The organism is Streptomyces sp. NPDC016469 (assembly GCF_040632905.1).
Taxonomy (GTDB): Bacteria; Actinomycetota; Actinomycetes; order Streptomycetales; family Streptomycetaceae; genus Streptomyces.
Genome location: NZ_JBEYCQ010000022.1, coordinates 57,392 through 111,313 on the forward strand (window position 1 = coordinate 57,392; position 53,922 = coordinate 111,313).

The following is a 53,922-nucleotide window of genomic DNA, read 5'->3' on the forward strand; positions in this document are numbered from 1 at the left end:
GACTCCATCGTGTGGAGCAGACGGATGATGTCGGCCTTACCGGCGATCTCTTCGTGGATCTCTCGGTGGAGAGCGGCCTCGCGAGACTCATCGGTGGGTTCGACGCCGCCACCGGGCAGGACCCAGTACTCGGGGATGCCGGGCCTGGTGCGGCGGATGACCAGCATCGTGTGGTCGGGGGTGACGAGGACGGCACGGACTCGTTCGATCATTTCGTTGAGTCTCCTTGCTTGTCGGTGGGTCTCAGTGGAGCAGCCAGCCGCCGTGGACGTGGACGGACTGCCCCGTAATGAACGAGGCGGAGGGGCCTACGAGAAACGCCACCAGGGGCGGCGACGTCCTCGGGGCGGCCACGGCGCGGGACGCACTGGCGCTTGATCTGGTCGTCCGGCCGCGCACGGTGCTGGGCGGGGAGGGTCTTCTCGGCCTCGACCTGGATGGCGCCGGGCATGACGGTGTTGACGCAGATCCCGAACGGACCCAGTTCGCGGGCGAGGGAGCGGGTCAGTCCCAGCAGCCCGGCCTTCGCGGTGCTGTACGCGACGAGGTTCGTGGTAGAGGGTGAGGCGTTCCGAAGCTGCCGCGGTTTCCCTCCCTGCACTCCAACTGCCGGAAGGGCGATCACGTTCCGGGAGGATCGGCGATCTTGCCCTCCAGCAGCTCCAGCGCCTCCACCCAGCAGAAGCGGTCCGCCCCACCGCCGGTCTTCGGCCGGTGGGGCGCGTAGGACCCGATCAATACGCCCATCTCCCGGAGCTGGTCCAGGCTCCGGCCGTACGCCGGGTGGGCGGCCATGGCCGTGTTCACGTACGGGAGGACGGCGGTCGGGATGCCCATCCCGTATGCCTCGCACAGGATGCCGAGGGCCAGGGTGTCGGCGATGCCGGCCGTCCACTTGTTGATCGTGTTGGAGGTGGCGGGTGCGACGGCGATGGCGTCGGCGGGCGGGAGTGGACGCGGGTCGCCGGGACTGCTCCAGGCCGAGCGGATCGGGTAACCGGTCTGGGCCTCGATCGCTTCCGCGTCGAGGAAGCCGAGCCCTTGGGGTGTGGCTACGGCCCCGACGCCCCAGCCCTTGTCCTGTGCGGCGGTGATCAGCTTGTGGGCGTCGCCCGCGATCCCGGCTGCGCAGACCACGACGTACAGGAAGGGCTGTGTCGTCACGCTGGGGCTCCCAGTCGTCGGCTCAGGCGGTGGAGTTCGGGCAGCGTACGTCGGCGGTCGCGGGCAGCCATGTCGACCAGGTCGCGGACCGCTCGGCAGCGTACGTCCTGGGCGGCGCAGGATTCGGCGATACGGAGAGTCTGGTAGCCCTCTGCGAGCGGCCTCCGTGAAAGGATGCCCGGCACCATGAGAACCATCAGCTTCCCGGTGCCGGGCGAGGGCCCCCGGTGAGAGGCCGGGCGAAGCCGCCGCCGTCGCCGCTGCCCCAGCGCGACGGCGTCGATCCGGTCCGGGTCCGGCTCCCCGCCGACCCGGACGGGCGGTGGGCGACGGTTCGGGACCATCTGGTGGACCGGTTCGCGGGGGCGATCGGCGCGGACCGGGTGGAAGCGCTGCTCACCGGGGGCCGGTTCGTGTCGACGGCGGGCCCGGTCACCGGCGACGAGCCGTACCTGGCGGGGCTCTATCTCTGGTTCCACCGGGACTTCGCGCCGGAGGAGCCGGTGCCGTTCCCGGTGGGGGTGGTGTACCGGGACGCGCACCTGGTCGTCGCGGACAAGCCGCACTTCCTGGCGACGATGCCGCGTGGCCGGCACATCACGCAGACGGCGGTGGCCCGGCTCCGCCGCGACCTGGATCTGCCGGAGCTCCAGCCGGCGCACCGGCTGGACCGGCTGACCGCGGGGCTGGTGCTGTTCGTGGTGCGGCCCGGGGAGCGCGGGGCGTACCAGACGCTGTTCCGGGACCGGCTGGTGCGCAAGGAGTACGAGGCGGTGGCTCCGTACGATCCCGGGCTCGTGCTGCCGCGTACGGTGCGCAGCCGCATCGTGAAGGAGCGCGGGGTGCTCGCGGCGCGCGAGGAGCCCGGCGAGCCGAACAGTGAGAGCCGGATCGAGCTGATCGGGCGCCGGCGGGGGCTCGGCCGCTACCGGCTGCTGCCCGCCACGGGGCGCACGCACCAGCTGCGGGTGCACATGAACAGCCTGGGCCTGCCGCTGGTCAACGATCCGGTCTACCCGGTGACCGAGCCGGACGCCGCGCCCGGTGACTTCTCGCGCCCGCTGCAACTGCTGGCCCGGGTGCTGGAGTTCACCGATCCGGTCACGGGCGAGCCGCGCCGCTTCGAGAGCGGGCTGCGGCTCTCCTCGTGGCCGGACCGGTGAGTCCCGTCAGTGGCCCCGGGCGATCCACTCGTCCAGGTGCGGGGCCTCCGCGCCGATGGTGGTGGAGTCGCCGTGGCCGGTGCGCACCTCGGTCGCCGGGTCCAGGGTGAGCAGCCGGTCCCTGATGGAGTCCACGATCACCGGGAACGACGAGAAGGACCGGCCGGTGGCGCCGGGCCCGCCCTGGAAGAGGGTGTCCCCGGTGAAGACCGTGGCCAGCCCGGGGGCGTGCAGGCAGACCGCGCCGGGGGCGTGGCCCGGGGTGTGCAGCACGGTCAGCGTGGTGCCGGCCACCGTGATCTCCTGGCCGTCGGCCAGCTCGCCGTCGGGTGCCCGGTCGGGGTGGGTCTGCTTCCACAGCGGCAGGTCGTCCGCGTGCAGCAGGATCGGCGCGCCGGTGGCGTCGGCGAGCGCGGGGGCGGCGTCGATGTGGTCGTTGTGCGCGTGGGTGCAGATGATGGCGCGCAGCGTACGGCCGCCGAGGGCTTCCTCGATCGCGGCGGCGTCGTGGGCGGCGTCGATCACGACGGCCTCGGAGTCGTCACCGACGATCCAGACGTTGTTGTCGACGTCCCACTCGCCGCCGTCGAGCGCGAAGGTGCCGGAGGTGACGAGGTGGTCGATGCGGGCGGCCATCAGAACACCACCACCGAGCGCAGCACGTCGCCGTCGTGCATCCGCCCGAACGCCTGCTCGATGTCGCCGAGGCCGATGGTCTCGGTGACGAACGCGGCGAGGTCGAGGCGGCCCTGCTGGTGGAGGTCGACCAGCATCGGGAAGTCGCGGGACGGCAGGCAGTCCCCGTACCAGGAGGACTTGAGCGAGCCGCCGCGGCCGAAGACGTCGAGCAGCGGGAGTTCCAGCCGCATCTCGGGGGTGGGGACGCCTACGAGGACGACGGTGCCGGCGAGGTCGCGGGCGTAGAACGCCTGCTGGTACGTCTCCGGGCGGCCGACGGCCTCGATGACGACGTCGGCGCCGTTGCCGCCGGTCAGCTCGCGGATGGCCTCGACGGGGTCGGTGGAGCGGGAGTTGACGGTGTGCGTCGCACCCATCGACTTCGCCGTCTCCAGCTTGCGGTCGTCGATGTCCACGGCGATGATCCGGGCCGCGCCGGCCAGCCGGGCGCCCGCGATCGCGGCGTCGCCGACGCCGCCGCAGCCGATGACGGCGACCGAGTCGCCGCGGCCGACCTGGCCGGTGTTGATGGCGGCGCCGATGCCGGCCATGACACCGCAGCCGAGGAGTCCGGCGACGGCCGGGGAGACCTCGGGGTCGACCTTGGTGCACTGGCCGGCGGCGACGAGGGTCTTCTCGGCGAAGGCGCCGATGCCCAGGGCGGGCGAGAGCTCGGTGCCGTCGAGGAGGGTCATCTTCTGCTCGGCGTTGTGCGTGTCGAAGCAGTACCAGGGGCGTCCGCGCAGGCAGGCGCGGCACTGGCCGCACACCGCGCGCCAGTTGAGGATCACGAAGTCGCCCGGCGCCACGTCGGTGACGCCCTCGCCGACGGACTCCACGACGCCCGCGGCCTCGTGGCCGAGGAGGAAGGGGAACTCGTCGTTGATCCCGCCCTGCTTGTAGTGCAGGTCGGTGTGGCAGACGCCGCACGCCTGGACCTTGACCACGGCCTCACCGGGGCCGGGGTCCGGGATGACGATCGTCTCGACGCGGACCGGTTCGTTCTTCCCCGGCGCGATGACCCCTTGTACGTGCTGCGGCATTCCCGTGGACTCCCTTTTCCCGACTCTTCGCTGAGACCGGTGCTCCCGGTTTCGGCCGGGATCGATCACGGGCAACGGTACGCCGTGCCGGGCGGCGGGCGGCCTCAGGGCGCGAGAACGTCCAGCTCGTGCAGGGCGCCGACGGCGATCTCCTTCGTCAGCCGCTCGGCCTCGGCCGCGTCCCCGGCGCGTACGGCCTCGGCGAGCCGGACATGGAGGGTGACGGCCGCCGGGTCCGGGTCCTCGAACATCACCTGGTGGTGGGTGCGGCCCGCCAGGACCTCGGCGACCACGTCGCCCAGGCGCGCGAACATCTCGTTGCCGGAGGCGTTGAGGACGATGCGGTGAAAGGCGATGTCGTGTGCGAGGTAGCCCTCCAGCTGCTGGCCGCGCGAGGTGGCGACCATGCCGAGGGCGCGCTCGGTCAGCTCGGCGCACTGCTCCGGGGTGGCGTTGCGGGCGGCGAGCGAGGCGGCGACCGGTTCGATCGCGGAGCGCAGAACGGTGAGGGAGCGCAGCTGGCGGGGGCGGTCGGCGCCGGCCAGCCGCCACCGGATGACCTGGGGGTCGTACACGTTCCACGCCTCGGCCGGCCTCACGGTCACGCCGACGCGGCGGCGGGACTCGACCAGGTGCATGGACTCCAGCACCCGGATCACCTCGCGGACCACCGTGCGCGAGACGTCGAAGCGCTGGGCCAGCTCGTCGGTGCGGAGCACCTGCCCGGGCGGGTGCTCCCCGGCGGCGATCTCCAGGCCCAGGGTGTCCAGGACATGCGTGTGGAGCCCCTGGGCAGGTGTGGTCATGGACCCAGGGTACGGGGCCGCCTCCGAGGACATTAAGTACGACGTTTACGTCACACCCTCTTGAATAAGTCGTACGTATGAGTTTCAGTGGCGCGACGGACCGATGTCGAGGAAGACATCGAAGAGACAGCGAGGCACCGCTATGAGCACCCCCCACGTCGTCGTGGTGATGGGCGTGGCAGGGACCGGCAAGACCACGATCGGTCCCCTGCTCGCCGACGCACTGGGCGTCCCGTACGCCGAGGGCGACGACTTCCATCCCCCCGCCAACATCGCCAAGATGTCGGCCGGCACCCCGCTGGACGACGCGGACCGGTGGCCCTGGCTCGACGCGATCGGGCGCTGGGCGCACGGCCGGGCGGGTCTCGGCGGGGTCGTCAGCAGCTCCGCGCTCAAGCGCTCCTACCGGGACCGGCTGCGCGCCGAGGCCCCGGGCGCCGTCTTCCTGCACCTGACCGGCGACCGGTCCCTCATAGAGGAGCGCATGGCGGCCCGCAAGGACCACTTCATGCCGACCGCGCTCCTCGACTCGCAGTTCGCCACCCTCCAGCCCCTGGAGGACGACGAGGCCGGCGTCGCCGTGGACGTCTCCGGCACCCCCGAAGAAATCACCCAGCGAGCCGTCGCCGCGTTGCGCCGGCTCGACAGCTAAGGACCACCACCGTGACCAGTCTCAGCGTCGAGACGCTGGCAGCGGACGCCGTCGAACCGATCACCTCGGCCGGCAACGCGCAGTTGGGCATCGCCGTCCTGGCGGGCATCGCCGTCATCGTCCTGCTCATCACCAAGTTCAAGATGCACGCGTTCCTCGCGCTCACCATCGGCTCGCTGGCGCTCGGCTCGTTCGCCGGTGCCGCGCCGGCGAAGACGATAGCGAGCTTCACCGCGGGCCTCGGCTCGACCGTCGCGGGCGTCGGCGTCCTGATCGCGCTCGGCGCGATCCTGGGCAAGCTGCTCGCGGACTCCGGCGGCGCCGACCAGATCGTGGACACGATCCTGGCGCGGACGAGCAAGCGGGCCATGCCGTGGGCGATGGTCCTCATCGCCTCGATCATCGGCCTGCCGCTGTTCTTCGAGGTCGGGATCGTCCTGCTGATCCCCGTCGTGCTGCTCGTCGCCAAGCGCGGCAACTACTCCCTGATGCGCATCGGCATCCCGGCCCTGGCCGGCCTGTCCGTGATGCACGGCCTCATCCCGCCGCACCCCGGCCCGCTCGTCGCCATCGACGCGCTCGACGCCAACCTCGGCGTCACGCTGGCCCTCGGCGTGGTCGTCGCCATCCCGACGGTGATCCTGGCCGGGCCGGTCTTCTCCCGCTTCGCCGCCCGCTGGGTGGACATCAAGGCGCCGGAGAAGATGATCCCGCAGCGCCCCTCCGAGGACCTGGAGCGCCGTCCCGGCTTCGGCGCCACCCTCGCCACGATCCTGCTGCCCGTCGTGCTGATGCTGATCAAGGCGCTCGTGGACATCGTCGTGGACGACCCGGAGCAGGGGCTGCAGAAGGTCACCGACGTGATCGGCTCGCCGCTGATCGCGCTCCTCGCGGCCGTCATCGTCGGCATGTTCACGCTGGGCCGGGCGGCCGGCTTCACCAAGGCGCGGCTCTCCACCACCGTCGAGAAGTCCCTCGCCCCGATCGCCGGCGTGCTGCTCATCGTGGGCGCGGGCGGCGGCTTCAAGCAGACGCTGATCGACGCGGGCGTGGGCCAGATGATCCTGGACTTCTCCGAGGACTGGTCGATCCCCGCCCTGCTCCTCGGCTGGCTGATCGCCGTCGCGATCCGGCTCGCGACCGGCTCGGCGACCGTGGCCACGATCTCGGCGGCCGGCCTGGTCGCCCCGCTCGCGGCCGACATGTCGACCTCGCACGCGGCCCTGCTGGTCCTCGCCGTCGGCGCGGGCTCGCTCTTCTTCAGCCATGTCAACGACGCCGGCTTCTGGCTGGTGAAGGAGTACTTCGGCATGGACGTGGGCCAGACGGTGAAGACCTGGTCGGTGATGGAGACCATCATCTCCGTGGTCTCGCTGGTCTTCATCCTGCTGCTCTCACTGATCCTCTAGCCGGTCCCCCGCCCGCTCGCCGGGTGCCCACAACGGGTGCTCGCGGCGGGCCCACTCCCGGCCCACCGACCCGGAGCGCATGCCGCGGCGTGCCTCCGGGTCGGCGTACGCCAGGGCGATGTGGCCGGCCAGCACCAGGCCGGCCGCGAGGGCCAGCCAGTCGTGGACGAAGGTCGCGGCGGTGCGCCACGCCAGCGGGGCGAACCCGGTGAACCACATCAGCAGTCCGGTGCCCGCCATGACCAGCACCGCCCCGGCGATCCACGCCGCGTACAGCTTCTGCCCCGCGTTGAACTTGCCGGCCGGCCGCGCACCGGGCCGCCGGTCCCGCCGCAGCGCCGCCCGCAGCCACTGCCGGTCGTGCGGCCCGAACCGGTTGAGCCGCCGCAGGTCCGCCCGCAGCGACCGCGCCGCCAGACCCGCGAGCAGCGGTACGGGGACGAGCAGCCCGGACCACTCGTGCACGGTGACCACGAGGCGGCGGCGCCCCACGAGTTCGGCGAGCTGCGGCACGTACAGGCAGGCGGCCGACGCCACGCACAGCAGCATCAGGGCGGCGGTGGCCCGGTGCACCAGGCGCACCGGGCGGGCGAACCGGTGGACCCGGCCGGCCGGTTCAGACGGTGGGGGCGTCGTCGCGGCCGTTGGACCGGCCGACCCAGGCGTCGACGTCATAACCGAGCTTCTCCCAGTAACCGGGGCGTACGGAGTCCGTGACGGTGATCCCGGAGAGCCATTTCGCCGACTTGTAGAAGTACATCGGGGCCACGTAGAGCCGTACCGGCCCGCCGTGCGCGTGCGACACCGGCTTGTCGTCCATCCGCAGCGCCACGAGCACATCGGCGCGGCGGGCCTGGGCGAGCGTCAGGCTCTCGCTGTAGGTCCCGTCGAAGCAGGTGAAGCGGACGGCCCTCGCCCCGGGCCGCACCCCGGCCGCGTCGAGCAGGGCGGAGAGCCGCACCCCTTCGAAGGGGGTCGAGGGCACCCGCCAGCCGGTGACGCACTGGACGTCCCGGACGGTCCGGGTCTGCTCCATGCCGTGCAGGGCGTCCAGCGTGTACGTGGCCGGGCGGTCGACCAGCCCGTCGACCTTGAGCCGGTAGTCGGCGGCGCCCTTGGCCGGTACGGAGGAGGCCACGGAGTAGTAGCGGAAACCGCCGCCGTTGGGCAGCAGCCCGGTGAGCCCGGTGGGGTCCTTGCCGGCGACCGCGCCCAGGCCGGATTCCAGGGTGCGTTGCAGCACGGGCGCGGCGACGAGTCCGGCGGCGCCGAGCCCCAGCATGCCCAGGAGCACGCGGCGGCCGACGGGGGCGCCGACGCCGTCCGGGCCGTCGGCCTCCGGGCCATCGTCGGGTGGGGAAGTGTTCACCCGACGATTCGAGCACCCGGGGCGCCCGTGCGCCAGGGGCGGCGGCGGGCCGTCACCGTCCCGTCAGATTTCCCGTGCGCCGGTCCGGGACCCGGTGCCAGACTGACGGCATGCCGAACCGCGAAGCGCTCAAGCCCTGCCTGTTCGCCTTCCCCGGCCCGCTCCGCGACCAGCTGGTCGCCGCGGTTCTGGACGGGCGGAAGGTGTCGACCTCCGGACTGCTCGTGGAGTACGAGATCGAGAACGAGGAGCTGCCGCCGGTCGGTGAGCGGTCCGCCCTGATCGACTCGGACGGCCGGGAGATCGCCGTACTCGAAGTGACGGAGGTACGGGTGCTGCGGCTGGCGGACGTCGATCTCCAGCACGCGCTGGACGAGGGCGAGGGCTATGCGTCGGTCGCCGAGTGGCGGGCGGGCCACGAGCGGTTCTGGCACAGCGAGGAGATGCGCGACGCGCTCGGCGACCCGGAGTTCACGGTGGACGACGAGACGATGATCGTCGCCGAGCGGTTCCGGGTGGTCGAGCGCATCGAGGCGGGCGCGGAGGGCTGACCGGGTCTCACCGCACCTCGGCCTCCGTCCGCTTGCCCCGGCCCGCGCCCTTCACCAGGCCCAGACGGCGGCGGAACGCGAGCAGCCGGGGGTGGCGTTCGTGCAGCACGGCCGAGCGGCGGTCGAGCTCCTGGCCCAGGCGCTCGGCGCGCTTCTCGATGTCGAGCTCGTCCAGGATGCGGTCCACCTCGGCGAGGAGCGCCCCGTGCAGCTGCCACTTCCGGGGGTGCTCCTGGACGGCGGCCAGCAGCATGTCGGCCACCAGGTCGCGGGTCCTCCGGCTGGCGTCGAGTGCCTCGGTGAGCCGGTCCTCGGCCTCCTCGGCGCTGGCGGCGACCGGGGTCGTGATGAGCAGCGAGAAGCTCTCGATGGCCCCCGCCATCTGCTCGAACAGTTCCGTGATGTGGGCGGCGACCTCGGCCGGGAAGAGGGGTGCGTCGCCCCGGTCCTTGGCGAGGTCGGTCAGGGTCCTGGACAGCACCCGGACGACGACGGCGCAGATCTCCAGCGTGTCGAGGCCCGTCCGCAGCACGACGCGGTGCAGCAGCCCCTGCCGCACCCTGGGGTTGTACATGAGGCTTTCCTCGGCCTGCCGCAGCGAGGCGTCCACCTCCACGATGTCGTGGTCGAGACGGCGGGCCCGGTGCAGCCGCTCGGCCGCCTCCGGAACGGTGACCGGCCGTGCGAGGTCGCTCCCCAGATCGCGGAACATCTGCCCCATCTCGCGCGCCAGTCCGTCGATGGAGGCGCCCGCGGTCTGCACCCAGACGGGCGGGGCGAACAGCAGGTTGAACAGCAGGCCCACGCCGGCGCCGATCAGCGTCTCGTACACGCGCTCCCACGCCATGCTGGAGCGCGCGGATTGCGAGGTGACGCCGAGGACCAGCATGGCGCTGATCGCCACCTCGGGGACGAACTCGTCCACCCGCACCAGTCTGCCGATGATCAGCGCCGTGAAGATGGTCAGCCCCAGGCTCCACCAGGAAATCCCGACCAGGGCACTGAAGCCGCTCGCGATGAGGACGCCGACGATGACGGCCACCACACGCTTGACCGACATGTTGACGGTGGCGTAGAGGGTGACCTGGACGACGAGCAGCGCGGTCAGCGGTGCGGTCAGGGGTGCGGGCTCGGTCAGGGTCGCGGTCGCCACGGCATAGGCGATGACCGCGGCGCCCGTGGAGCGCAGGGTCTGCGCCGCCACGGGCTCCGTGGTGCGCCGGACGAGGTTGATGACGGGTTCGGCTACTCCTGGCATCTTCTTCCCATGCCCGGATAAACGCGTCTCCCCACGGATCCGCCCCCGGAACCCCACCGGACGGACGCGCCCGGGGCGGAAAGGTTCAGCCGACCGCCTTCGCCGCCGCCCGGCCCGCCGCGCGGCCGGAGAAGATGCAGCCGCCCAGGAAGGTGCCCTCCAGCGAGCGGTAGCCGTGCACCCCGCCACCGCCGAAGCCGGCCGCCTCCCCCGCGGCGTACACCCCGGGCAGCGGGGTGCCGTCGCCGGTCAGGACGCGCGAGGAGAGATCGGTCTCCAGGCCGCCGAGCGACTTGCGGGTCAGGATGTTCAGCCGTACGGCGATGAGCGGCCCGGCCTTCGGGTCGAGGATGCGGTGGGGCGTCGCCGTGCGGATCAGCTTGTCGCCCAGGTAGCTGCGGGCGCCCCGGACCGCGGTGATCTGGAGGTCCTTGGTGAAGGGGTTGGCGATCTCCCGGTCGCGGGCGGTGATCTCGCGGCGCAGCGCGTCCTCGTCGATGAGGCCGTCCCCGGTGAGCGCGTTCATGCCGCGGACGAGGGAGCCGAGGTCCTTCTCCACGACGAAGTCCACCCCGTTGTCCATGAACGCCTTCACGGGGCCCGGGACGTCGGCGCGGGCGCGGCCGATCACGCCGCGGACCGACTTGCCGGTCAGGTCCGGGTTCTGTTCGGAGCCGGAGAGCGCGAACTCCTTGCCGATGATCTTCTGGTCCAGCACGAACCAGGTGTAGTCGTGGCCGGTGCGCATGATGTGTTCGAGGGTGCCCAGCGTGTCGAAGCCGGGGAAGAGCGGGACGGGCAGCCGCTTGCCGGTGGCGTCCAGCCAGAGCGAGGACGGGCCGGGCAGGATGCGGATGGCGTGCTTGTCCCAGATGGGGTTCCAGTTCTCGATGCCCTCGGTGTAGTGCCACATCCGGTCGCGGTTGATGTGGTGGGCGCCCGCCTTCTCGGCGACGCCGAGCATCAGTCCGTCGACGTGCGCGGGCACGCCGGAGAGCAGCTTGGCCGGCGGGGTGCCGAGCCGCTCGGGCCACTGGGCGCGTACGAGGTCGTGGTTGCCGCCGATGCCGCCGGAGGTGACGATCACCGCCTGGGCCCTCAGCTCGAAGGTGCCGGTGCTCTCCCGGCCGCTGGCGGTCCCGCGCGGCGCGGCGCTCGGCTCCAGTATCTCGCCGGTCACCGTGTCGACGGCGCCCCCGGTGCGGGCGAGGCCGGTGACCCGGTGGCGGAAGCGGAAGGTGACCAGGCCCTTGGCTACGCCCTCGCGGACCCGGCGCTCGAAGGGGGCGACGACGCCGGGTCCTGTGCCCCAGGTGATGTGGAAGCGGGGGACGGAGTTGCCGTGGCCGTTCGCGTCGTAGCCGCCGCGCTCCGCCCAGCCGACGACGGGGAAGAACCGCATGCCCTGGGCGTGCAGCCAGGAGCGCTTCTCACCGGCCGCGAAGTCGACGTACGCCTCGGCCCACTTGCGCGGCCAGTGGTCCTCCTGGCGGTCGAAACCGGCCGTGCCCAGCCAGTCCTGGAGGGCCAGTTCATGGCTGTCCTTGACGCGCATCCGGCGCTGTTCGGGCGAGTCCACGAGGAAGAGGCCGCCGAAGGACCAGTGCGCCTGGCCGCCGAGCGACTGCTCGGGCTCCTGGTCGAGCACGAGGACCGAGCGCCCCGCGTCCACCAGCTCCGCGGTGGCCACGAGCCCGGCGAGCCCCGCCCCGATCACGATCACATCAGCGTCGTACGCCATGGTTTCCATCCTTGTCGGGGCTCGCGAAGTTACTCGTGCGTCAGATCTTGGGCACCGCACCTCCCGGCGTCAACCGCCCGGTCATCCGCCCCGGTCGGCCGCGCCGTCGCCGCACCGGCCGGGGCGGGCGGTTATCGTCGGAACACATCACCCTCCTCCGGCCTGACGTGGGGTGGACAAGCGTGTCGGTGCTGGTCCTCGTGCTCGGCGTGACGGCCGCCTGCTGCCTGGGCTTCGGCTTCGTGTTCCAGCAGGCCGCCGCCGCCCACGCGCCCAAGCGCGACTACCTGACGTTCCGGCTGCTGCTCGACCTGATGAAGGTGCGCAGCTGGCTGGCCGGCATCGGGCTCATGGTGTGCGGCATGGTGCTGGGGGCGCTGGCGCTCGGCAAGGGCGAGGTCTCCGTCGTGGAACCGCTGCTGGCGACGAACCTGCTCTTCGCGATGGCCCTGTCCCGGCACCGCACCGGCCAGCGGCTCGGCCGGCAGGGCTGGGCGGGGCTCTGGCTGCTGGCCCTCGGGGTCGCGGCGTTCCTGGTGGCGGGTGAGCCGAAGGGCGGCGAGGCGGTGTCGAGCCCGCTGCGGCACTGGCTGGTCGTCGGGGTGGTGGCCGGGCTCGCCCTGCTGCTGACCGCGTTCGCCAAGCGCCGCAGGTCGCGGGCGTCGCCGGCGCTGCTCGCGGTGGCGGCCGGGCTGCTCTACGGCTTGCAGGACGCGCTGACCCGGGTGACCGGTGAGCGCTTCTCGGAGGGCGGCTGGTCGGGCCTGCTGACGTCCTGGCAGCCGTACGCGGTGCTCGTGCTCGGGGTGACGGGCCTGCTGCTGGTGCAGAGCGCCTTCGAGACGGGTCCGCTGCGGATGTCGCTGCCCGCGCTGACGGCGGCCCAGCCGCTGGCCGGGATCGCCTGCGGGATCGGGTTCCTGGGCGATCAGGTGCGGACGGACCCGGGCGCGCTGGCCTGGCAGGCCGCGGGGCTCGCGGCGATCGTGACGGGCATCGTGCTGCTGGGGCTGCATCCGGCGATGCCGGCGGGCCCGGTGCGGCGCGGTACGCACAGCCTTCAGCGGCACTGAGCGCGGGGCGGTGCCGGGCCGCCGGGGGCCTGCGCTTGGATGGCGGTCATGAACCCTTCTGACGAGATCCTGGACATCGTCGACGAGAACGACGTGGTCGTGGGGCAGGCCCCACGCGGCGAGGCGACCGCCCGGGGGCTGCGCCACCGGTGCGTCTTCATCGAGGCGCGGGACGCCGAGGGCCGGGTCTTCGTGCACCGCAGGACCGCGAGCAAGCTGGTGTTCCCCTCGCACTACGACATGTTCGTCGGCGGGGTGGTCGGCGCGGGTGAGAGCTACGACGAGGCGGCGCTGCGGGAGGCCGAGGAGGAGCTGGGCGTCTCGGGGCTCCCGCGCCCGGAGCCGCTGTTCAAGTTCCTGTACGAGGACGGCCTCCATACCTGGTGGTCGTCGGTCTACCGGGTCAGGTGCGAGCTGCCGGTGAACCCGCAGGTGGAGGAGGTCGCCTGGCACACCTTCCTGGACGACGCGGAACTGGAGCGGCGGCTGGGCGACTGGCTGTGGGTGCCGGACGGGCTGGACTGCTACCGGCGGCTGCGGGCGTTCCAAGAAGCCGGCTGAGCCGATCGGAAGTGGACGGAAAAGCGGCGGATAAGGTCCACGCGTGAACGAATTCGTACAGAGCCTGCGGCTGTGGTTCGCACCGGAGCGCGTCCGCGCCGAGGGCGAGACGCCCGACTACCGCTTCTCGCTCGCCAACGAGCGGACCTTCCTCGCCTGGATCCGGACGGCGCTGGCCCTGATCGGCGGGGGTTTCGCGGTCGACCAGTTCCTGCCGGAGCTGTCCTGGGGGGTGCGTGCGGGTCTGGCGCTCGCGCTGCTCGCGGCCGGTGTGCTGTGCGCGCTGCGGGCGGTCAACCACTGGGTGCGGTGCGAGCGGGCGATGCGGCGTGGCGAGGACCTGCCGGTCTCGCGTTTCCCGACGCTGCTGAGCGTCGCGGTCGCCGTGGTGGCGGTGGCGATGGTGGTGGTGGTCCTCTTCGGCTGGGAGGGCCGGTGACCGCCGGGGAGCGCGACCCGGGACTCCAGCCGGAGCGGACCCGGCTGGCGTGGCGGCGTACGACTCTGTCCTGCACGGTGGTCGCGGTGCTGGCCGTGAAGCAGACCCTGCACGGCGGGGCGACGGGCGCGGGGGTCGTCGCGCTGTCGCTGAGCGCCCTGGCCTGGCTGGGGTTCCTCCTGGTCGCGAACCGCCGGGTGCAGTCCATGGGCGGCGCCCGTCCGCAGCCCATGGAGGCGGCGGGCGCGATCACGGCCGCCGCGTGCACGGTGGCGCTGGCGGTGTTCGCGGCGGCGATGCTGTTCTGACGGCGGCTCCCCGGCCCCCCACCTCGCCGGCGCGTCCCGGTCCCCCGCTCACCCTTCCGGCGCGTCCCAGTCCACGGTGACGACGATCTTGCCCCGGGTCCGGCCCTCCGCGTTGAGCCGCTGGGCCGCCGCCGTCTCGGCCAGCGGGAAGACCCGGTCGACGTGCACGGTGACGATGCCCTGCTCGGCCAGTTCGGCGAGGTGGGCCAGGTCGTCGGCGTCGGGCCGGACGAACGCGTACCGGCCGCCGTAGGAGAACACCTCGGTGTCCACGATGGAGGCCAGGCGGCCGTCGGGGGCCAGGGTCTCCGCGGAGGCCCGCAGCGCGTCCCCGCCCACCGTGTCGAAGGCGGCGTCGATGCCGTCGGGGGCCAGTGCCCGCAGCCGGTCCGCCAGCCCCTCCCCGTACTCCACGGGCTCCGCGCCGAGCGTGCGCAGGTGCTCGTGGTTGCGTTCGCTCGCGGTGCCGATGACGCGGCAGCCGGCGTGCCGGGCGAGCTGGACGGCGAGCGAACCGACGCCGCCCGCCGCCGCGTGGACGAGGACGGTCTCGCCCTCCTGGACGCGCAGGACGCGGTGGAGGACCTGGTAGGCGGTGAGTCCGGCCAGGGGCAGGCCCGCCGCCTCCTCGAAGCTGAGGCGCAGGGGCTTGCGCGCGAGGGTGCGCACGGGCGCGGCCACGTATTCGGCGAAGGTCCCCCGGCCGAGGAAGTCCTCGCGCACGTAGCCGATGACCTCGTCGCCCACCGCGAACTCGTCCACGGCGACGCCGGGCTGGACGACGACCCCGGAGACGTCCCAGCCGGGGATCACCGGGAAGACCGTGTCGAGCAGGCCGTCCAGGTTGCCTTCGCGGGCCTGCCGGTCGACCGGGTTCACGGCCGCCGCCCGGACCTTGACCAGGACGGTGTCGGGGCCCACCTTCGGGTCGGGCCGCTCGCCGTACTCCAGGACGCTCTCGTCGCCGAATCCGCTGTAACTGATCGCCTTCATGCTCCGACCCTCGCGGCCGGGCGGGGCGCGCGCAACTCAGCCGGGTGTCACCAGCGCGGGATCGACGGGGTCCGCCAGTCCGGCTCGGCCTTGCGCATCGCGGCGGCGTCGTCCCGCTCGCGCATCGTGCCGTCGTCGTCGAGCCAGCGGCGGTGCAGGGCGGCGAGCCGGTCCCGGTCGAGTTCGACGCCGAGGCCGGGGGCGTCGGAGACGGTGAGGCGGCCGTCCTCGAAGACGTGGCGGGCGGTGATGACGTCCTCGGTCTGCCAGGGGTAGTGGCTGTCGCAGGCGTAGTCCAGGTTGGGGACGGTGGCCGCGACGTGCGTCATCGCGGCGAGGCTGATCCCCAGGTGGGTGTTGGAGTGCATCGAGAGCCCGACGCCGTGCAGGCGGCAGATCGCGGCGAGCTCGCGGGTGCGGTGCAGCCCGCCCCAGTAGTGGTGGTCGGACAGCACGACCTGGACGGCGTCCCGGGCGAACGCCTCGGGCACCTCGGCGAGCGTCGTGACGCACATGTTGGTGGCCAGCGGCACGCCGGTGGAGGCCGAGACGGCGGCCATCGCGTCGGTGCCGGCCGCCGGGTCCTCCAGGTATTCGAGGACGTCCTTCAGCTGCTCGGCGACGTACAGCGAGGTCTCCACGGACCAGGCGCCGTTGGGGTCCAGGCGCAGCGGCTGCCCGGGGAACGCCTCGGCGAGCGCGCGGACGGCGGCGATCTCCTCGTCGGGCGGGAACACGCCGCCCTTGAGCTTGAAGGAGGAGAAGCCGTGGTCGCGGGCGAAGCGGCGGGCCTGGGCGACGACGCCGGCCGGGTCGAGGGCCGCGCCCCAGTCGTCGCGCTCGCCCCCCTCCGGGTGCCCGGCCCAGCGGTAGAAGAGGTACGCGCTGTACTCGACCCGGTCGCGGACCTTGCCGCCGAGCAGCGCGTGCACCGGGAGCCCGACGGCCTTGCCGAGCGCGTCCAGGCAGGCCACCTCGAAGCCGGAGACGACCGAGAGCCGCAGCTTGTCCGCGGTCCGGACGCCGCGCAGCCCGCCCGCGTCGACCCGCTCGTCGGCCTCCCGTGAATCGCCGCACACCTCGTCGGCCAGGGCGAACAGCCCGTTCACATCGCTGACCGGCCGTCCGGGCAGGGCGGCGGCCAGCGGCTTCGCGAGTTCCAGGTACGTGCCGTCGCCGTAGGTCTCCCCGATCCCGGTGACCCCGCCCCGGGTGACGACCTCCACGATGAGCCGGGGCGTGTACGGCTGGTGGACGCCCTGGGTGTTGAGCAGGGGCGGGTCGGCGATGAGGATCGGGGTGAGCCGGACTTCCTCGATGAGCAGCGCGGTATCCATACGTGAACCCTATTCAGGGATGCGATCGAACACCAGGGGCCCGGCCCGACCGGTACAGGAGACTCCACATCCGGTTCGGGGCACGCACTGGACGACATACCGACTGGTCGGCATCATGAGAGCGACCGTTCGCCCACCCCGGAGGTACGCACGATGAGCCACGTCCATCCGCCAGGTCTCGATCTCGACCGGCTGCGCGGACACCTGGACCGCGAGCGCCCGGGACTGGTGAACGGACCGCTCGACGCCCGCGTCGTGGAGGGCGGCCGGTCGAACCTGACGTATGTCGTCACCGACGGCACGGGGCAGTGGGTCGTCCGCCGGCCGCCGCTGGGGCACGTCCTGGCCACCGCGCACGACATGAAGCGCGAGCACCGGGTGATCAGCGCCCTGCACCCGACGGCGGTCCCGGTCCCCGAACCGCTCCTGCTCTGCGAGGACGACTCGGTCGTCGGCGCGCCGTTCTACGTCATGGAGTACGTCGAGGGCACCCCGTACCGCACGGCGGAGCAGCTGGCCCCGCTCGGCCCGGAGCGCACCCGCGCCGCGGTGCTCGCCCTGGTCGACACGCTGGTCGAGCTGCACGCCGTGGACCCCGAGGCGGTCGGGCTCGGCGACTTCGGGCGGCCCGAGGGCTTCCTGGACCGGCAGCTGCGCCGCTGGGGCAAGCAGCTGGACGCCTCCCGCAACCGCGAGCTGCCCGGCATCGAGGAGCTGCACGCGGCGCTCGGCCGCGACCTCCCCGTCTCCCCCGCGCCCACCGTGGTGCACGGCGACTACCGCTTGGACAACGCGCTGATCGGCGCCGACGACGAGATCAAGGCCGTCCTCGACTGGGAGATGTCCACGCTCGGCGACCCGCTCACCGACCTCGGGCTGCTCGTCATGTACAGCTCCGACCTGGGGCTGCCCGAGTCGCCGGTCTCCACCACCAGCGGCGCGCCCGGCCACCCGGCCCCCGCCGAGCTGATCGAGCGCTACGCGGCCCGCTCCGGCCGCGACACCTCCGCCATCTCCTGGTACACCGCGTTCGCCTGGTTCAAGCTCGCCGTGATCCTGGAGGGCATCCACTACCGCTACACCCTGGGCCAGACGGTCGGCGGCGGCTTCGACCGCATCGGCGACCTCGTCCCCGTCTTCATCGAGCACGGCCTCACCACCCTCCAGGAAGGCTGAACCCCCATGGACTTCGCATTCGACGCCCGTACCGAGGAGCTGCGCGCCCGGCTCCTCGCCTTCATGGACGAGCACGTCTACCCGGCCGAGCGGATCGCGGACGAGCAGCGCGCCGAGCTCGACTCGCCGTGGCAGACCCCGCGCATCGTGGAGGACCTGAAGGCGGAGGCCCGCCGGCAGGGCCTGTGGAACCTCTTCCTGCCGGGCACGGAGCACGGGGCGGGGCTGAGCAACCTCCAGTACGCGCCGCTGGCGGAGATCCTCGGCCGCTCGCCGCGTCTGGCGCCCACCGCGACGAACTGCGCGGCGCCGGACACCGGGAACATGGAGGTGCTGGCCGAGTTCGGCACGGACGAGCAGAAGAAGCGGTGGCTGGAACCGCTGCTGGCCGGGGAGATCCGGTCGGCCTTCGCGATGACGGAGCCGGAGGTCGCCTCATCGGACGCGACCAACATCGAGACCCGGATCACCCGGGACGGCGGTGACTACGTCATCAACGGCCGCAAGTGGTACATCTCCGGGGCGATGAACCCGGACTGCGAGATCTTCATCGTGATGGGCAAGACGGACCCGGACGGTGCGGACATCCGCCGCCAGCAGTCGCAGATCCTCGTGCCCCGGGAGACCCCCGGTCTGACGGTGAAGCGCGCGATGCAGGTGTACGGCTACGAGGACCACTGGCACGGCGGCCACGCGGAGGTCGTCTTCGAGGACGTGCGGGTTCCGGCGTCGAACCTGATCGGCGAGGAGGGCGGCGGCTTCGCCATCGCCCAGGCCCGGCTGGGTCCGGGGCGCATCCACCACTGCATGCGGCTCATCGGCATGGCGGAGCGCGCCATCGAGCTGATGTGCCGGCGCGCGGTCTCCCGTACCGCCTTCGGCAAGCCGCTCGCCCAGCAGGGCGTCGTGCAGAACTGGATCGCGGACGCCCGGGTCACCGTCGAGCAGCTGCGGCTGCTGGTGCTGAAGACGGCCTGGCTGATGGACACCGTCGGCAACCGGGGCGCGCACACCGAGATCCAGTCCATCAAGATCGCCACCCCGCGCGCGGTGGTCGCCATCCTCGACCAGGCGGTGCAGCTGCACGGCGCGGGCGGCGTCAGCCAGGACTTCCCGCTGGCCGAGCTGTGGGCGTCGGCCCGGACCCTGCGGCTCGCGGACGGCCCGGACGAGGTCCACCAGCGCTCGCTGGCCCGGCGGGAGATCAAGAAGTACTTTTAGGACGTGTCCCCGGCCGTCAATAGCCCCCGGACGGTACGTGATCGGCCAGGGCCAGTTCGCGGGCGAAGGCCCGTACCCGCAGCAGGGTGCGGGCCAGCAGCCGGGCCGGAAGGGGGCGGTGGGGGCCGTAGGCCACGGTCCACAGGGCGGGGATGCGGGTGGAGCTCTGGATGTGCGCCATGTATCCAGCTTGGCCCCGGTGCGGGAGGCGGTCCAACAGATGGATTCGCTGGCACCCATCGATATCGTAGATGCATGGAGATACGCCAGCTCCGCCACTTCATGGCGGTGATCACGCACGGCAGCTTCACCGCCGCCGCCCGCGCCGAGCTGATCGTGCAGTCGGCGCTCAGCACGTCCGTGCGCAACCTGGAACGGGAGCTGGGCGCCGAGCTGTTCGACCGCACCGGCCGCCGGGTTGTCCTCACCGAGGCGGGCCGGGCGCTGCTGCCCGCCGCGCGGACGGTGCTCGCGGGGACGGACGCCGCCCGGGACGCGGTGGCGGCCGTGTCGGGCCTGGCCACCGGACGGGTCCGCGTCGGCACGATCCAGACGCTGACCTGCGTCGACCTGGCCGCCGAACTGGCCGCGTTCCACCGGCTGTGGCCCGGGGTGCAGATCTCACTGCGCGAGGCGACGACACCGGAGCTGGTGGCGGCGGTGCGCGCCGGGGAACTGGACCTCGCCTATCTGGCGCCGGACACCGCCGAGCTGCCCGAGGGCATCACCGCGTTCGCCACCTGGCACGAGGACCTGGTGCTGATCACCGCGCCCGGGCACCCCCTCGGGCGGGCGGGGCGCACCCTGATCAAGGACCTCGCCGACGAGCCGTTCGTGGACTTCCGGGCGGGCACGGGCCTGGAGACGGCGGTGCGCAGGCTGGCCGCGCACTGCGGTCTGGAGCGCCGGATCACCTGTGACGTCACGCAGATCCGGCTGCTGGTCGACCTCGTCAGGGCGGGCATCGGGGTGGCGATCGTGCCGCGCCGGATCGGGGAGGACGCGGGGCTGCCGTGCGTGACCATCCGGCAGCCGGAGCCGGGCCGGACGGTGCTGCTGGTGGGCCGGGCGCCCCGGCCGCGCAACCCGGCGGCGGAGGCGCTGCTCGGGCAGCTGTGCGGCGGGGAGCCCGTGGAGGGGGCTCCCGTTACGGTCTGAGCGCCCGCAGCAGCAGGTCGGCCAGGTGGTCGGCGACCTCCTGCGGGGTGAGGGGGCCGTCCGGGCGGTACCAGGTCGACAGGTGGTGGACCGAGCCGAAGTGGTAGTCCACGATGAGGTCCGCCGGGGTGGCCGTCGAGAACACCCCGCTGCGCTGGCCCTCCTCGACCAGGGCGCGGAACCGCTCGTGGTAGCGCCGCCGCTCGCCCCGTACCTGCTTGTTCTTCTCCGGGCTCAGGTGGTGCATGGAGCGGAAGAAGATCGAGGCGTCGTCCAGGTTCTCGATGGTGGTGACGACCACGTCGGCCGCCGCGTCGCGCAGCCGCTGCTCGATGGGCGCCTCGGCGTTCGCGAAGGCGTCGAGCCGCTCCTGCTGGAGGCGCAGCACCCGGGCGTACACCTCTTGGAGCAGGTCCTCCTTGGAGCCGAAGTAGTGGTACAGCGCCCCCTTGGTGACGCCGGCCGCCTCCACGATCTCCTGCACCGAGGTGCGGTCGTAGCCCTGCTCGGCGAAGAGCCGGGTGGCGGCGGCCAGCAGTCGCTGGGGGACGGGGGTGCCGCTCCCGTCCGTCTCCTTGGCCATAGCCGCCGCCTTCCTTCCGTGCGTACGCGTATGTCTGTTCTAGCGGGCTGAACGCAGTTCCCGCCTGAGGATCTTCCCACTCGCCGTCTTGGGCAGCTCGGCCAGGATCTGGACCTCGCGCGGGTACTTGTACGCGGCGAGCCGTTCCTTGCAGTACGCGCCCAGCTCGTCCGGCTCCGCGGACGCGCCCGGACGCAGGCTGACGTAGGCCCGGACGGTCTCGCCCCGGTAGGCGTCGGGCACGCCGACGACAGCGGCCTCGCGGACGGCCGGGTGCGTGTAGAGGACGTCCTCCACCTCGCGGGGCCACACCTTGAACCCGGAGGCGTTGATCATGTCCTTCTTGCGGTCGACCACGTAGAGCCAGCCCTCGCGGTCCATGAAGCCGATGTCGCCGGTGCGCAGCTCGCCGTCGGGGAAGGCGGCCGCGGTGGCCTCGGGCAGTCCCCAGTAGCCGGAGACGACCTGCGGGCCGCGCACCGCGATCTCGCCCTGCTCCCCGAAGGGCACCTCGGCGCCGTTCTCGTCCAGGATGCGGACGACGGTGTCCGGGCCCGGCACGCCGACCGAGAGGGTGCCGGAGACCGGGTCGACGGGGGCCTCGCGCTCCGGGGGCACGGAGGCGCAGGGGGCGGTGCACTCGGTCAGCCCGTAGCCGTTGCGTATGTACGGGCCGAAGCCCGCCCGGAACTTCTCCACGAGCGCGGGCGGCAGCGGCGCGCCGCCGGAGGAGATGACCTGGAAGGACGCGAAGTGCTCGGGGGTCACGCCGGGCGTCGCGGCCAGGGCCATGAAGGCGGTGGAGGGGCCGACCGTGTACGCGGGGCGGTGCTCGGCGAAGGCGTCGAGGACGACCCCGGGGTGGAAGCGGTAGGCGAGGACGAGGGTGCCCGCGTTGGTGAGGCAGGCGGCCAGCTGGCAGACCATGCCGGTGATGTGGAAGAGCGGGGCGAGCGCGAAGTAGGCGGCGCCCTCGGGGACGGGGTGGCCGGTGCGCTGGCGTTCGGCGTTGACCATGATGTTGCCGTGGGAGTTCATGGCGCCCTTGGGGGTGCCGCTGGTCCCGGAGGTGTAGCTGATCAGCGCGGTGTCGGCGGCGGTGGGCTCCCGGCCGGCGGGGGCGGCGAGGCCCCGGCGGGCGACGGCGACCAGGTCGTCGGCGTCCCCGGCGGCGGGCAGCCGCTCGAAGTTCAGCACCCGCTCGTCGTTCTTCGTCTGGAGGTCCAGCTCGCAGGCGGTGAGCGCGATCCGGACGCCGGGCGCGGCCGCGGCGGTGTCCCGGAGGTAAGCCTCCCAGGCCCGGTCCGAGCAGATCAGGGCGGTGACCCGGGCGTCCTTGAGTACATGGCCGACCTCGGCGGACTTGTACATCGGGTTGAGCGGGACGACGGTGGCGCCGGCCTTCCAGGCGCCGAGGAGCGCGAGGACGAACTGCGGGGAGTTCTGGAGCATGATCGCGACCCGGTCGCCGCGCTCCAGGCCCCGGGCGGCGAGGTGGCCGGCCACGGAGTCGGAGAGCCCGTCCGTCTCGCGGTAGCTCAGGCGGCCGTCGAAGTAGGCGAGCGCCGGGTGGTCCGGGGAGCGGCCCACCGACGCGCGGAAGGCGTGCACCAGGGTCTCGGCGGGGTGGACGGGGGCCCGCTGGGCCTCGCTGAGCAGCGGGAGCCAGGGCTTCGCCGCGTAGATGGACTCGGTCATGCTCCGGTCTCCTCCCAGGTGCGCTGGAGGCGGTTCATGCCGCGGATCCAGCGGTCGGTGTCGGTGGCCCTGGCTTCGTAGTAGCGGCCGACCTCGGGGTGCGGCAGGACCAGGAACCGGTCCTCGGCCATGGCGTCGAACAGGGCGTCCGCGACGGCCTCGGGCTCGATGGCGCCGGGGGTGAGGACGAGCTCGCCGGCCGATCCGGCGGCGGTGAGCATGTCGGTGCGCACGCCCTGCGGGCAGATCGCGTGGACCTTGACGCCCCGGTGCCGGTAGGTCAGCGACAGCCACTCCGCGAAGGCGACCGCGCCGTGCTTGGTGACGCTGTACGGGGCCGCGCCGATCATGGTGAGCAGCCCGGCGGCGGACGCCGTGGAGACGAACCGGCCGCTGCCGCGCTCCAGCCAGTCCGGGAGCAGCGCGCGGGCCGCCCGGACGTGGGCCATCACGTTGACGTCCCAGGCCGCGGCCCAGACCTCCTCGTCGGCCATCGGGTCGCCCGGTGAGGCGAGGCCCGCGTTGGCGCAGTAGACGTCGATGGTGCCGTCCAGGGCGTCCCGGGCCGCTTCCACGATCCGGGAGGCGTCCCCGGCGACCGGGATGGCGCCGGTCTCCTCGGCCAGCGCCTCGATCCGGGACGTGTCGAGGTCGTTGACGACGACCCGTGCGCCCTCGGCGGCGAATCTGCGGGCGAGGGCGGCGCCGATGCCGCCTCCGGCCCCGGTGACCACTACGCGCGCGCCCTGCACCGTACTCATCGCTCTCGCACCTCTCAGCCGACTGCACGGGCAGACTAACCAGTCGGTATGTCGCGTGGGAAGGGGTGGGGGCGTCTCGTCGGCCACTCCCGGCGCGGCAGCCCCGTCCGACACGTTCCCCCGGGCCCGTCGGCGCGCTAGCGTGCGTGACCATGACACTCGTCGCGATCTTGGAGGTAGCCGAATGAGCCTGTCCAGGCGTGGTTTGCTGACCGCCGGCGGTGCGATGGGAGCCCTCGCGGCCACGGCCGCCTCGGCCGGCCCCGCAGCCGCCGGTACGTCGCACGGCAAGGGCCACGGGCACGGGAACGGCCACGGGGGCGGGCAGCGGGTCCGTACCGGCTTCGACCGGCTGGCGGCGGACGGCTACGCCCTGCTGAAGGGGCAGCGCGTCGGCGTCGTCACCAACCCGACCGGGATCACGTCCGACGTCCGGCACATCGTGGACGTGATGCACCCGGACAGCCGGGTGGACCTCACCGCGGTCTTCGGCCCCGAGCACGGCTTCCGGGGGACCGCGCAGGCGGGTGGCTCCGAGGGCCGCTACGACGACCCGGCGACCGGGCTGCCGGTCTACGACACGTATCTGAAGAGCGGTCAGGCGCTCGCCGACGTCTTCACGGCGTCCGGCGTGGACACGATCGTCTTCGACATCCAGGACGCCGGGGCCCGCTTCTACACGTACATCTGGACGCTGTACGACTGCATGGAGGCGGCGGCGCTCGCGGGCAAGAAGTTCGTCGTGCTGGACCGGCCGAACCCGGTGTCGGGGCGAGCGGCGCTCGGGCCGGTGCTCGACCCGGCGTTCGGCACGTTCGTGGGGCGCCGGGAGATCTCCCAGGCGCACGGGATGACGGTGACCGAGCTGGCGCTGCTGTTCAACGGGGAGTTCCTGAAGGACCGCCCGGCGGAGCTGGAGACCGTCAAGATGGCGGGGTGGTCGCGCGCCGACTTCTTCGACGCCTCGGGCCTGCCGTGGGTGCCGCCGAGCCCCAACATGCCGACGCCCGACACGGCTCTCGTCTACTCCGGCACCTGCCTCTTCGAGGGGACGAACCTGTCCGAGGGGCGCGGCACGACGCGCCCGTTCGAGCTGCTGGGCGCGGAGGGCATCGACCACGCGTGGGCGGACGCCGCCAACGCCCTTGAGCTGCCCGGGGTGGCGTTCCGCGAGGCGTACTTCGCGCCGACGTTCTCGAAGTTCCAGGGCAGGACCGTGGGCGGGGTGCAGCTGCACGTCCAGGACCGCGAGGTCTTCGACCCGGTGCGTACGGGGATCGCGCTGCTGATCACCGCGAAGCGGACGTGGAGCGGGTTCGCGTGGCGGTCGGACAACTGGATCGACAAGCTGACCGGCAACACGCGGGTGCGCACGATGATCGACGCGGGGGCGGACCTGGACGAGGTCGTCGGCGCGTGGGCGGACGACCTCGCGGCGTTCCGGGCCGTGCGGAAGCGGTATCTGCAGTACCGGTGAGCGGGCGGGCGGGCCCGCGTGGAGCGGTGATGCGGGTGCGGGCCCGCCCGGCGCAGCGGTTCCGTCCTCAAACGCCGGACGGGCTGGGTTTACCGGTGGCTCGGGAACTCCACCACCTGCTGGTACGTCGGGCGGTTCTGCCAGTGGATGCCCTTCTGGGCGATGCCGCCCAGTGCGCGGTGGATGATCGAGTCCGTGCACCACTGGTCGCCGGCCTCGCAGCTGTCGTCGCCCGGGTAGACCTCGGCCGCCGGCACCGCCGCCGCCTCCTTCAACGAGGACAGCAGCGCCGAACGGCAGGCACTCAGGTCGCCGCCTCCGCAGTACGACTTGGCCAGCGGGCCCTTGACCGGCTGCCCGAGCACCTGGCGCAGGTCCTTGTCGGCGAAGCCCCACCAGCCGTACTGGAAGGCCGAACCGCTGTGCGCCCCGCTCGGCCCGTGGCTGGCGGCCGGGGACTCGTCGGTGGCGACGTTCGCGGTGAGCGCCCCGTACAGGTCGTCACCGAGACCGGGCCGGAACTCCGCCTCGATCAGCCTCGGCCACCAGGCGTCCATGATCCGGACCGCGTCGGCGTGCCCGTACGTGTGGGAGCCGGGGCTCGTCTCCTTGCGCTGGGCGCCCGCCGCGCGCCAGGAGTCCAGCTGCTGGACCACCGCGTTCAGGTCCGGGTCGGTGACGGGCTGGGAGCGGATGACCTTCAGCAGCTCGGGCAGCAGCTGTTCGCCGCGCAGGTCGGTGAGCGCCGCGTCCGCCATGGCCCGGGTGAGCGAGGCGCGGGTCACGCCGCCCTCCTCGACGAGCTTCGAGACCCGGTCGTCGAGCAGGTCGCCCCGGTGCACCGCGCTGAGCCCGAAGCCGGCCGCCGCGTACCCCTCGGCCTGCTTGTTGTTCCAGGAGATGTAGTAGTCCTGGCCGCTGGAGTGCGGGTGCTCGGCGAAGGCGGTGTACGAGGCGGTGTTGGCGGCCGGGTCGTAGCCCTGCCACTCGTATGCCTTCTCGGCGCGGATCGGGAGCGCCGGGTCGACGCCGGGCGCGCGCACCGGGTTCATCCCGCTGTTGTAGTACGCGGCGGTGCGGGAGTCCGCGTAGAACCAGTTGAAGGCGTAGTCGATGTCGCTCGCCGCCCGCTGGAAGGACGCGGCGTCGGTGACGTACGCCGGGTCGTTGAGCATCTGGAAGCCGATGATCGAGTCGGCCTCGTGGCGGTAGGTGGAGCGGAGCGTGGTGTACGCGACGGGCTTGCCGGCCACCGTGGCGCGGTGCGTGACGATGCCGTAGTCCGTCCGCCAGACCTGCATCCGGTACGAGCCCTTGGCGGTGGAGTCGGCGACCGTCGGCTTCCAGGAGTTGGTCTTCTCCATCTTCTCCATCGCGGTGCAGGTGCCCCGGTAGAGGTAGTGCGTCGAATCCTTGGTGGGCGTGGAGCCGTCGGGCTCGCACAGGTCGATCGCGTAGGTGTCGGTGATGTCCTGGCCGGCCGAGGTGGCGCTCCAGGCGTAGTCCTGGCCCCGGCCCATCTGGATGTACATGCCGACACCGGCGAAGGAGACCCCGCGCGCGCTGATGCCGGGGCCCTGGAGCTCCTGGAGCATCATCAGCTGCGGGGCGAAGTAGCCGGTCTGCGGCCCGAACACGGCGACCGGGTGCCCGCTCGCGGTGTGCTTGCCGGACACCAGCAGGGCGTTGGACATCCCGCGCTTCTGGGCGCCGGAGCCGGAGCCGGGCAGCGAGCCCTCCGGGATGACGCCGTCGTCGAAGATGCCCTGCGCCTTCTTGAGCGTCGCCGGTGCCTTGACGGGGGCCTTCACGCCGGTGCCGGCGGAGCCGGTGCGGTCGTGGATCAGCGGCTCGGCGGTGACCGAGCCCCGGTCCGGGAGGGCCGTGCCGACGGCCTTGCCGGGCTTGCCGGCGTACGGGAAGGAGGTGCCGTCGTGGATGGTGAGCACGGCCTCGGGGTCGTTGCGCTGGCGGAACGACTCCCAGACCCTCGTGCCCTCGGCGACGCCGTACTTCTGCTGGGCGGAGAGCAGCGACAGCGCCGCCTGCACCTCGCCGCCGCCCCCGCCGCCGAACTGGCCGCCGACGACCGAGGCGATGGAGATCAGGTCGGTGAGCTTGAACGGCTGGATCTCGCCGATGTTGGTGAGGGCGTCGATCTTGCCGGTCAGGACGTACTCGCCGGGGAAGTAGCGGCCGTCCTTCGACTTCTTGCGGTAGGCGTTGATGCCGTCGACGTACGCCTGCGCGTCCGCCATGGCCTGTTCGCCCCTGGCCCCCTCATGGGTCCTGATGTACTCGACCTGGGCCTCCAGATCGGCTTCGGTGTACGGGGCCTGCGGCCAGAACTGCTGCTCCAGTCCCTGGTTGGCGAGGGCCCCGCCGGCGAACGAGGTCAGTTCGCCGCGCCCGATGTGCCGGAAGAGGTCCATCAGCCACAGCCGGTCCTGCCCGGCCGCGTACCCGGCGCCGAACTCGGTGCCGTAGCGCGTGGTGCCCTTGATGTGCGGGACGCCGGAGGACTTGTCGCGGGTGATGGTGACGTCGTCGCGGGGTGAGGTGACGGACTCGACCTGGTCCTTCGGGACGCCGAAGGAGGCGTCGTTGAAGAAGTCGGTGAGCTTCTGGTCGGTGAGCCCCGTGTGGCCGGCCACCAGGCCGTCGTACCGGTCGAGTTGGTCGTCGCTGTGCGCGGGGTGGGTGCCGAACGCCTTGTTGCCGAGGATCTCCACCAGGGTGGCGTTGCCGTTCTCGCCGGGCGGCAGGATGTCGTCGCACTGCCCCTGGCAGTAGTCGGGGACGGGGTCCGCCTCGGCGGCGCCCGCGTGGGGAGCGGCGGCGAGCAGGGACGTACCGAGGGCGAGAGCCGCGGCGAGTGCGGCGGCTCTGGTGGTACCGGTGCGGGCGGTCATACGGGTGCGTGGGGGCATGCGTACTCCTCCGAGAGGCCGATGCGCGGCAGGTTACTGGCGGTACGACCGGCCGGTAAGGTGAACATCGGTCACCTTTTCCGAATCACCACATGCCGATGGATTCTGTGCGGCGTCTCATCTTTCGGACGCTTCGGGCCTTGGATGGAGCCGATCCGGGCAGTCGTACGTCCATCCCCTGACGCCGAAGTACGGGCGACGGAGTACGAGCGACGGAGGTGGCGGCTCAATGGCCGGTTTCCGGAGTCTGGCGAGACAGGTCCGCGACCCGAGGAGCGATCTGGCACTGCGGCGGTACTCGCTGCGCAAGTGCCTGGAACGCTTCGCCCCCTACGGGCACCGGGCGACCTGGGACCATCTGTGCGCACGGCACGGCATAGCCCCCGAGGACCGGGCCCCGGACCCGGTCCGGCTGGTGCGGGCGCTGGACGAGCTGGAGCGGGCCCGCACGGTCTGGCTCGGTTACGAGGCGGGGTTCGCGGAGCGCCGCAGGCGGGAGAAGCACCGGGGGCTGCGCCGGCCCGGCGCCTTCGACGACTGGCACCGGCGCACCTGGGGCGGCAACGGTGTCGCGCGCTGCGACGACCCGGCGGTCCACCCCTCGGCACCGCTCGCCGAGGTGCTGGCCCGGCTGATCTCGGCCCTGGAGGCGGAGCCGGGTACCGGCTGCCCGGTGTGCGGCAAGACCAGGATCACCTGGCGGCACGACCTGGACAGCGAGCCCTGGTCGGGCCCGGTCTGCACGGGGTGCGGGATCGTGGTGCCGCAGCCCGTGCTCACCCCGGCGGCCCTGGCGCGGGCCCGCCGGGACCGCGCGGGCGAGCTGGCGACGGTGGCCTGAGGGGCGGGCGGTCCGTCGCGCGGGCCGCCCGGCACCCCAGGTCAGCAGCAGCCCTCGACGCTCTCCGCCGGCGCGCGGCTCACCGGCGCGCGGCCCGTCCTGCGCTCCGGCATCAGACGCGAGCCGCTGATCTTCTCGCCGTTGATGTCGTCGGGGTTGGACAGGACGCAGGTCTCCAGCGAGAGGCAGCCGCAGCCGATGCAGTCGGTGAGGTGGTCGCGGAGCCGGCCCAGCTGCTTGATCCGGTCGTCCAGTTCCGAGCGCCAGGCGTGCGAGAGCCGCGCCCAGTCGTCGCGGTTCGGGGTGCGCTCCTCGGGGAGCTCGGCCAGCGCCTCGCGGATGGTGGCCAGCGGGATGCCCACCCGCTGGGCCGCGCGGACGAAGGCGACCCGGCGCAGGGCGTCCCTGCTGTAGCGGCGCTGGTTGCCGCTGGTGCGGCGGCTGCTGATCAGGCCCTTGGCCTCGTAGAAGTGCAGGGCCGACACTGCGGCGCCACTGCGCGCGGAGAGCTGGCCGACGGTGAGTTCGTGAAGTGTCTGCGGGATCTGGGGCACCCGTCGAAGCCTACGTGGCCGGTGCCCGGCCGGTCCGTCGTTGACAGGAACGCACCTGCCAAGGATGCTGAGCAAGCGCTTAGACAGTGCGATGGACGGTCGGCAGAGCGGAAGGCAGGGAGCAGGGACATGGCTGAGCCGAGGATCTTCGACTCCGCGCAGGAGCTGCGTGAGGGTGTGGGCGAGCAGCTGGGGTACAGCGACTGGCTGGAGATCGACCAGAAGCGGATCGACCTGTTCGCCGACGCGACCGGCGACCACCAGTGGATCCACGTGGACCCCGAGAAGGCGGCGGCCGGACCGTTCGGGAAGACCATCGCGCACGGTTATCTGACGCTGTCGCTGCTGCCGGTGCTCGTCCCGCAGGTCATGGCGGTCCAGGGCGCGAAGATGGGCATCAACTACGGCACCAACAAGGTCCGCTTCCCCTCCCCCGTGCCCGCCGGCTCGCGGGTGCGCGCGACAGCCGTCCTGAAGAGCGTCGAGGAGGCGGGCGGCGGCGTGCAGATCACCGCCCTCGTGACGGTCGAGCGCGAGGGCGGCGACAAGCCGGCGTGCGTCGCCGAGTCGGTGTCGCGCTACTACTTCTGAGCCCGTACGCGAACACCCCCGGCCCCACGGAGGCACCGGGGGTGCTTGGCCGTGTTCAGCGCCCGGCGGCGACCATGCGCAGCACCAGGCCGGCGTACAGCTCGGCGACCTCGTCGGGCGTCCGGCTGCCCTGCGCGTTGAACCAGCGCGCCACGTCGATGCAGAGCGACAGCACCGCGAGCGTGGTGCCGGGCACGTCCGGCACGTCGAACTCGCCGGAGGCGACGCCCTCGCCGATGATCCGGCGCACCACCGCGTCGGTCCGGCGGCGCAGCGCGATGATCTCGGTGCGGTGCTCCTCGCCGAGCGCGTCCAGCTCGTACTGGACCACGCGGGCGGTGGTGTGCCGTTCGGCGTGCCAGCGGACGAAGGAGCGGACGGCGGTGGCGAGCCGTTCGGCGGCCGTGCCGCCGCCGTCGGCGGCCGCCTCCAGCACGGCCAGGGCCCGGTCGTGGCCGATCCGGCTGATCCGGTGGAGCAGCTCTTCCTTCGTCTTGTAGTGGATGTAGAGCGCGGCGGGGCTCATTCCGGCGCGGCCCGCGATGTCCCGGGTGGTGGTCGCGTGGTACCCGCGCTCGGCGAAGGCGTCGACGGCCGCGACGAGGAGCCGCCGGGCGGCCTCGGGCGTCACCTCGGCCCACGGCGGGTCCTCGGCGTCGGTCTCCTGCGCCGTGCTCATCGTCGCTCGCCCCTCTCAGTCAGCAGGACGCACACCATACCCCGATCCTGAGCAAGCGCTTAGGGTGACTGTTCGCGGGTGGGGCCTCAGAGCTTCTGGAAGGGGTCGTGCTCGGCGAGGATCTTCTCCAGCCGGGCCTGGTCGACCCGGCTGACCAGCTGACCCGCCTCCTGCCGGTCCCGGACGACCTTGGCCAGGGTGAAGCTGGAGGTGACCAGGTAGAGGACGCCGATGGCGAGGAAGGCGCGCACCCAGGCGTCGGCGTCGAGGAAGTAGATTCCGAGGGTCACCGCGGCCATCGCGATCCCGAAGGACGCGACGGCCTGCCCGAAGTAGGCGCCGGTGGTCTGCTGTTTGACCGGTGTCGTCTCACTCATGCGGCCCAGCATCCGGCGGTATGATCCACGCCACATCCGTACGGATACTCAGAAGATACTCAGAACGCGGAGACGCCTGTCAGGGCCCGGCCGATGATCAGCTTCTGGATCTGGCTGGTGCCCTCGTAGAGCGTCATCACGCGGGCGTCCCGAAGCAGCTTGCCGACCGGGTACTCGTCGATGTAGCCGTAGCCGCCGAAGACCTGGAGGGCGTTGCCGGCGGCGCGCACGGCCGCCTCGGAAGCGAACAGTTTGGCCCGGGACGCGGCGGTGGCGAAGTCCTGGCCCCGGTCGATGAGGTCGGCGACCCGCCAGGTGAGCAGGCGCGCGGCCTCGACGTCCACGGAGATGTCGCTGATGAGTTCCTGGACGAGCTGGTAACCCGCGATCGGCCTGCCGAACTGCTCGCGTTCGCCCGCGTATCCCACGGCCGCGTCCAGGGCCGCCTGGGCGATGCCGACACAGCCGGCCGCCACCGACATCCGGCCCTTCGCCAGGGCGGACATGGCGATGGAGAAGCCCTTGCCCTCGGGGCCCATCAGGGCGCTCGCGGGCACCCGGACGTCCTCCAGGACCAGTTCGGCGGTGGCCTGGCCGCGCAGGCCGAGCTTGCCGTGGATGGTGCGGCGGGTGAGGCCGGGGGCGTCGGCGGGGACCAGGAAGGCGGAGATGCCCTTGTGGCCGGGGGTGTCGTTGGTGCGGGCGAAGAGCAGCACCACGTCGGCCCAGGTGCCGTTGGTGATGAACATCTTGCTGCCGTTGATCACGTAGTCCGCGCCGTCCCGCACGGCCCGGGTCGTCAGGCTGCCCGCGTCCGAGCCGGTGCCGGGCTCGGTGAGCCCGAAGCAGCCGACCGCGTCGCCGGAGGTCAGACGGGGCAGCCACCGGCGCTTCTGCTCCTCGTCGCCCCAGGCGGCGACGGTCTTGGCGACCAGGCCGAGGGAGACCGAGACGATCCCGCGCACCGAGGAGTCGCCCCGGCCCAGCTCCTCGGTCACCAGGCAGTACGCGAGGTGGTCGCCACCCGAGCCGCCGTACTCCTCGGGGACGGTCAGGCCGAGGAAGCCCAGGGCGCCCAGCTTCTTCACGATCGACTTGTCGACGTTCTCGGACCGGTCCCACTCGGCCGCGTACGGGGCGACATCGCGGGTGACGAAGTCCTTCGCGAGCTGCCGTACGGCTTCCTGCTCCTCGCTCAGCTCCAGGTTCATCGGCCGTACCCTCCGCCTTAATTAGCACTGCTAGTTTTCAGATCGCAGGGCCTACTATGTGCCGCATGGCCCGCCCGCGCAAGCCCCTCCTGAGCAGAGAACGCATCGTCGAGACGGCGAGCGCCCTCGTGGACGCCGAAGGGCTCGACGCGGTGTCCACCCGCCGGCTGGCGGCCGAGCTGGGGGTCAGCGGGCCCTCGCTGTACAACCACTTCCGCAACAAGGACGAGATCCTGGACGCGGTCGCCGACGCCGTCTCGGCGCAGGTCGATCTGTCGATGTTCGAGGAGTCCGACCCCCGGGACTGGCGGGCCGCGCTGCACGACTGGGCGGTCTCCTACCGGGCGGCGCTCGCCGCGCACCCGCACATCGTTCCGGTGCTCGCGCAGGGGCCCGGGCGCCGCCCGGCCGGTCTGCGGGTCGCGGACGCCGTGTTCGGGGCCATGGTGCGCGCGGGGTGGCCGCCGGCCCAGGCCACGTATATCGGCGCGCTGATGCGTTACTTCATCACCGGCTCGGCGCTCGGCTCCTTCGCCCGGGGGTTCGTGGACGACGAGACGGCGTACGACCCCGCCGACTACCCGCACCTGGGCCAGGCGCACCTGCTGGCCGAGCGGCGGCAGCAGGTGGACGAGGGGGCCTTCGAGACCGGGCTGCGGGCACTGGTGGACGGGCTCGAACTGCAGTACGCGCAGCTGGAGCCCGCCCACCACGGAGCACGCGACTAGAAGACGACCAGCGCCCGGCCGCCCTTGCCCGCGATCATGTGGTCGAAGGCGGCCGGGATGCCGTCCAGGCCGATGCGTTCGGTGACCATCATGGAGAGGTCGAAGCGGCCCGCCCGGATGTGGTCCGCCAGCACCGGCAGGTCGCGGGCCGGGTCGCTGTTGCCGTAGACGCACCCGGTCAGGGACCGGCCCCAGTGGAAGATCTCCAGGGCGTTGAAGGTGACCTGCTGGTCCTTGCCGCCGATCCCGACGACCGTGGTGCGGCCGCCCCGCCGGGTGGACTCCCAGGCGCTCCGGATGGTGGCCGCCCGCCCCACGCACTCGACGGCCACGTCCGCGCCCTGGCCCCCGGTGCGCTTCCGGATGTCCCGGGGCGTGGTCTCCGAGGCGATGACGAAGTCCGTGGCGCCGGCGCGGCGGGCCAGTTCCTCCTTCTCCGGGGAGACGTCCACCGCGATCACCTGCGAGGCGCCCGCGATCCTGGCGGACTGGAGCACGGCGAGCCCGACGCCGCCGATGCCGAACACCACGACGGACTCCCCCGCGCGCACCCGGGCGCTGTGGTGGACCGCACCGTATCCCGTGAGCACCGCGCAGCCCAGGAGTGCCGCGTCGGTGAGCGGAATGCCGTCCGGGGCGGGCAGCACGCAGTTGCCGGCGACGACGGTCTCCTCGGCGAAGGCGGCGACGTTCAGCCCGGGGTGCAGGTCGGTGCCGCCGTCGGCCGTGCGGGCGTGCAGGTTCGCCGCACCGGCCAGGGCGCCCGCGCAGAGCCACACCTCGCCGATCCCGCAGTGGTGGCAGTTGCCGCACGAGGGCGCCCAGTTGAGGACGACGCCGTCGCCCGGGGCGACATGGGTGACGCCCTCGCCGACCGAGACGACGGTGCCGGCGCCCTCGTGGCCGAGGACGGCGGGGACGGGCACCCTCATCGTGCCGTTGGACAGCGAGAGGTCGGAGTGGCAGACCCCGGCGGCTGCGAGGCGGACCCGCACCCGGCCGGGGCCGGGCTCCGGCAGGACGATGTCGGTGATCTCCAGCGGAGCTCCGACGGCGGGCAGTACGGCGGCGCGGACCACGGACTTGCTCCTTGCTGATGGCTGGCTGGTGGGCGGTACGGGGCTCAGAACTGGAGGGACTTGGTCTGGAGGTACTCGGCCAGGCCGTGCGCGCCGAGTTCGCGGCCGACGCCGGACTGCTTGTAGCCGCCGAAGGGCGCGAGCGGGTTGAAGCGGCCGCCGTTGATGTCGACCTGGCCGGTGTCCATCCGGCGGGCGAAGGCCGCGGCCGTCTCGTCGTCGGCGGCCCAGACGGCGCCCGCCAGCCCGTAGACGGTGCCGTTGGCAATGCGGAGCGCGTCGTCCTCGTCCTCGTACTTCAGGATCGAGACGACGGGGCCGAAGATCTCCTCCTGGGCGATCGTCATCTCCGGGGTGACGTCGGCGAACACCGTGGGGCTGACGTAGTACCCGGTGGGCAGCGGGGCCTCGGGGCCGCCCGCGACGAGGCGGGCGCCCTCTTCGACGCCCTTCTCGATGTAACCGCGCACCCGGGCCTGCTGCTTGGCGTTGACGAGCGGGCCGACCCGGTCCCCGGGCACGTACTTGGCGACGGCCGCCGCCGCGAGCGCCACGGCCTCCTCGTACCGCTCCGCGTCGACCAGCATCCGGGTCCAGGCGCTGCACGTCTGGCCCGAGTTGGACATCACGTTGGCGACGCCCACGTTGACCGCCTTGGCGAGGTCCGCGCCGGGCAGGATCACGTTGGCGGACTTGCCGCCCAGTTCCAGCGCGACGCGCTTGACCGCGCCGCCGGCCGTGGCGCCGATCTGCCGGCCGACCGCGGTGGACCCGGTGAAGGAGACGAGGTCGACGTCCTCGTGCGCGGCGAGGGCCTGTCCGGCGACCGGGCCGAGGCCGGTGACCAGGTTGAAGACGCCCGCGGGCAGCCCGGCCTCGGCAACGGCCTCGGCGAAGAGCTGAGCGGTGAGCGGGGTGTCCTCGGCGGGCTTGAGGACGACCGTGCAGCCGGCGGCCAGCGCGGGGGCCACCTTGGCGACGATCTGGTGCAGCGGGTAGTTCCACGGGGTGATCGCGCCGACGACGCCGACCGGCTCCAGGTACACCGTCGAGTTGCCGTGCCGCTCCTCGAAGGCGTACGTGGCGGCGAGCTCGGCGTACGTCCCGGCGACCAGGACCGGGAGGCCCGCGTGCACGGATACGGCCAGCGCGGGCGGGGCGCCCAGCTCGGCGGTGACCGTCTCGGCGATCTCCTCCGCGCGGACGCCCAGCACGTCGCGGAGGGCGGCGATGCGGGCGGCGCGCTCGGCGGGCGGGGTGGCGGCCCAGCCGGGGAACGCGGCGCGGGCGGCGCGTACCGCCGCGTCGACGTCCTCGGCGGTGCCGGCCGGCACGTGGCCGATGACCTGCTCGTCCGCCGGGTTCACGACCGCGATCGTGTCCGTTCCCGCGGCGGGCCGCCAGGCACCGCCGATGTACATACCGTCGTGGGCCTTCATCGCTGTTCCTCCCGGGCACGGTGACGGACGGGATCGTCCGGAGCCCAAACTAGCGCTGTTAGTTTTCAGGCGCCAGAGACCCTCCGGAGACCCCGGTCACGTGCCGCCCCCGCCCGCCGCGGTCGGCGGCCGGCGGGCGGGGGCGGCGCCGGGTCCTACATGTCCAGGCCGGGGACGTCCTTCGGCAGCGGGCAGATGCGGCGGCCCTGGTGGTCGAAGACGTACAGGTGCGCGAGGTCGACCAGGAGGGGCACCTGGCCGCCGGTGCGCAGCATCATGTCGGGCCCGGTCCGCACGACGAGGTCGCTGGCGGTGACGGCGGGGCGGTCCGGGCTGCGCATCCCCGGCGGCAGGTCGTCGGTCTCCGGAGCGTCCAGGACCGCGACGGACCCTCCGACGTAGGAGCTGGCGCGCTCCTTGATCCGCTCCAGCACCCCCGCGCCGCCCTGGCCGCCCCGGCGCCTGCGCACGGGGCCCCGGTCGGTGCGGGCCGACTCCAGCTCGGGGACCACGGCGGGCCGGGAGCCGGTGTTGAGGTGGACCAGCGCCTCGTGGCCCTGGTACTCGACGTGCTCCACGATGCCGCTGAGCGCGACCTCGCCGGGGCGGGCGTGGCTGGGCGGGGCGATCCGGACCGCCTCCGAGCGGAGGCCGACGATGACCGGGCGGCCCTGCTGGATGCGCAGGAGCTGGTGGTCGGGGCTGAGCGGTTCGGGCAGCGGGAGGCGCTGGCGGCCCAGGTCGATGGACATCCGGCCCTCCAGGGGAGCGTGCACCACGGCCTGGAGGAGGTTGATCCGGGGCGTCCCGATGAACGCGGCGACGAACACGTTCTCCGGCAGGGCGTACACCTCGCGCGGCGGGCTGACCTGCTGGAGGATCCCGCCGCGCATGACGGCGACCCGGTGGCCCAGGGACATGGCCTCCGCCTGGTCGTGGGTCACGTACACGGTGGTGACGCCGAGTTCCTTGGTGAGCTGGGCTATCTCGGCGCGCAGATGGTTGCGGAGCTTCGCGTCGAGGTTGGACAGCGGCTCGTCCATGAGGAAGGCGGAGGGCTGGCGCGAGATGGCCCGCCCCATGGCGACCCGCTGGCGCTCGCCGCCGGAGAGCTGGCCGGGGCGGCGGTCCAGGATGCGCTCGATGCCGAGCATCCTGGCCGTGTTCTCGATGCGTTCGGTGTGGTCCAGACGCGGGTTCTCCAGCTTCAGCGGGAAACCGATGTTGTCCCGGTTGGTCATGGTCGGGTAGAGCGCGAAGTTCTGGAAGACCATGGCCATCCCGCGTTCGCGCGGGGTGAGGTGGCCGGCCGGTTCGCCGTCGAGCAGGATCTCGCCCTCGGTGGTGTCCTCCAAGCCGGCGATCATGCGGAGCACGGTCGACTTGCCGCAGCCCGAGGGGCCCAGCAGGACGACGAATTCGCCCGGGTTTATGGAGAGCGAGAGCTGGTCGACGGCGCGCTGGGACCGTCCGTATGCCTTGCTGACGTTGTGCAGGGTGATGGCGCGAGTCATGTGGTTCCGCCCGGGAGGGTTCGTGATGGAGCGGTGGGGAGCGGCAGCAGTGGCCCGAAATTAGCCCACCGCGCCCGGTGAGGGAATGACTCGCGCAAATTTGGGTACGCCCCGGGCCTATTCACAGCCGGGGAAAGCTCAGTCGAGCCTCCGGGCCAGGTAGGCGTGGATGAGTTCGCGGGTCTCGGCGACGAGCGCGTCGTCGCCGGACGGGTCGGTGCGGAAGGCGAGTTCGAGCAGGGCGTCGGCCGCCTCCACGCAGACCAGGATCGCGCGCAGCAGGTCCGCGTCGGCCTCCCGGCCGAGCTGCCCGGCGAGGAGTCCGGCGAGCCGGGACGCGACCCGCTGGTTGGCGTCGTCGGCCGGGTCCTCGTCGGGGGCGGGGGCGCCGAAGTCCACGAGGGCGAAGCCGGGGACGGTGCGCTTCATCGCCAGGTACTCGTCCAGCACGGCGTCGATCGCGCCGCGCCAGTCGGCGGTCTCGATGGCGGTCAGCCGGGCGGTGATGCGCTCGGCGTAGCTGTCCAGGTTGCGGCGGGCCAGCGCGTCGGTCAGGGACCGCTTGTTGGAGAAGAATCGGTAGACGGAGCCGATGGGCACCCCGGCCCGCTGGGCCACGGCCCGGGTGGACAGCTGCTCGTAGCCGATCTCGTCCAGGAGTCCGGCGCAGGCGTCGAGGATCCGGGCGAGGCGTTCGGCGCTGCGCTGCTGCACCGGGGCGCGGCGGAGGTTGTTCGTGTCGGGCACGCCTTCCATAATGCCGTGGACCTCCTGCGGCGGTGGCGGGGCCGGTCCGGCCGCGCTCAGGCGATGAGCAGGGCGAGACCTCCCACGGTGTACGCGATCATCAGGGCGAGCAGCGGGAGTTGGCCGATGACGGCGCGCCGGGGCGGCATGAGCCGTACGGACCTGTCGTGCGCGGCGATGACGCCGAGGACGTGCCCGGTGACGATCGCGACGACCTGGAGGGTGGCGACGCCGCCCGGCCCGAGGGGCGGTTCGGGCGGGGCGGGCCGGTCGGCCCCGAATGCCAGCGCGACGGTGCGGGGGCCCTCGGTGGCGAAGAGCGTGAAGTAGTGGGCGACGAGGTAGCCGAGCGCGATGGGCACCAGTGAGTGGGCGAACGCGGTGAGCGGGCGGGGCGGCGTGCCGCACACGAGCCGGGTGGCGCCGGCGCAGAGCCCGTACAGGGCGGCGACGAGGACGACGGCGCCGAGCAGGCCCAGGGTGGCGGTGGTGGTACGGCCCAGCTCCGAGGTCTGCACGGTGGTGATCCAGCGCGGCGCGTCGGAGAAGCCGTCGTACGCGGTGGAGCCGAGCATCACGCAGACGGTGGCGACGAGCCCGGGGGGCCGGGGTGTGGCGTCGAGCCCGTTGAACGGTGAGCGGACGACGAGGCGGCCGTCGGTGGGGCGGCGGCCGAAGGGGGAGAGGCGGGCGAGGAGGCCCGAGTAGACCTCGAAGGCGTCGGCGTGGTCGAACCAGTGGGCGCCGTACACCGCCGCGCCCGTGAGGTGGACGGCCGTGTAGACGCCGAGGAACACCAGCAGGTCGGTGGGCGAGGCAGGGTCGGGGGCGACGAGTTCGAGCCAGGTGAAGGCGAGGAGCCCGGCCGCCGCGGGCCGCATGCCGAGGTGTACGGGGAGGGGGCGGCCGGTCTCCGGGTCGCGCCCGGTCGCCCGGCAGGCGAGGAGGTGCAGGGTGCGCAGGGGGTTGAGCGGCCGCCAGACGGGCCCCAGGAGCAGCGAGGCGGGGACGAGCCCGACCCACAGGAGGACGTAGACCGTGCCGGGCGCCGGGTTGCGGTCCGGGTCGGCGGGTCCGAGGAGCAGCCACAGCACGACGGCGAGCGCGGCGGCCAGGCCGAGCGCGCGGGCGGTGAGCCGGGTGGCGCGGGCGTCGGCCAGGCGCTGGACGGCGGCCGGGAGCGGGCGGCCCGCCTTCTCCCCGGTGAACCGTGAGTCCGACCAGAGCAGGCCCAGCGCCAGGAAGGAGACGAAGAGCGCGGCGAAGGCCCCGGCGAAGGCGTAGAAGGGCGAGAGGGGCAGGTCGTGCTGGGCCCCGATGCCGTGGGCGAGGACGCGCACGGCACCGGGGGCGGGGGCGCCCGTCACCGTACGACGAGCTGGGTCAGCAGGAGGTCCGACTCATGGGTCTCGACCTCGAAGAGCCCGGTGCGGTCGGCGGTGAAGGCGACCGTGACGGTCCGTCCGGCGGGGAGCTTCGCCTCCTTGTCGTAGCCGTGGACGTGCAGGACGTCGTCGCGGTCGCTGCGGACGCGCAGGCGCACGGTGCGGCCCTTCTCGATCTCGGTGCGGCCGGGCGCGGGGCTCACCTTGCCGCCCTCGACGGCGATCTCGACGGTGGTGGTGTCGTCGTCGGGCGTGCCGGCGGGGCTCGCGGTGGTGGCGCCGAGCGTGGCGGCGGCCCGGACCGGGGCGGCTCCGACCGCCCAGGCGGTGTGGTCGTCGGCGTACAGGCCCGCGGTGAGCCGGGTGCCGCCCCCGGCCGCGCGGAGCAGCGCTTCGGGCAGGTGGAACCAGGCGCCGTAGACCCGGGCGAGCGGGTGGCCGTCCAGGAAGAGCTGGGCGTGGCCGCGTCCGGCGAGCGCGCCCCCGCCGACGCTGTCCGGGGTGAAGCGGAAGTTGCGCACGGTGAGGTGGACGTTCCAGCCGTCCTCCGAGTCGGGCCGGACGGCGAGGTCCACCTCGGGGGCGCCGGCCGCGTCGACCTGGCGGAGCCGGTGGCCGTTGCCGTCGTCGCCCTTCAGGAGGCGGCCGTTGCTGCCGGTGTCCTCGGCGTGGCTGGTGCCGGGCTTGTGGTGGGTGGTGGCCCTGCCCCCGCAGGCGCCCGCGCCGAGGACGAGGACGGCCGCGGTGAGCAGGGCGAGGGCGGGGCGGGCGGCGCGGGCGGGGCTCATGAGGGGTCGCCTTCCGGTTCCGGGGCGGTGCGGGTGCGCGGGGAAGCGGCGGCGGCCGGGGTCTCCGGTGCGTCGGCGCCCTCCGTACCGCCGTCCCCGTCCCCTTCGGCGTCTCCGGCGCGCTCCGCGCCCCGCTCCCCGTGCCGGGCGGCGGCCACGACGGCCCAGACGACCCAGACCAGGCCGAGCAGCCCCCGTACCCAGGCCGGGCTGAGCGGGATCCACGGGATCATGAACACGCCCTTGTCCAGCGCGTCGAGCAGCGTCAGCGCGCCCAGGACCACGGTCACCCAGCCGAACACCGGGCGCGCCGGGCGCAGCGCCAGGCCGATGCCGGTCCACCAGAGCCCGGTCAGCAGCAGCGCGACGGCCGGGACGTAGGTGGCGGCGAGGCCCATGGTCGAGCCGGCCACGTCGAGGCCGAGTCCGATGAGGCCCAGGAAGGACGCGGCGGTCGCGAGCCGGCTCCCCCGCAGCCGCCGCCACCACAGCACCCCGCCCACGAGCACGAGGACCCCGGCGATGCCCAGGGCGGCCTGGACCTCGATGCGTTCGATGCCGCGTGCCCCGTACCAGTCGCAGCCGGCCGGCAGCCGGCGGGCCCGTACGTCGTAGTCGGCGCAGACCAGCAGCTGGGCGAGCTTGACGGGCTCGCCGAAGAGCCGGTCGGTGGAGCCGGACACGTCGCCGCGCCGTTCGCCGCAGCCGGGCAGGGAGCGCGGGGTCGAGGCGCCGGTGTCGGACTGCCAGCAGTTGCCGTCGCCCTGGCCGTCCCACCAGACGTCGGTGGCGTTGGGGCGGGACTTGCCGTTCCGGTCCTTGCCGAGGTGGTTGCCGGCGTACCGGTTGTGGTGCGAGGTGTCGGTCTGCTTGCCGAGGGCGTTCTCGCCGCGGATGAAGGCGGGGACGGCGCTCAGGAAGAAGGCCGCGCGGTTCTGCCCGTAGATCCAGTTGTCCTCGTAGCGGTTCCAGTTGCCGCCCGCGGTGATGATGCCGGTGCCGGGGGGCATGGAGATCTGCGGGCAGACGACGCCGTCCTCGTAACCCCGTTCGGCGGGCGGCTCGGCGCAGGTGCCGTCGGCGACGTAGCGGTAGTAGTCGGCGTTGTTGTCGTGGATCAGGTTGCGTTCGAAGCGGGCGTGGTTCTGCGGGAGTCCGGGGTGGCCGGGGAAGGCGCTGTCCATCGAGGCGCCGCCCATGTTGTGGTCGAACTCGTTGTCGTGGACGTAGACGGAGTCGCCCGCGGTGCCGGAGTAGCCGACCATGCTGTGGTGGCTGCGGCAGCCGGTGATCTCGATCGAGTAGCGCGGTACGTCGTAGCCGTAGCCGTCGTTGATGTCGGAGGCGCTGCCGGGGTAGATGCCGGAGTCGCCGTTGCCGTAGGACTCGCAGTTCTTGTACAGGCCGTGGTCGCCGGCGAAGGTCAGGAAGCCGTACTCGTCGTTCCAGCGGGTCAGGACGTCGTCGATGACGAAGCCGTCCTGGGCGAGGACGTAGAGCGAGTTGAAGGTGGTGCGCTGGGCGGTGAAGTTCTTGAAGTAGATCCCGTCGGACTTGTCCGAGCGGATCGCGTTGAGCTTGCGGTACTTGGCGTCGATCACGACGTCCGTGCGCGCCGCGCCGGTGCCCTCTATCTGGAGGTCCTTCTTGCCGAGGATCGCCACCAGGTTCTGGTTGTGCGGGCACTTCGCCTGCTGCTCGTAGCTGAGGATCTGGTAGCCCAGCTTGGAGTCGGGGGCCTTGAGGTGGGCGCACTCCCCCTTCGGAGCGGGCAGCGAGGGCTCCTCCTCGTACAGGCCGGGGAGGATCGCGATGGTCTTCCCGGGCCCGTCGACGGCGTCGACCGCCTGCTGGAGGTGGCGGTAGCCGGAGGTGCGGCACCGCTCGAAGAGCGTGAGGTTGCGCGCCTTCAGCGCCTCGGGGAAGCCGGAGATCCGGCGCTCGAAGTCGGCCCGGCCGGTCTTGCAGACCAGGAGGTCGGGCTCGCCGGCGCGGTACACGGGGACGCTGCCGGTGCCGTCGGGCAGGGTGACCGGCCGTTCCTCGTGCGCCTGGGCGGCGGGTGCCGCGAGCAGTGCGGCGGCGAGCACCGCCAGGACCGCCAAAAGTCTTCGTGTCCACGACATGTGGCGGAGAGTAGAGCATTGTTCAGCTTTTTGAACCCCTTCTGCACGACGAATGCCGTTGACTCGCCACGCTTCCATTCCTACGGTTGTGCATAGGATTCCTTCGGACGGGAGCGCACATGGGCGGCATCGAGCAGGCGAGGAAGACGGCGGAGGGGCTTGAGTACTCCACCGGTTTCGGGAATCAGCACAGCTCGGAGGCGATGCCGGGAGCGCTCCCGCACGGGCGCAACTCGCCGCAGCGCGCCCCCCTGGGGCTGTACGCGGAGCAGCTGAGCGGGTCCGCGTTCACCGAGCCCCGCGCCCACAACCACCGCAGCTGGCTGTACCGCATCCGCCCCTCGGCGGCCCATCCCCCGTTCGTCCGCGCGGACAACGGCGCCCTGCGCTCGGCCCCGTTCACCGAGACCGTGCCGGACCCGAACCGGCTGCGCTGGGACCCGCTCCCCGAGCCCGCGCCCGGCACGGACTTCGTGGCGGGCCTGTGGACGCTGGGCGGCAACGGCGACGTGGCGCAGCGCACCGGCATGGCCGTGCACCTCTACCACGCCAACGCGGCGATGACGGACCGGGTCTTCAGCGACAGCGACGGCGAGCTGCTGATCGTCCCCCAGCACGGCGGGCTGCTCCTGCGCACCGAACTGGGCCTGTTGCGTGCCGAGCCCGGCCACGTCGCCCTGATCCCGCGCGGCGTCCGCTTCCGGGTCGAACTGCTCGACGAGACCGCGCGCGGGTACGTCTGCGAGAACTACGGCCGCCCGTTCACGCTCCCGGACCTCGGCCCCATCGGCGCCAACGGCCTCGCCAACGCGCGGGACTTCCTCGCCCCGGTCGCCGCGTACGAGGACGTGGAGCGCCCGGTCGAGGTGGTCAACAAGTACTGCGGCAACCTCTGGACGGCGACCTACGACCACTCCCCGCTCGACGTCGTCGCCTGGCACGGCAACCACACCCCGTACGTCTACGACCTGCACCGGTTCAACGTCATCGGCTCGATCAGCTACGACCACCCGGACCCGTCGATCTTCACGGTGCTGACCTCGCCCTCGGACACGCCGGGCCTGGCCGGAGTCGACTTCGTGGTGTTCGCGCCGCGCTGGCTGGTCGGCGAGGACACCTTCCGCCCGCCGTACTTCCACCGCAACGTGATGAGCGAGTACATGGGCCTGATCGAGGGCGCGTACGACGCGAAGACGGCCGGAAAGGGCGGCTTCGTACCCGGTGGCGGCTCGCTGCACACCATGATGTCGGCCCACGGCCCGGACCGGGAGACCTTCGACAGGGCGAGCGCGGCAGAACTGAAGCCGCAGAAGATCGATGACGGCCTCGCCTTCATGTTCGAGACCCGCTGGCCGGTCACCGCGACCGCGCAGGCCACGACGGCCGACCACCTGCAACAGGGCTACGACGACGTATGGCAGGGTCTGAGCCGCAACTTCAGGCCGTGACGGTCCCCACCGGGGCCGGCGACGACGCATGCAGGAGGACCAGGTGCCGCAGCCCGCTGCGAACAGCCCCGCGCCCCGGGGCACCGCCTTCGCGCCCGACTCGCTGGTCCTGAACCGCAAGCTGCCCCTGTGGTACCAGGTCTCGCAGTCGCTGCGGGCGTCCATACTGGGCCGCGCCCCGGACGCCACGCTGCGGCTGCCCACCGAGGAGCAGCTCGCGGCGCACTACGGGGTCAGCGTGCTGACCATGCGCCAGGCGCTCAAGGAGCTGGAGACCGAGGGCCTGATCAGCCGGCACCGGCGGCGCGGCACCTTCATCGAGCCGCACGCCCGCCGGGGCTCGCCGGTCCGGCTGCTCGGCTCGATCGACGCGATCGTCGCCCAGCAGTCGGGCGAGCGCTCCACGCTGCTCGACCACGGTCCGGTCCCGGTCCCGGGCGAGGTGGCCGAGTACTTCCCGGGCTGTGCCGAGGTCGTGGGCTATCGCCGGCTGCGGTGCGACGGCACGACCGGCGAGCCGACCAACTGGGCGCAGAACTGGGTGCACCCGGAGGCCGCGGCGGACCTGGACCCGGCGGACCTCGACCGGTGGCCGATGACGAAGGTGCTGCGCGACCGGGTGGGCGTCCCGATCGCCCGGATCACCGACACGGTCGAGGCCCGCCTCGCCGACCCGGCCACCGCCGAACTCCTGGGCGTCCCGCTGCTGAGCCCGATCCTGTACTACACGGGCATCACGTACGACGAGAGCGGCCGGGTGGTCGACGTGGCCCGGATCCACTACCGGGGCGACCGGTTCTCGTTCTCGGTGACGGTGGAAGCCCACTGATCGCGCGGGCCTGCCGCCGTCCCGGTCGCCGCCGTTACGATGCCGGGGAAGGCGGCGGGCGCGGCAGGCGGGGAGGGCGACACGGTGGCAGCACCGGCAGCGGCCGGGTCCGGCGAGGGCCCGCGCGGCCCCCTCCTGGACGACCTCATGCCCTGGTCGGTCCGGCCGCTGCGCACCGGGCGCGCCTGGGTGACCGCACCTGACGCGGCCTCCCTGCGGGCCCGCTGGGACCGGCTGGTGCGGGCGTCCGGCGAGGAGCGTGAGCGGCTGTTCGCCCCGACCCGCGCCCGTACGCAGCAGACCGCCGTGACCGCCCTGCCCGGCCGGTCCGGCGCCACCGGCCGCTTCGCCCGCGAGACGGGCCGCTGCCCGGAGCCGGTACGGGTGCTGCACGGGCCGTACGACGAGCAGTGGCTGCTGCCCGACCACCGTCTCATCGACGTGGCCCGGCCCGAGCTGTGGCGGGTCGCCGACGACCACCAGCTCTTCCTGGTCGAGCACGGCCGGGTGCCGAACGATCCGGGCCCCGCCGTGTCGGTCACGGCGCTGCTGCCCGACGGCCACTCACCCGCCGGCCGCCCCGGCCGGGTCCGCCCGCTGTACCGCCGCCCCGGCGGCCTCGAACCCAACCTCGCCCCGGGCCTGCTCCCCGTACTGCGGGCCCGGTACGGGGACGCGGTCACCGCCGAGTCGGTGCTCGCCTGGATCCTGGCGGCGGCCCGCCCCTCGCCGGCCGGCTGCGTGGTCCCGCTCCCGGCGGACGCCGCGCGCTGGGCGGAGGGGGTGGAGCTGGGCCGCGAGCTGCTGCGGCTCCAGCTGCGCGGGGCACGAGGAGCGGAGCGCCCCCGGCTGCCGGGCGGGCAGCGCCCCTATGTGCGGGCGGCCGTCCCGCCGGTCCCGGTGCCCCTGGCGTACGACGCCGAGGAGCGGGCGCTCGTCCTGGGCACCGGACGCGTCTCGCCGGTGCCCGCCGGTGCGTGGGAGTTCCGGGTGAGCGGGGTGCGGGTCCTCGATGTGTGGTTCGAGCGCCGGATGGCGGCGTGCGGGGCGCCGGGGGCGGACGCGGCGGGGCTCGACGCGGTCCGGCCGCGCGCCTGGCCGCAGGAGTGGACCTCGGAGCTGCTGGACCTGGTGACGCTCCTCGCCCTCCTCGCCGAGCTGCGGCCCCGTCAGGAGGAGCTGGCCGGCGCGCTGGCCGCCGGCCCTGGGACCGGCGAGGACGAGCTGCGGTCGGCGGGGGTGCTGCCGGTCGGGGATGCGGCGCGGCGGCCCGCTTCGGTCCTGGACCATCAGGAGGAGGGGCCGGACGGGCAGTTCGCTCTGCTGTGAGCGGTTCCTTCGTCCGGGACGACGCCCTACTCGGCCAGGGCGGCCGGCCGGTCCAGGCCGCCGAGGAGCCGGACGAAGCCCGTCTCCAGGAAGGCGCGGAGCTCGTCCAGGGCGTCCGGCGCGTCCAGCGGCCAGCTGGTGGCCGCCTCCTCGGCGAAGGCGAGCCAGGCCCGGGTGGCCAGGGTCAGCCGGGGCGACGGCGGCATCCCGAGCCGGCGCTGCCCCTCCGCGACCCGGCGGGCGAGGGTGGCGCGGGTGGCCTCCACGATGTCCCCCGCGGCGGGGTGGCTGCCGGCGGCGCCCCGGACGAGGGCGCGGTAGACCTTGCGGCGCCCGGTCACGTACGCGACGAAGCCGGCGATGAACGCGCGCATCCAGGCGACCGGGTCCAGCGAGGCGTCGGGTTCGGTGGCGGCGGCGAAGTCGTCGCACTCCTGGCGCACCACGGACCGGTAGAAGTCGCGTTTGGAGTCGAAGTAGTGGAAGAGCAGGCCGCGCGATATGCCGGCACGCCGGGCCACGGCATCGGTGGAGAGCTCGTCCAGGGAGCAATCGGAGAGCATGTCCACGCCAATCGCCACCAATTGCGCCCTTCGCTCTTCGGGGCGCAGACGCGCGGCTCGCTTCTCGGGCATGGGCACAGTGTAGAAGTAGTTCGGCACCGAATTACCTCGGCACCCATCCGGGCCTGTCGGACACAGCGCGTGACCGGGTGCGGACATGGCTACGCGCCACTGCCGGCTCCGGGGATGACGGAAGAGCGGGCAGCAGCGCGCTGCGGGAATCAGGACCGCGGTCGGGTCAGTGGCGGCTGCCGAAGAGGGAACGCCGCAGCCGGCGCAGGGGCGCGAAGAGCGACACCCGCGCACTTCTGCTGCGCCGGGTGTGTCCGGCGTCGCGCGAGGTCAGCTCGCGCATCAGCAGCGTCGCTTCCGCCGCCTCGCGCTGCGGCACGACGGGGCCGCCCAGCACCGCGAGATGGCGGTCGAGGCGCGAACTCGTCGCGCTGCTCCCGCATGTAATGGCAGGCACGCGCGCCCTGCTGCGCACCGTTATCTGTTCCATGTCACTCCCCACCCGTACGAGGGCACTCGGCCCGGGCAGGTTAACCCTATCGCCTGCCACCGACACTCGTGTATCCCGGGAGCGGGATTGCGCACACGTATACGGAGGTTGACGAGGCGTCGGCGCATCCTTGCGTGTCCGGGGCGAGTTGACGGGCGCGCCCCTCCCGGGGCGCGCCGCCGGGTCAGTCGAGCGCGTTCAGGACGGGCAGGTAGCCGCCGGACTGCCCGGCGGCGAAGGGGTGGTACGACTCGCCGATGTTCAGCCAGTTGAGGCTGTGCAGCCAGGCACTTCCGGAGCAGATCTCGTGCCCGGTGAAGGCGCTCGTGACGTCGCCGAAGCTGAAGCCGTGGTCGGCGGCGCGCTTGGCGGTGGCCGCGTTGAGGTAGTCGGCGGCTCCGTTGATGGCGCTGCGCACCTTGTCGCTCAGTCCGACGACGCAGCTGCCGCCGATCTTGTAGAAGCGCGGGTAGCCGAGGACGACGACATGGGCCGCGGGGGCCTTGGCCTCGATCGCGTCGTACACCGAGTTCAGCTTGCCGGGCAGCGTGGTGTCCACGTAGCTGCGGGCGGTGGCGATGCGGTTGAGGCAGGTGGTCTCGGACTGAAGGACACAGGTCGTCATGACGTCGGAGAAGCCCGCGTCGTTGCCGCCGATGGAGATCGAGACGAGGTCGGTCGAGGAGTTGAGCGGGCCGAGCTGATTGGCGATCACATCGCCCGTTCGCGCCCCGGAGCAGGCGGTGAAGGAGAAGGAGGCGGGCGCGTGGGCGGAGGCCCAGAGGGAGGGGTAGGCGAGGGTGCTGCGCTTGCAGTCGCCGCTGGAACCGATGTAACTCCCGGAGCCCACACCCGAGGAGTACGAGTCCCCGAGGGCGACGTAGTCGACGGACGATGCGGCGTTCGCGGTGGCCGCCCCGGTCAGGGCGATGACGGCGCCGAGCAGGAGCGAGGACGAGAATGCCACGAGTCTGGACAATTTCACGGAATCTCCCTTGGACCGACCGGCAGGATCTCTGCCTACTCAGTGGTAGCAGCGCGGACGGCCTTTCCGGAAGTGTTCATGCCAAGTCGAACGGATGAGCTTCCGCTGAAGCGCGCATGGCCGGCCGACCCGTCAACTCGCCCTCAGCGGGCGGAGGTTGCCGTGTACCCGGCCGACCGGGTCCGGCGGTGCGCAATGACCGGGCGGAGGTCCGGGACGGGCTGATCCCGTAGCGGGCGGGGCCCCCGCGCCACGGTCCCTCAGTCCGCGTACACCGCCCGCACCGCGTCCTCGGCCAGTTCCAGGGCACGGGCCCGGGAGAGGCCGAGGCGGCGGGCCTGTTCCGCGTACGCGCGGGCCGCGGCGGCCGCGTTGCGGTCGGCGGTGTCACCGGCGGCGGCGACGAACGTGCCGTTGCGGCCGCGGGTCTCGATGACGCCGTCCGCCTCCAGCGCCCGGTACGCCTTGGCGACCGTGTTGGCGGCGAGGCCCAGCTCCTCGGCGAAGCCGCGTACCGTCGGGAGCCGGTAGCCGACCGGCAGCACGCCGGAGCGGGCCTGTTCGGAGATCTGGGTGCGCAGCTGCTCGTACGGGGCGATGCCGGAGTCAGGGTCCACAGCGATCTTCAGGGTCACGGGCCGATTGTCCCCCACCGGCGGAAAATGGGAGGCGGGCGGGTCGGGGGCGCGGATAGCGTCCGGCGCATGACTGTCCTCGTACGCGACTTCCGGCCCGCCGACGCCGAGGGGTGGGTGCGGGTGCGGCGCGCCGCCCTGCCGTACATGATCACCACGCCGGAGCAGGTCGTGTCCGACCTCACCGGGGCTCCGGCGGGGCGGCGGTACCGGATGCTGGTCGCCGAGGAGGACGGCGAGATCATCGGGACGGCGCAGGTGGGTCTGGCCTTCGAGAGCCCGGAGCCGGGATCGGCGTTCTGCAATCCGTACGTCCATCCGGAGCGGACCGGGCGGGGCGCGGGCACGCTGCTGCTGCGGACCGCCGAGGAGTATCTGGCCCTGGCCGGGGCGGCCTCGGTCTACACCTGGGTCCTGGACATGCCCGGCAACCGGGCGTTCGCCGCGAAGCACGGCTACATGCCGAGCCGGCCGGCCCACTTCCTCCGTCTGGACCTGGCGAACGGCCCGCTGCCGCCGCGTCAGGAGCTGCCGGCGGGGGTCGAGCTGCGGACGGGCGCCGACTTCGCCGACGATCCGCGCCCGCTCTTCGAGGCGGACGCCGAGGCCACGGCGGACGAGCCCAGCGACACGCCCGCCCGGCTCGGGGACTACGAGGAATGGCTCGCCGAGACCTGGCGGGCGCCCGGTCTCGACCACGGCCTCACCTCGGTCGTGCTGGCCGACGGCGAGGTGGCGGCCTTCAGCGCCGCCCGGACCGACGGGGTGAGCCGCTACGGCTCGGCGATGACGGGCACCCGGCGGGCGCACCGGGGCCGCGGCCTCGCCAAGCTCGCGAAGAACGACTCGCTGCACCGGGCGCGCGCCGCCGGGTACACCGACGCCTACACCGGCAACGACGCCGGGAACGGGCCGATGCTGGCCATCAACCGGTGGTTCGGCTACGAAATCTGCGCCACGGAGGTACGCCATGCCCGCAGGCTCGGCTGACGCCGGTCTGACCGTCGCCCTGGTCAAGGCCGGGAAGACCAAGATCAGGTATCCGGCGGCCCTGGTCGCCGACGACGGCACCCGGATCACCGTCCGGGCCCCCTGGGCCGCCCCGGGCGCCCGGGACTTCGGCTTCGTCCGCTTCGAGCCGGGCGACGTCTTCACCGAGCACTACTGGCGCGACGCCTGGTTCGCGGTGAAGGAGGTCCGCACCGGCGCGGGCGAACTCAAGGGCTGGTACTGCGACGTGACCCGGCCGGCGGTGCTCCGGGACGGCGAGCTGGTCGTGGAGGACCTGGACCTCGACCTGTGGGTGTCGGCCGACCGCGCGGAGATCCTGCGGTTGGACGAGGACGAGTTCGCCGCGAGCGGCCTGGCCGGGCACGACCCGGAGGCGGCGGAGGCCGCGGCGGCGGCCCTGGACGAGCTGGAACGGCTGGCGCGCGCGCCGGAGGGCCTGGCCCCGCTGCTGGCCTGAACGGGGGGCTGCCCCAGGTGCGGGGCCCGGCCGCCCGAGCCCGGGCCCCGCACCCGGCCGGCGCCCCTCAGCGCACCACCAGCTCCACCTCGTACCCCGCCGCGTCCTCCAGATAGGCGGCCACGCGGTCCTCGCCGCCCGCGTGCGGATGCCGGTCCGCGAAGAGCAGCCGCCAGCCGTGGTCCGGGGCCCGGGCCACCAGCGCGTCCAGGGCGGCCCGGTCCTCGACGTGGAACGCCAGGTGGTTGAGACCGGGGCGCCGCCGCTCGTGCGCCCCGGGGGCCAGGTCGGGCGACTGCTCGATCACCACATAGCCGTCCCCGCGCCGCCAGCTGCGCCCGTGCTCCCACTCCTGGTACGGGACGTGGCCCAGCTCGCCGAGGAGCCAGTCCCAGCCCGGTATGGCCGCCGCCAGGTCGGGCACCCACAGCTCGATGTGGTGGACCCGCCCGGTGCGGGTCCCGCTCACCGGCAGCACCACCGCCCGCCGCTCGCCCTCCGGTTCGTACGCGATCGGGTCGCCGTCCTCGTGCCAGTGGATCAGGAAGCGCTCGCCCGCCCGGTAGCCGTCGAGGCCCGCGCGGCAGTACGCGACCATGTCGTCGGGGAGGGCGTCCAGCGGATACCAGGCCAGCTCGGAGCACTTGTCCGGTTCGCGGTTGTACGGGGGCCGCGCGGGGTCGTACGACGCCTCGAAGAACCAGCCCGTGCGCGGGTTGCCGCCCGGGCCCCGGTGCTGCATGACCAGCGCCATGCGCAGCTCCGCCGGGTCCAGGGCGAGGCCGGTCTCCTCGGCCGCCTCCCGGATCACCGCGGCGCGCACGTCCTCGCCGTCCTCCACATGGCCGGACGGGGCGTGCAGCAGGCCGTCCGCGTATCCCGTGCCGGCCCTCCGGGCGAGCAGGACCTCGGAGCCGCGACGGAGGATCAGGTGCACGTCGACCACCTCGGTGTGGCGGCGCGTCCCGCGCACCCGGGCCACCAGTGCGTACCGCTCGTCGTCCACGTCCTTGCCCCACAGGTCGCGGTCGCCGGAGAGCCGTTCGTGGTGGACGCGCTCGGTGAAGGGGGCGAGCAGCGTGGTGAGGCGCTCGGCCGACAGACCGTCGCCGTTCCACACGCCCTCGACCAGGACCAGTCTGCCGCCGGGGCGCAGGAGCCCCGCCCAGTGGCGCAGGACGGCCGCCGGATCGGGCAGCAGCCACACCACGTGCCGGGCGAGGATCACGTCGAACCTCCGGTCGCCGACGGGAGGCCGGGCCGCGTCCCCCGCCAGCACCTCGGCGCCCGTGCCGGCCAGCTTGGCGCGGGCCCGCTCCACCATGCGCGGCGCGCTGTCCACGGCGGTGAGCCGGTGACCCCGGCCGGCCGCGAGCAGGGACAGGCTCCCCGTACCGCAGCCGAGGTCGAGCACGTCGGACGGCCCGGAGGGCAGCCAGCTCTCCAGCCGCCGCGCCCAGGCGTCGCGGACCACCGGGTCGAGCAGTCCGTGGTCGGCCTCCCGGTCGAAGGTGTCGGCGAGGGAATCCCAGTCGGTCGTCATGATCCGATCGTGCCAGCCGCCACTGACAACGCCTCCGTCCCGGCGAGGAGGGGCGTCGCCGGGACGGAAGCGGGACGGTGCTAGCCGATGACCGAGGCGCAGTCGGTCGGGGTGGCGTGCGACGGGTCCAGGGCGTTCGCCACCTCGTGGTAGGCGACCCGGTCGATGGTCCCGATGGCCACGTGCTCGGAGAGGTCGACCGGGCACAGGTCCTGGAGCAGGACGTTGCGCACGTCCGGCCCGTCCAGGAACTGGGTCCGGTACGGGGTCACGACCTCGTCGTACCGGGTCGCGATGACGGTGTAGTGCACGCCGGGCACGGTGTCCGGCAGGGAGTTGAGCTTGGTGATGAAGGGCGATCCGGCCACCTGGTCGGCGAGTCCGGGCGTACCGGCGTTGAGCAGGTACCCGACGCCGGGGAAGTACGGCAGGAGCTTGGTCAGGCCGAGCAGCGTGGTGCCGTGGTTGTCGGGCGCGAGCCCGATCATGGCGTTCACCCTGGCCGCTCCGCCGAGGAACTTCAGGTAGTAGTTCGGCATCATGCCGCCCTGCGAGTGGCCCACGATGTCCGCCTTGGCCGCTCCCGTGGAGGCGAGCACCTTGTCGACGAAGGTGGCGAGCTGTCCTGCCGACCTGTCGATCGGGCCGAGGCCGTTGAAGACCGGCACGCCGGGCAGTTGACCGTAGTCGAGCGAGTAGACGCAGTAGCCCCGGTTGACCAGGTAGGGGGCGAGGACGAGCCAGTTGTCGACCGAGTTCCCGAAGGTCCCGTGGACCAGGACGACGGGGCGGGGGTGGGCGGCTGAGGGCTTGCAGGAGTAGTCGTTCCAGCCGCGCGAGGTGGCGGCCGTCGCGGCGGCGGGGGCGGCCGCCGCGGTCGCCGTGGGGGTGGCGACCGCGGCGACGGCGAGGAGCAGGGCGGCGAGCGTCCGGCGGGCGCGTGGGGAGCGCGGCGCGCGGGTCCAGGGCAGCATCGTGGGGTCTCCTTGCGGCTCAAGGGAGTTGCGATGTCTGTGCACCCTGCGGCCCGGACCACAAGTACTGCTGAGCGTCGCACGCACAGGTTCGGCGTGCTCATGCCAAATTACGCACGAGTAGGGTTCGCTGGGAAGTTACGCGTCGGTAAAAAGTCCCCGGGACCGCACGCCGGGCGGCGGGCCACCGCTCAGGCCGCCAGCCGCCCCGGCATCACGGCCCGGGGGCCGAACCGCTCCCGCAGCCGGTCCGCGACCGCCTCGATCCGCCGGGCCCGCTCGTCCACCGGGTCGAAGCTCAGCTGCTGAGCGGCCCGTTCGGCCTCGCCCAGCCCCTCCGCGCGCAGCCCGATCCCCCGCACCCGGGCCCGTTGCAGGCCGAACGAGTCGTGGATGCGGTACGCGAGCGCGGTGAGCTCCGCGGAGTGCGCGGTGGGTTCGCGGAGGGTACGGCTCCGGGTCAGCGTCGAGTAACCGGTGCGGTCGGCGTAGCGCACGGAGACCGCGAGCGCGCGGCACACCTGCCCCTCTCCGCGCATCCGGGCCCCCAGCTCCTCGGTCAGCGACATGAGCGCGCGACGCTGCCGCTCCGGGTCCAGCTCGTCGAGCGGGAAGGTGCGCTCGGCGGCGACCGAGCGGGCGGCGGCGTTCGGCCGGACGGCGGTGCGGTCGATGCCGTGCGCCCGCTCCCACAGGTCGCGCCCGGTCCGCGTCCCGGTGATCCGTTGCAGGGTGCCGAGCGGGGCGGCCGCGATCCGGCCGACGGAGTCGAGCCCGTACCCGCACAGCGTCCGGGCCGTCGCCGCCCCGACGCCGTCCAGCGCGGCGGCCGGCCGGTCCGCGAGGAAGGCGGCCACCCCGTCGGCGGGCACCACGAAGGTCGTCCCGGGCGCCGCCAGCCGCAGCGCCATCCGGGCCAGCATCGGGTTCGGGGCGGCCCCGATCGCGCAGTCCACCCCGTGCAGGGCCAGCGCGCGGACCCGGATCACCGAGGCCAGGCCCTTCACGTCCCGCCCGAAGTAGCGGAGCGCGCCGCGCACATCGGCGAGCGCCCCGTCGGGCGGGGCCGCCTCCACGACCGGGGTGAACGAACCGAGCAGGGCGAGCAGCCCCGCGTACCCGGCGGCGTCCGGGGACCCGCCGCCGACCCGGCGGAACCGCAGGCAGAGGACACCGGCCCCGGTCGCCCCGGTCATCCCGCGCTCCCCGGGCTCCGGTGCCACAGCTTCCTTCCGGTGGGCAGCCCCTCACCGGCCGGCTTGAGGTCCGCCCAGGGGTTCATCTCGTAACCGGTGGGCATCCGGATGCGCCGCCCGTCGTCACCGGGCCCGGCCCCCGGCTCGGCCTCCCCCTCCGGCACCTGCGCCAGCCGCTCCGCGACCGCGTCGAGTCCGCCGGTGCGCCGCAGCTCGGCCAGCTCCGCCAGGTTCCAGGCGGCCGCGCCGACCACGCTCAGGCTGCGCGCCCCGCGCCGCTGCACCACTCCGCGCACCAGCAGCAGCCAGGAGTGGAAGACGGTGTGCGCGCAGGCGGCGTGGCTGTCGTCGAAGAAGGCCAGGTCGACCAGGCCCGTACCGTCGTCCAGGGTGGTGAAGACGACCCGGCGGCCGGAGCGGACGGGCGGGGTCTGGGTCGCCGCCTTGGCGCCCGCGACCAGCACGGTCTCCCCGTGCCGCGCCTCGCGCAGCCGCTTGGCCGAGACCGCGCCGAGCTCCTTGAGGAAGGCGTGGTGATCGCTCATCAGATGGCGCGAGACGTCCATGCTCAGCACGCCCAGCTCGGCGCTGAGCCGTTCCGCCTCGTTGAGGTCGGGCAGGCCGACGGACGCGGTGCGGTGCCCGCCGCCGAGCGGGAGCTGCGCGCCGGAGCCCGCGCCGCGCTGGGCGCGGTGCAGTTCGGACAGGTGGAGCAGCAGGTCGCGGCGGTTGGCGCCGAACGCGTCCAGCGCGCCGACCTGGGCCAGCCGCTCGGCGGCCGGCTTTCCCGGGCGGGCCCGCTGCCAGAAGTCGAGCAGCGAGCTGTAGGGCTGACCGGCCTC

At 73.0% G+C, this 53,922-nt stretch carries 56 protein-coding genes and 1 pseudogene (2 of these 57 only partly in view); 20 read left to right on the top strand and 37 right to left on the bottom strand.

Annotated features, from left to right (window positions below):
• The 4 genes and pseudogenes from ABZ565_RS24205 to ABZ565_RS24220 form a co-directional block, all read right to left on the bottom strand.
• On the bottom strand, nt 1-212 hold the 5' end (the start) of the coding sequence (locus tag ABZ565_RS24205) for an NUDIX domain-containing protein (RefSeq protein ID WP_361030544.1). It extends 226 nt beyond the left edge of the window; the window shows 212 of its 438 coding nt (coding positions 1-212); the start codon lies at nt 210-212; its stop codon lies off the left edge, out of view.
• Nucleotides 209-625 carry an SDR family oxidoreductase gene (locus ABZ565_RS24210; RefSeq protein WP_361030547.1) on the bottom strand — a complete coding sequence of 139 codons (417 nt, stop codon included), beginning with the start codon at nt 623-625 and terminating at the stop codon, nt 209-211. Before ABZ565_RS24210 ends, ABZ565_RS24205 begins: the two co-directional genes overlap by 4 nt.
• Nucleotides 622-1,164: a flavoprotein gene (locus ABZ565_RS24215; RefSeq protein ID WP_361030550.1), complete on the bottom strand. Its 543-nt coding sequence runs from the start codon at nt 1,162-1,164 to the stop codon at nt 622-624. The genes ABZ565_RS24210 and ABZ565_RS24215 overlap by 4 nt, the downstream gene beginning before the upstream one ends.
• Nucleotides 1,161-1,327: pseudogene (locus ABZ565_RS24220) on the bottom strand (transcriptional regulator); the annotation flags it as partial. The gene ABZ565_RS24215 and the pseudogene ABZ565_RS24220, both read right to left, overlap by 4 nt.
• 64 nt (nt 1,328-1,391) lie before the next feature.
• On the opposite strand from ABZ565_RS24220, the gene ABZ565_RS24225 reads away from it, so the two are divergent.
• Nucleotides 1,392-2,327: a pseudouridine synthase gene (locus ABZ565_RS24225; RefSeq protein ID WP_361030553.1), complete on the top strand. Its 936-nt coding sequence runs from the start codon at nt 1,392-1,394 to the stop codon at nt 2,325-2,327.
• Between the two features lie 6 nt (nt 2,328-2,333).
• Here ABZ565_RS24225 and ABZ565_RS24230 read toward each other — a convergent pair whose 3' ends face one another.
• From ABZ565_RS24230 to ABZ565_RS24240, 3 genes are all read right to left on the bottom strand, one after another.
• Nucleotides 2,334-2,963, bottom strand: coding sequence for an MBL fold metallo-hydrolase (locus tag ABZ565_RS24230; RefSeq protein ID WP_361030556.1), 630 nt, complete (start codon nt 2,961-2,963; stop codon nt 2,334-2,336).
• Nucleotides 2,963-4,048 (bottom strand): S-(hydroxymethyl)mycothiol dehydrogenase, encoded by a 1,086-nt coding sequence (locus tag ABZ565_RS24235; RefSeq protein WP_361030559.1) that lies wholly within the window; start codon nt 4,046-4,048, stop codon nt 2,963-2,965. The genes ABZ565_RS24230 and ABZ565_RS24235 overlap by 1 nt, the downstream gene beginning before the upstream one ends.
• Nucleotides 4,049-4,152: 104 nt before the next feature.
• Entirely contained in the window at nt 4,153-4,854 is a 702-nt protein-coding gene (locus ABZ565_RS24240) for a FadR/GntR family transcriptional regulator (RefSeq protein ID WP_164640645.1), read from the bottom strand.
• Nucleotides 4,855-4,996: 142 nt separating this feature from the next.
• On the opposite strand from ABZ565_RS24240, the gene ABZ565_RS24245 reads away from it, so the two are divergent.
• Nucleotides 4,997-5,506, top strand: coding sequence for a gluconokinase (locus ABZ565_RS24245; RefSeq protein ID WP_361030563.1), 510 nt, complete (start codon nt 4,997-4,999; stop codon nt 5,504-5,506).
• 11 nt (nt 5,507-5,517) lie between these two features.
• A complete protein-coding gene (locus ABZ565_RS24250; RefSeq protein WP_361030566.1) occupies nt 5,518-6,915 on the top strand; it encodes a gluconate:H+ symporter in 1,398 nt (465 codons plus the stop codon).
• Here the strand turns inward: ABZ565_RS24250 and ABZ565_RS24255 are convergent.
• Complete coding sequence (locus ABZ565_RS24255) at nt 6,901-7,590, bottom strand: cytochrome b/b6 domain-containing protein (RefSeq protein WP_361030569.1); 690 nt, start codon at nt 7,588-7,590, stop codon at nt 6,901-6,903. The genes ABZ565_RS24250 and ABZ565_RS24255 overlap by 15 nt on opposite strands.
• Entirely contained in the window at nt 7,532-8,284 is a 753-nt protein-coding gene (locus tag ABZ565_RS24260) for a molybdopterin-dependent oxidoreductase (protein ID WP_361030572.1), read from the bottom strand. Before ABZ565_RS24260 ends, ABZ565_RS24255 begins: the two co-directional genes overlap by 59 nt.
• A gap of 110 nt (nt 8,285-8,394) precedes the next feature.
• On the opposite strand from ABZ565_RS24260, the gene ABZ565_RS24265 reads away from it, so the two are divergent.
• A complete protein-coding gene (locus ABZ565_RS24265) occupies nt 8,395-8,835 on the top strand; it encodes an ASCH domain-containing protein (protein ID WP_361030575.1) in 441 nt (146 codons plus the stop codon).
• Nucleotides 8,836-8,842: 7 nt separating this feature from the next.
• Here the strand turns inward: ABZ565_RS24265 and ABZ565_RS24270 are convergent, their stop codons facing one another.
• Together ABZ565_RS24270 and ABZ565_RS24275 are read right to left on the bottom strand one after the other, a co-directional pair.
• The gene (locus tag ABZ565_RS24270) at nt 8,843-10,093 is read right to left on the bottom strand and encodes an aromatic acid exporter family protein (RefSeq protein WP_361030578.1); all 1,251 of its coding nucleotides are present in this window, start codon (nt 10,091-10,093) and stop codon (nt 8,843-8,845) included.
• An 85-nt stretch (nt 10,094-10,178) separates the two neighbouring features.
• Nucleotides 10,179-11,834: an FAD-binding dehydrogenase gene (locus ABZ565_RS24275; RefSeq protein ID WP_361030581.1), complete on the bottom strand. Its 1,656-nt coding sequence runs from the start codon at nt 11,832-11,834 to the stop codon at nt 10,179-10,181.
• A 182-nt stretch (nt 11,835-12,016) separates the two neighbouring features.
• Here ABZ565_RS24275 and ABZ565_RS24280 point away from each other — a divergent pair, with 182 nt between their 5' ends.
• Genes ABZ565_RS24280 through ABZ565_RS24295 form a run of 4 tightly spaced genes read left to right on the top strand, consistent with a single transcriptional unit; the run spans nt 12,017 to nt 14,215 of the window.
• Nucleotides 12,017-12,907, top strand: coding sequence for a DMT family transporter (locus tag ABZ565_RS24280; RefSeq protein WP_361030584.1), 891 nt, complete (start codon nt 12,017-12,019; stop codon nt 12,905-12,907).
• A gap of 48 nt (nt 12,908-12,955) precedes the next feature.
• Complete coding sequence (locus ABZ565_RS24285; protein ID WP_361030587.1) at nt 12,956-13,468, top strand: NUDIX domain-containing protein; 513 nt, start codon at nt 12,956-12,958, stop codon at nt 13,466-13,468.
• A gap of 43 nt (nt 13,469-13,511) precedes the next feature.
• A complete protein-coding gene (locus ABZ565_RS24290; RefSeq protein WP_361030590.1) occupies nt 13,512-13,907 on the top strand; it encodes a DUF202 domain-containing protein in 396 nt (131 codons plus the stop codon).
• Complete coding sequence (locus ABZ565_RS24295) at nt 13,904-14,215, top strand: DUF202 domain-containing protein (protein WP_361030593.1); 312 nt, start codon at nt 13,904-13,906, stop codon at nt 14,213-14,215. Before ABZ565_RS24290 ends, ABZ565_RS24295 begins: the two co-directional genes overlap by 4 nt.
• 48 nt (nt 14,216-14,263) lie before the next feature.
• Here the strand turns inward: ABZ565_RS24295 and ABZ565_RS24300 are convergent, their stop codons facing one another.
• The gene (locus ABZ565_RS24300; RefSeq protein WP_361030595.1) at nt 14,264-15,208 is read right to left on the bottom strand and encodes an NADP-dependent oxidoreductase; all 945 of its coding nucleotides are present in this window, start codon (nt 15,206-15,208) and stop codon (nt 14,264-14,266) included.
• A 47-nt stretch (nt 15,209-15,255) separates the two neighbouring features.
• Nucleotides 15,256-16,545: a glucarate dehydratase family protein gene (locus ABZ565_RS24305; protein WP_361030598.1), complete on the bottom strand. Its 1,290-nt coding sequence runs from the start codon at nt 16,543-16,545 to the stop codon at nt 15,256-15,258.
• Nucleotides 16,546-16,698: 153 nt separating this feature from the next.
• Between ABZ565_RS24305 and ABZ565_RS24310 the strand changes: the two genes are divergently transcribed.
• On the top strand, nt 16,699-17,721 hold the full coding sequence (locus ABZ565_RS24310) for a phosphotransferase family protein (RefSeq protein ID WP_361030601.1): 1,023 nt from the start codon (nt 16,699-16,701) through the stop codon (nt 17,719-17,721).
• 6 nt (nt 17,722-17,727) lie between these two features.
• Entirely contained in the window at nt 17,728-18,942 is a 1,215-nt protein-coding gene (locus ABZ565_RS24315; protein WP_361030604.1) for an acyl-CoA dehydrogenase family protein, read from the top strand.
• Nucleotides 18,943-18,958: 16 nt separating this feature from the next.
• On the opposite strand, the gene ABZ565_RS24320 is transcribed toward ABZ565_RS24315, so the two are convergent.
• A complete protein-coding gene (locus tag ABZ565_RS24320) occupies nt 18,959-19,123 on the bottom strand; it encodes a hypothetical protein (RefSeq protein ID WP_361030607.1) in 165 nt (54 codons plus the stop codon).
• Between the two features lie 74 nt (nt 19,124-19,197).
• Between ABZ565_RS24320 and ABZ565_RS24325 the strand changes: the two genes are divergently transcribed.
• Entirely contained in the window at nt 19,198-20,100 is a 903-nt protein-coding gene (locus ABZ565_RS24325) for a LysR family transcriptional regulator (protein ID WP_361030610.1), read from the top strand.
• Here the strand turns inward: ABZ565_RS24325 and ABZ565_RS24330 are convergent.
• The 3 genes from ABZ565_RS24330 to ABZ565_RS24340 are packed head-to-tail and all read right to left on the bottom strand — an operon-like array spanning nt 20,090 to nt 23,142.
• Nucleotides 20,090-20,683: a TetR/AcrR family transcriptional regulator gene (locus ABZ565_RS24330; protein WP_018103668.1), complete on the bottom strand. Its 594-nt coding sequence runs from the start codon at nt 20,681-20,683 to the stop codon at nt 20,090-20,092. The two genes, ABZ565_RS24325 and ABZ565_RS24330, sit on opposite strands and share 11 nt — an antisense overlap.
• 39 nt (nt 20,684-20,722) lie before the next feature.
• The gene (locus ABZ565_RS24335) at nt 20,723-22,381 is read right to left on the bottom strand and encodes an AMP-binding protein (protein ID WP_361030614.1); all 1,659 of its coding nucleotides are present in this window, start codon (nt 22,379-22,381) and stop codon (nt 20,723-20,725) included.
• Nucleotides 22,378-23,142, bottom strand: coding sequence for an SDR family oxidoreductase (locus ABZ565_RS24340; protein ID WP_361030617.1), 765 nt, complete (start codon nt 23,140-23,142; stop codon nt 22,378-22,380). The genes ABZ565_RS24335 and ABZ565_RS24340 overlap by 4 nt, the downstream gene beginning before the upstream one ends.
• 184 nt (nt 23,143-23,326) lie before the next feature.
• Between ABZ565_RS24340 and ABZ565_RS24345 the strand changes: the two genes are divergently transcribed.
• Entirely contained in the window at nt 23,327-24,619 is a 1,293-nt protein-coding gene (locus ABZ565_RS24345) for a DUF1343 domain-containing protein (RefSeq protein ID WP_361030620.1), read from the top strand.
• A gap of 89 nt (nt 24,620-24,708) precedes the next feature.
• Here the strand turns inward: ABZ565_RS24345 and ABZ565_RS24350 are convergent, their stop codons facing one another.
• The gene (locus tag ABZ565_RS24350) at nt 24,709-27,549 is read right to left on the bottom strand and encodes a penicillin acylase family protein (protein ID WP_361030623.1); all 2,841 of its coding nucleotides are present in this window, start codon (nt 27,547-27,549) and stop codon (nt 24,709-24,711) included.
• A gap of 229 nt (nt 27,550-27,778) precedes the next feature.
• On the opposite strand from ABZ565_RS24350, the gene ABZ565_RS24355 reads away from it, so the two are divergent.
• The gene (locus tag ABZ565_RS24355) at nt 27,779-28,390 is read left to right on the top strand and encodes a hypothetical protein (protein ID WP_361030626.1); all 612 of its coding nucleotides are present in this window, start codon (nt 27,779-27,781) and stop codon (nt 28,388-28,390) included.
• 41 nt (nt 28,391-28,431) lie between these two features.
• Here the strand turns inward: ABZ565_RS24355 and soxR are convergent, their stop codons facing one another.
• A complete protein-coding gene (soxR, locus tag ABZ565_RS24360; protein ID WP_361030629.1) occupies nt 28,432-28,944 on the bottom strand; it encodes a redox-sensitive transcriptional activator SoxR in 513 nt (170 codons plus the stop codon).
• Between the two features lie 129 nt (nt 28,945-29,073).
• Here soxR and ABZ565_RS24365 point away from each other — a divergent pair, with 129 nt between their 5' ends.
• Nucleotides 29,074-29,535, top strand: coding sequence for a MaoC family dehydratase (locus ABZ565_RS24365; protein ID WP_361030632.1), 462 nt, complete (start codon nt 29,074-29,076; stop codon nt 29,533-29,535).
• A 55-nt stretch (nt 29,536-29,590) separates the two neighbouring features.
• Here ABZ565_RS24365 and ABZ565_RS24370 read toward each other — a convergent pair whose 3' ends face one another.
• The 3 genes from ABZ565_RS24370 to ABZ565_RS24380 form a co-directional block, all read right to left on the bottom strand.
• The gene (locus ABZ565_RS24370; RefSeq protein WP_361030635.1) at nt 29,591-30,214 is read right to left on the bottom strand and encodes a TetR/AcrR family transcriptional regulator; all 624 of its coding nucleotides are present in this window, start codon (nt 30,212-30,214) and stop codon (nt 29,591-29,593) included.
• A gap of 86 nt (nt 30,215-30,300) precedes the next feature.
• Complete coding sequence (locus tag ABZ565_RS24375; protein ID WP_361030638.1) at nt 30,301-30,591, bottom strand: YiaA/YiaB family inner membrane protein; 291 nt, start codon at nt 30,589-30,591, stop codon at nt 30,301-30,303.
• 59 nt (nt 30,592-30,650) lie between these two features.
• A complete protein-coding gene (locus ABZ565_RS24380; protein ID WP_361030641.1) occupies nt 30,651-31,802 on the bottom strand; it encodes an acyl-CoA dehydrogenase family protein in 1,152 nt (383 codons plus the stop codon).
• Nucleotides 31,803-31,867: 65 nt separating this feature from the next.
• Between ABZ565_RS24380 and ABZ565_RS24385 the strand changes: the two genes are divergently transcribed.
• Nucleotides 31,868-32,530, top strand: coding sequence for a TetR/AcrR family transcriptional regulator C-terminal domain-containing protein (locus tag ABZ565_RS24385; RefSeq protein ID WP_361030644.1), 663 nt, complete (start codon nt 31,868-31,870; stop codon nt 32,528-32,530).
• On the opposite strand, the gene ABZ565_RS24390 is transcribed toward ABZ565_RS24385, so the two are convergent.
• From ABZ565_RS24390 to ABZ565_RS24420, 7 genes are all read right to left on the bottom strand, one after another.
• Nucleotides 32,527-33,609 (bottom strand): Zn-dependent alcohol dehydrogenase, encoded by a 1,083-nt coding sequence (locus tag ABZ565_RS24390; protein WP_361030646.1) that lies wholly within the window; start codon nt 33,607-33,609, stop codon nt 32,527-32,529. The genes ABZ565_RS24385 and ABZ565_RS24390 overlap by 4 nt on opposite strands.
• Nucleotides 33,610-33,653: 44 nt before the next feature.
• Nucleotides 33,654-35,048, bottom strand: a complete 1,395-nt coding sequence (locus ABZ565_RS24395; RefSeq protein ID WP_361030649.1) for an aldehyde dehydrogenase family protein — start codon at nt 35,046-35,048, stop codon at nt 33,654-33,656.
• A gap of 155 nt (nt 35,049-35,203) precedes the next feature.
• Nucleotides 35,204-36,562: an ABC transporter ATP-binding protein gene (locus ABZ565_RS24400; protein ID WP_361030652.1), complete on the bottom strand. Its 1,359-nt coding sequence runs from the start codon at nt 36,560-36,562 to the stop codon at nt 35,204-35,206.
• Nucleotides 36,563-36,700: 138 nt separating this feature from the next.
• The gene (locus tag ABZ565_RS24405) at nt 36,701-37,318 is read right to left on the bottom strand and encodes a TetR/AcrR family transcriptional regulator (RefSeq protein WP_361030655.1); all 618 of its coding nucleotides are present in this window, start codon (nt 37,316-37,318) and stop codon (nt 36,701-36,703) included.
• A 47-nt stretch (nt 37,319-37,365) separates the two neighbouring features.
• Nucleotides 37,366-38,676 carry a hypothetical protein gene (locus ABZ565_RS24410; protein ID WP_361030658.1) on the bottom strand — a complete coding sequence of 437 codons (1,311 nt, stop codon included), beginning with the start codon at nt 38,674-38,676 and terminating at the stop codon, nt 37,366-37,368.
• Nucleotides 38,673-39,482: a hypothetical protein gene (locus tag ABZ565_RS24415; protein ID WP_361030660.1), complete on the bottom strand. Its 810-nt coding sequence runs from the start codon at nt 39,480-39,482 to the stop codon at nt 38,673-38,675. Before ABZ565_RS24415 ends, ABZ565_RS24410 begins: the two co-directional genes overlap by 4 nt.
• Nucleotides 39,479-41,608, bottom strand: coding sequence for a right-handed parallel beta-helix repeat-containing protein (locus ABZ565_RS24420; protein ID WP_361030663.1), 2,130 nt, complete (start codon nt 41,606-41,608; stop codon nt 39,479-39,481). The genes ABZ565_RS24415 and ABZ565_RS24420 overlap by 4 nt, the downstream gene beginning before the upstream one ends.
• A gap of 119 nt (nt 41,609-41,727) precedes the next feature.
• On the opposite strand from ABZ565_RS24420, the gene hmgA reads away from it, so the two are divergent.
• From hmgA to ABZ565_RS24435, 3 genes are all read left to right on the top strand, one after another.
• Nucleotides 41,728-43,056, top strand: coding sequence for a homogentisate 1,2-dioxygenase (hmgA, locus tag ABZ565_RS24425; protein ID WP_361030666.1), 1,329 nt, complete (start codon nt 41,728-41,730; stop codon nt 43,054-43,056).
• Between the two features lie 28 nt (nt 43,057-43,084).
• Nucleotides 43,085-43,885, top strand: a complete 801-nt coding sequence (locus tag ABZ565_RS24430; protein WP_361030669.1) for a GntR family transcriptional regulator — start codon at nt 43,085-43,087, stop codon at nt 43,883-43,885.
• Between the two features lie 84 nt (nt 43,886-43,969).
• Nucleotides 43,970-45,214 (top strand): type ISP restriction/modification enzyme, encoded by a 1,245-nt coding sequence (locus ABZ565_RS24435; RefSeq protein WP_361030672.1) that lies wholly within the window; start codon nt 43,970-43,972, stop codon nt 45,212-45,214.
• A 26-nt stretch (nt 45,215-45,240) separates the two neighbouring features.
• Here ABZ565_RS24435 and ABZ565_RS24440 read toward each other — a convergent pair whose 3' ends face one another.
• The 4 genes from ABZ565_RS24440 to ABZ565_RS24455 all read right to left on the bottom strand — a co-directional run bounded on the left by ABZ565_RS24440 (nt 45,241) and on the right by ABZ565_RS24455 (nt 47,899).
• On the bottom strand, nt 45,241-45,849 hold the full coding sequence (locus ABZ565_RS24440; RefSeq protein ID WP_361030675.1) for a TetR/AcrR family transcriptional regulator: 609 nt from the start codon (nt 45,847-45,849) through the stop codon (nt 45,241-45,243).
• Nucleotides 45,850-46,015: 166 nt separating this feature from the next.
• Entirely contained in the window at nt 46,016-46,279 is a 264-nt protein-coding gene (locus tag ABZ565_RS24445; protein ID WP_026171590.1) for a hypothetical protein, read from the bottom strand.
• 184 nt (nt 46,280-46,463) lie between these two features.
• Entirely contained in the window at nt 46,464-47,246 is a 783-nt protein-coding gene (locus ABZ565_RS24450; RefSeq protein ID WP_361030729.1) for an SGNH/GDSL hydrolase family protein, read from the bottom strand.
• A gap of 278 nt (nt 47,247-47,524) precedes the next feature.
• Complete coding sequence (locus tag ABZ565_RS24455) at nt 47,525-47,899, bottom strand: GntR family transcriptional regulator (protein ID WP_361030678.1); 375 nt, start codon at nt 47,897-47,899, stop codon at nt 47,525-47,527.
• Nucleotides 47,900-47,968: 69 nt separating this feature from the next.
• Between ABZ565_RS24455 and ABZ565_RS24460 the strand changes: the two genes are divergently transcribed.
• On the top strand, nt 47,969-48,889 hold the full coding sequence (locus ABZ565_RS24460) for a GNAT family N-acetyltransferase (protein ID WP_361030681.1): 921 nt from the start codon (nt 47,969-47,971) through the stop codon (nt 48,887-48,889).
• A complete protein-coding gene (locus ABZ565_RS24465) occupies nt 48,870-49,367 on the top strand; it encodes a DUF402 domain-containing protein (RefSeq protein WP_361030684.1) in 498 nt (165 codons plus the stop codon). The genes ABZ565_RS24460 and ABZ565_RS24465 overlap by 20 nt, the downstream gene beginning before the upstream one ends.
• A gap of 67 nt (nt 49,368-49,434) precedes the next feature.
• Here ABZ565_RS24465 and ABZ565_RS24470 read toward each other — a convergent pair whose 3' ends face one another.
• The 4 genes from ABZ565_RS24470 to dnaE all read right to left on the bottom strand — a co-directional run.
• On the bottom strand, nt 49,435-50,913 hold the full coding sequence (locus ABZ565_RS24470; protein WP_361030732.1) for a trifunctional class I SAM-dependent methyltransferase/NUDIX hydrolase/VOC family protein: 1,479 nt from the start codon (nt 50,911-50,913) through the stop codon (nt 49,435-49,437).
• Between the two features lie 77 nt (nt 50,914-50,990).
• Nucleotides 50,991-51,884: an alpha/beta fold hydrolase gene (locus ABZ565_RS24475; RefSeq protein ID WP_361030687.1), complete on the bottom strand. Its 894-nt coding sequence runs from the start codon at nt 51,882-51,884 to the stop codon at nt 50,991-50,993.
• Nucleotides 51,885-52,075: 191 nt separating this feature from the next.
• The gene (locus ABZ565_RS24480; protein ID WP_361030690.1) at nt 52,076-53,080 is read right to left on the bottom strand and encodes a hypothetical protein; all 1,005 of its coding nucleotides are present in this window, start codon (nt 53,078-53,080) and stop codon (nt 52,076-52,078) included.
• On the bottom strand, nt 53,077-53,922 hold the final stretch of the coding sequence (gene dnaE, locus ABZ565_RS24485; RefSeq protein ID WP_361030693.1) for a DNA polymerase III subunit alpha. The gene runs 2,661 nt beyond the window's last position; only the last 846 of its 3,507 coding nucleotides appear in the window; its start codon lies beyond the right edge, outside the window; its stop codon occupies nt 53,077-53,079. Before dnaE ends, ABZ565_RS24480 begins: the two co-directional genes overlap by 4 nt.

Excerpts from the sequence above, each read along its gene's own strand:
- ABZ565_RS24230 (WP_361030556.1), bottom strand. The coding sequence starts at position 2,963 with ATGGCCGCCCGCATCGACCACCTCGTCACCTCCGGCACCTTCGCGCTC.
- ABZ565_RS24235 (WP_361030559.1), bottom strand. The coding sequence starts at position 4,048 with ATGCCGCAGCACGTACAAGGGGTCATCGCGCCGGGGAAGAACGAACCG.
- ABZ565_RS24240 (WP_164640645.1), bottom strand. The coding sequence starts at position 4,854 with ATGACCACACCTGCCCAGGGGCTCCACACGCATGTCCTGGACACCCTG.
- ABZ565_RS24245 (WP_361030563.1), top strand. The coding sequence starts at position 4,997 with ATGAGCACCCCCCACGTCGTCGTGGTGATGGGCGTGGCAGGGACCGGC.
- ABZ565_RS24255 (WP_361030569.1), bottom strand. The coding sequence starts at position 7,590 with ATGACGTCGACGCCTGGGTCGGCCGGTCCAACGGCCGCGACGACGCCC.
- ABZ565_RS24265 (WP_361030575.1), top strand. The coding sequence starts at position 8,395 with ATGCCGAACCGCGAAGCGCTCAAGCCCTGCCTGTTCGCCTTCCCCGGC.
- ABZ565_RS24270 (WP_361030578.1), bottom strand. The coding sequence starts at position 10,093 with ATGCCAGGAGTAGCCGAACCCGTCATCAACCTCGTCCGGCGCACCACG.
- ABZ565_RS24275 (WP_361030581.1), bottom strand. The coding sequence starts at position 11,834 with ATGGCGTACGACGCTGATGTGATCGTGATCGGGGCGGGGCTCGCCGGG.
- ABZ565_RS24285 (WP_361030587.1), top strand. The coding sequence starts at position 12,956 with ATGAACCCTTCTGACGAGATCCTGGACATCGTCGACGAGAACGACGTG.
- ABZ565_RS24300 (WP_361030595.1), bottom strand. The coding sequence starts at position 15,208 with ATGAAGGCGATCAGTTACAGCGGATTCGGCGACGAGAGCGTCCTGGAG.
- ABZ565_RS24305 (WP_361030598.1), bottom strand. The coding sequence starts at position 16,545 with ATGGATACCGCGCTGCTCATCGAGGAAGTCCGGCTCACCCCGATCCTC.
- ABZ565_RS24310 (WP_361030601.1), top strand. The coding sequence starts at position 16,699 with ATGAGCCACGTCCATCCGCCAGGTCTCGATCTCGACCGGCTGCGCGGA.
- ABZ565_RS24315 (WP_361030604.1), top strand. The coding sequence starts at position 17,728 with ATGGACTTCGCATTCGACGCCCGTACCGAGGAGCTGCGCGCCCGGCTC.
- ABZ565_RS24320 (WP_361030607.1), bottom strand. The coding sequence starts at position 19,123 with ATGGCGCACATCCAGAGCTCCACCCGCATCCCCGCCCTGTGGACCGTG.
- ABZ565_RS24325 (WP_361030610.1), top strand. The coding sequence starts at position 19,198 with ATGGAGATACGCCAGCTCCGCCACTTCATGGCGGTGATCACGCACGGC.
- ABZ565_RS24330 (WP_018103668.1), bottom strand. The coding sequence starts at position 20,683 with ATGGCCAAGGAGACGGACGGGAGCGGCACCCCCGTCCCCCAGCGACTG.
- ABZ565_RS24335 (WP_361030614.1), bottom strand. The coding sequence starts at position 22,381 with ATGACCGAGTCCATCTACGCGGCGAAGCCCTGGCTCCCGCTGCTCAGC.
- ABZ565_RS24340 (WP_361030617.1), bottom strand. The coding sequence starts at position 23,142 with ATGAGTACGGTGCAGGGCGCGCGCGTAGTGGTCACCGGGGCCGGAGGC.
- ABZ565_RS24345 (WP_361030620.1), top strand. The coding sequence starts at position 23,327 with ATGAGCCTGTCCAGGCGTGGTTTGCTGACCGCCGGCGGTGCGATGGGA.
- ABZ565_RS24350 (WP_361030623.1), bottom strand. The coding sequence starts at position 27,549 with ATGCCCCCACGCACCCGTATGACCGCCCGCACCGGTACCACCAGAGCC.
- ABZ565_RS24355 (WP_361030626.1), top strand. The coding sequence starts at position 27,779 with ATGGCCGGTTTCCGGAGTCTGGCGAGACAGGTCCGCGACCCGAGGAGC.
- ABZ565_RS24365 (WP_361030632.1), top strand. The coding sequence starts at position 29,074 with ATGGCTGAGCCGAGGATCTTCGACTCCGCGCAGGAGCTGCGTGAGGGT.
- ABZ565_RS24370 (WP_361030635.1), bottom strand. The coding sequence starts at position 30,214 with ATGAGCACGGCGCAGGAGACCGACGCCGAGGACCCGCCGTGGGCCGAG.
- ABZ565_RS24375 (WP_361030638.1), bottom strand. The coding sequence starts at position 30,591 with ATGAGTGAGACGACACCGGTCAAACAGCAGACCACCGGCGCCTACTTC.
- ABZ565_RS24380 (WP_361030641.1), bottom strand. The coding sequence starts at position 31,802 with ATGAACCTGGAGCTGAGCGAGGAGCAGGAAGCCGTACGGCAGCTCGCG.
- ABZ565_RS24385 (WP_361030644.1), top strand. The coding sequence starts at position 31,868 with ATGGCCCGCCCGCGCAAGCCCCTCCTGAGCAGAGAACGCATCGTCGAG.
- ABZ565_RS24395 (WP_361030649.1), bottom strand. The coding sequence starts at position 35,048 with ATGAAGGCCCACGACGGTATGTACATCGGCGGTGCCTGGCGGCCCGCC.
- ABZ565_RS24400 (WP_361030652.1), bottom strand. The coding sequence starts at position 36,562 with ATGACTCGCGCCATCACCCTGCACAACGTCAGCAAGGCATACGGACGG.
- ABZ565_RS24405 (WP_361030655.1), bottom strand. The coding sequence starts at position 37,318 with ATGGAAGGCGTGCCCGACACGAACAACCTCCGCCGCGCCCCGGTGCAG.
- ABZ565_RS24415 (WP_361030660.1), bottom strand. The coding sequence starts at position 39,482 with ATGAGCCCCGCCCGCGCCGCCCGCCCCGCCCTCGCCCTGCTCACCGCG.
- ABZ565_RS24420 (WP_361030663.1), bottom strand. The coding sequence starts at position 41,608 with ATGTCGTGGACACGAAGACTTTTGGCGGTCCTGGCGGTGCTCGCCGCC.
- hmgA (WP_361030666.1), top strand. The coding sequence starts at position 41,728 with ATGGGCGGCATCGAGCAGGCGAGGAAGACGGCGGAGGGGCTTGAGTAC.
- ABZ565_RS24430 (WP_361030669.1), top strand. The coding sequence starts at position 43,085 with ATGCAGGAGGACCAGGTGCCGCAGCCCGCTGCGAACAGCCCCGCGCCC.
- ABZ565_RS24440 (WP_361030675.1), bottom strand. The coding sequence starts at position 45,849 with ATGCCCGAGAAGCGAGCCGCGCGTCTGCGCCCCGAAGAGCGAAGGGCG.
- ABZ565_RS24445 (WP_026171590.1), bottom strand. The coding sequence starts at position 46,279 with ATGGAACAGATAACGGTGCGCAGCAGGGCGCGCGTGCCTGCCATTACA.
- ABZ565_RS24460 (WP_361030681.1), top strand. The coding sequence starts at position 47,969 with ATGACTGTCCTCGTACGCGACTTCCGGCCCGCCGACGCCGAGGGGTGG.
- ABZ565_RS24465 (WP_361030684.1), top strand. The coding sequence starts at position 48,870 with ATGCCCGCAGGCTCGGCTGACGCCGGTCTGACCGTCGCCCTGGTCAAG.
- ABZ565_RS24475 (WP_361030687.1), bottom strand. The coding sequence starts at position 51,884 with ATGCTGCCCTGGACCCGCGCGCCGCGCTCCCCACGCGCCCGCCGGACG.
- ABZ565_RS24480 (WP_361030690.1), bottom strand. The coding sequence starts at position 53,080 with ATGACCGGGGCGACCGGGGCCGGTGTCCTCTGCCTGCGGTTCCGCCGG.